The sequence below is a fragment of the Neorhizobium galegae genome, from assembly GCF_017877055.1.
Classification (GTDB): domain Bacteria; phylum Pseudomonadota; class Alphaproteobacteria; order Rhizobiales; family Rhizobiaceae; genus Neorhizobium; species Neorhizobium galegae_D.
The window spans coordinates 114,144-171,814 of sequence record NZ_JAGIPG010000001.1 but is presented as its reverse complement, the minus strand read 5'-3'; the positions used below and the strand labels follow the sequence as shown (position 1 = coordinate 171,814).

Genomic DNA, 57,671 nt, shown 5'->3' with positions numbered 1-57,671 from the left:
ATCTCCGGGCTGCAGGGCAAACGAAACGCCGTTGAGCACGACCCGCTTGGTTCCCTGCGGCACATAAAGGAGACGCTCGACATCCAGGCGCCCCTCGGGCTTCGGCAGGTTCAGGCGGTCGAAATTCAAGGGCGAGGATTTCAGCAGCGCCGTTATTCGAGCGTAGGCCGCGCGCGATTGGCTGTATTGGCTCCATCCTTCGATGGCCCCTTCGATCGGCGCCAGGGCGCGACCCGCAATGATAGAGGCCGCGATCACCATGCCTCCGGTGATCTGCCCCTCGATCGACAGGTAGGCGCCCCAGCCGAGCATTGCGATCTGCGTCAGAAGACGGCAGGCCTTCGATATGGCCGCGATGGTGATATTCCGGTCCTGCGCAATGACCTGCGACTTCAGCGAGGAGGCGGTATCCTTGCCCCAGATCTGTACCGTCTCGGGGATCATCGCGAGCGCATTGATGATCTGCGAATTGCGCGACATCGATTCCAGATGAAGATTGGCCTTTATCTGCGCCGTATTGGCTTCGGCAAACGGCTCGGCCGTCATCCGCTGGTTGATCTGGGTGAAAACAAGCAGCATGAGGGCCGTCAGGACGACGATCAGGCCGAGATGGGGATGGATGAGGAAGACCGCCACCACGAACAGAGGGGCGATCGGCGCATCGAGGAACGAGAGCAAGGTCCTCGATACGAGGAACGATCGAACCTGCTGAAGATCGCCGAGCACCTGGTATTCGCGGCCATTGCTTTGAAGCGAGGCGCGGGCGGCCGCGCTCAGGATCGGGGCGCCGAGCTGCGCTGCGATTTCCACCGCGGTCCGCATCAGGATGAACCGCCGAAGCGCGTCGAAGGCAGCTTGCAGGATGACGGCGCCGACGATCACGATCGTCAACATTACCAGAGTGTCAAGGGAGCGGCTGGTCAGCACCCGGTCCGATATCTGGAACAGGTAGACCGGGATCGCAAGCACCAGGATATTGCTGGCAATGGTGAACAGCATGACGATCGCCAGGTTCCGTCGCACGGCGTTGACGCCTGCCCGCAGGCTGGCTGAAAAATCGACCGGGGCGAGACGCTTGTGAAACGTTCCGTCGCCGCCGCCGCCGGTCGACGGTGATTTTCCGAAGGTCTTTGTTTCGGTCCGCAAGGGTCCGGTGTCGGCATCGATCGTGATCATGCCTTCCGGCGCCTTTGCCTCCGTCGCTTCGCGCACCGTGGGCTTCGGCTCGATTTCGATGATCCTGTCATTGGCAGGCATGGGCAGAATATCGGCTCCGGCGGAGTTTTCATTTGGCCGGGATGGGTTCTGCGAGGCGTTTCTGGGTTCCAGTCTGGATATCGTTGCTGAAGGGGCTGCGCCCCCGGATGACAGTTTCAGGCATTCGTCCACAACGCGCTCCAATTTTTCATAGATATCCTCACCGGCAGGTTGCTGACCTTCATCGTGATCGTAGGCCTGTTCTAGATCGGCCCTTTTTTGGGCATCCGACATGTTTCCCCCCATTATCCGAGCACATGCTGTAGTCCGTCGTTCTGATACTGGCCGTCGGGATCTACTGGCACTCCGAGGCCGGGCTCGGTCGGATCGGCTTCCAGCATGGAATCGTCGAGAAAAGCCACCGCTTCGTTGACCAGCGCGTCGGGATCGTGCGCGGCCCATTCCGGGCTGCTCGAAATCAATCCCGATTGAAAAAGCGTTTCCTGGGAATATTGCTCGCCACCCACATAGGTAATGCCGAGAGAATCCAGGTCGGCGATCGCCGCATTGTTGATGAGTGCATTTCCCCCGGTGGAAATCGACCACGTCGCATCCGCGTGAGGATTGAGGGTATTCAGCGCCAAGGCGATCTGGTCGCTGTCGCCGACGATGTTGGTCTGGCTGATATACTGGATATTCAGCAAGTCACCGCTGATATAAAGAACGCGCAGTCCCGTCGTTCCCGCAAATGCCGGGTCGGTCAAAATGCTCTGGGAGATATCTCTTCCGCCGGCGGCAAAATCGCTGGCTGCATCCAGATAGGCCGAAGGCAGAGTGCTAAAGCGGTCGGCGCCGCCGATGTTGTAGATATGGGCCTGGTTCCAGAGCAGATTTCCGCCACTGGATATCGTGCCCTCGCCGGTCGTTCCGAAACCCGTAACCGCACCGACGACATCGTTGTCGAACAATATGTTCGTCTGATGAATGATATTGGCATCGTACAGACTGCCGCCAATCAGGATCAGATCATAGGCTTGGCTGAGTTCGTAGATCGAAGTCTGGTTGACGCTCGTATTGTCGCCGGCGATGATCCTGGTCGTGGCGCCGGAAGACGACAGGATGCCGATGTCATTGTCGGACATGAAAATGTACTGTTCCAGCCAGTTGGCGATCAGCAGATCGCCATGGATCTCTGTGACCGCCCAGCTTGCGGGGTAGCCGCCGCTGTCATTTGCTGGAGCGTTGCTGTCCTCTAGCGGATCGACCCTGTGGAATGTCGCAATATTGAATATTTCATCCGGCGCGCCGTCGTTCGTCCAACCGCTGATGGCCGAGGTGATCGCGTCAGTATTCTGAATGACGTTTACCTGGATGACTGCGTTGATCTCGAAATGATTGCCAACCACCGCGGTTACCGTCGCGCCGGTCCAGATATTCTTGAGAACAGCATCATTGACGACGGTATTGTTGCCGCCGACCAATTCGACCAAGGCTTCCACTTCGACCGAGCCATCCGCATAGATGTGGACGTTGGATGGCGAGGCATCGTCCTCCGCATCGGCTTCATCGCCATCGTCGGCGGCATCATCTGCTTCATCGTCATCCTCACTGAAGGAATGGTGGTCCTCCAGCTTCGGCGCCTCATCGACGAGCATGCCGTTGACGTAAATGCCTTCGATCGTGGTGGATTGATGGACGAAAGCTTCCATGGGGCCGTCGGAATCCGCCGAAAGGGCCTCCAACTGGCTGGCGACGGTTTTGATGATCTCGATAAGATCCGCCGTGGACTTGGGCATTTCGAGATCGCCGATAGGCGCGTCCGCAAGGACATCCTTGGCCGTCTGCAGCAGCTCGCCGTTATCGATCGGCGTGGGATTGAACGTCAGGCCATGTCCCCCGACGCCGAAGCTGTCGTTGTCGGAAAGCGAGGCGGCCTGAACGATGAAGTTCGCGACCGAGCCGGGAGGCTGTATCTCCCATGTGAAGGACTTGCCGCTTGCGTAGAACGGGTACTCGTGCTGCGGCATCTCATGCCGGCCGTAATACGTCTTGATGTCTGCCATGGGAATCGGCGGATGATCGTATCGGCCCACGAAGTGGGGATGCCAGATAGGCGTGAAACTGGCGGGTGCCTTGTAGACCACGCCCGGATCGAACCCGAGCAGCTCGTAAGGCGCCTCGAAATTGGAGTGGATCACCGCGGATGTCGGGATGAATTGTTCGGGCGTGTAGAGCGAGAAATCCTGGTAGCTATCCCGCAGGCGCGCATCCTCGACGTTCGTGTGGAAGAGGCCGATGAAATGAGCGATTTCCTCGGTGATTATGTCCATCGTCGTCATGACCGCAGCCTTTGTATGGGCATGCCTGAACCACAGGTCGTTCGGAATGAGGGACTGCGCAGGAGGTCTGCGCAGTCCACGATGTGAAGTCTCCGCCTAAAGCAGGGAGCAGTGTCGCTTAGACGCCGTCGTGAGTGTCGTCGCCTGCCACCGTGCTGTGGAGGTCGCCGCCGACGATCGTCATGTCGATTGCGTTCTGCTGCAGGTTCGCACCCATCACGATGTCCTGGTTGAAGGCGTGGGTTTCGATCAATCCGTCGGACGAAGCGGAACTCGTGCCGGTCACGAAGCCATCGTCACCGTTGTGCGAGCCCCAGACGCCGCCATCGCCGCCGGCTCCGCCAGAACCGGTGGTGGCCCAGCCACCCGCGCCGCCGGCTGCGCCAGCTCCGCCGAATGCCCAGCCACCCACGGCACCGCCGCCGGTACCATCGGCCCATGCGCCACTGAGTGCCGCACCGCCTTCGCCAGCACCGGATGTTGCGTCACCACCGGTAGCATCACCGCTGGTTGCCGCACCGGTTGCCGCTGCGCCACCGGTACCGCCACCGCCTGCTGCGCCGTCACCGCCCAAACCGGCACCAAGACCGGCGCCGAAGCCGGCACCAAGACCGGCACCGAGCGCACCGCCGCCATCGCCGCCGTCACCGGCATCCGAAGCTTCGCCGCCACTGCCGCCCGCGCCGCCGGTCGGATCTCCGCCTGCACCGCCGCTGTTTCCGCCGCCGGGACCACCAGGACCGCCTGATCCGCCATCGCCGTCTGCGAAGATCGGATTGATCAGGCCGAGGCTGCCGCCAATGTCGGTCGTTGCGGCTCCGCCGGTCGAATCACCGCCGTCGCCCGCGTCGGAGGCGCTGCCGCCGCTCGAGTTCCCGCTGTTGCCGCCTGCGGCACCGTTTCCGGCGGTGCTGTCGCCGCCGCTATCGCCGTCACCGGCAAATGCAAGCCCTGCGCCAAGGCCGAGACCCAGGCCAAGACCCAGACCGAGGGCGTCGCCGCCACGCCCGCCATCGCCGCCAGTGCCGTTGCCGCCGTCGGCATCGCCGCTGTCGGCGTCGCTATCGCCGTCGCCGCCGTCGGCATCGCCGCCGTCGCCGTCACCGCCAATTGCAGCGCTCGCGGCCAGGCCACCGAGACCGTCGCCGCCAAGTGCGAACCCGCCGAGCGCTGTACCGCCGTTGCCGCCGTCACCGCCGTCGGCATCCGCGTTGCTTCCGCCGTCACCGCCGCCGCCGCCGGCATTGATCCCATCGGAAGCAAGCGCAAGTCCGCCCTTGGCGGTAGCATTCAGTTCGAACGAACCGTCGTTGCTGACGGAGGCGTTTTCCAGCTTGTCATTGTCCTGGATGTTGGCCACCTGACTGATGACATTGCCGACATCATTGCCTTCACCGGTCAGGGCGTTGTTGAGCACGTCATCGATGCGGATGTTGAACATCCCATCGATGGAACTGTGGTTCATATCAACATCGGCAAAGTCGTCATCCGTCGGCAAGTAGCTCTCGAGATCAACATCGACGTCAACGGCGACGCCGACGGTGGTTTCGTTGACGTTTTCGTTGAAGTTGCCGTTAAAGTTGCCGTTGAGATTCAGATTGCCGTTGCCGTTCAGGTTCAGGTTGCCGTTACCATTTCCGTTGCCGTTAAGGTTCTCCGACTCGCTCGTCTGGCTCTGGTCGCTGGCCTGTTGCTGCTGCTGCTGTTGTTGTTCCTGTTGTTGCTGTTGCTGTTGCTGCTCCTGGCTATCAGGATCGTCGACCAAGGTGTCGAACACGCTGCGTTTATCTACCATCACACAGTCCTCTTATGACTGCGACGGCGTGACCGCCATTCATCTTTTTGGGGTCTTTGCTCGTCGCGGTTGAAATGAGTCATCAGCCTCTGGCGTCAAGGCGCGCGTCAACGCGACCGTTCGCCGGTTTTTCTCTCGTGATGTCTGATTTTTTCCTCTCCCCTAGTTTCCCTAGAAGCTTGGAATGAGCGGCGCCCTGGATCGCAGACTCGCTACATCTTGCGCCGACAAGCGTTCTTTAGCGCTCGTTCTTCAAGTGCTTCGGGGTGGACACTGTGTCCCGAATGAGCAGAAGAAATAAGGTAATATTTCGGTCTAGCGCAACCTGATGAATACTATGTGAGCATAGTTAGATGGGCTATATGATCTAATCAAGAAGACGTAACCAAAATCGGCGGGTGTTTACCCTTATGTATGCAGCAACTCGCTCTCAACGGGTGGAAACGCTGCCTGATCATGATCCGTTCGCCTGGAAACGACCTTGGAAGCCTCATTCCGTGGCCGATTCGATCTATTCCATAAATCCTTCGGTCTATTCCCAGCATTCGGCTCTTGGTTTACCGTTCCCTAATAAGATCTTCGGAGCACCACTTTGCGTGTACTTTCGATCAACGACGGGAAGGGGACATTTCCATGCAAATTCCGCATGGTATTTCGCAACATGTCGGCTTGGATCTGGCAACAAACGCCCTGAAGAGAATGAATGCGATCCGAACACTCCTCTTCATCTGCTCACCCGGAACAATCTCCACCGCGATGACGGCGGCCATCGAAAGCGAGTTTCCATGGCTCAGCGTCAAGACTGTCCCCGACCTGAAACTGGCCTCGGTGGAATTCGACAATCCTGTGCAGCTCGTACTGGCGGATGTCCGCCTTGCCTCCGCTCTCGCCGAGTACTGGCCGGAGCTCGCCAGGCACCATCCTGCTGCCACCCTTGCGCTGATGGGTACCGATGATGGCGAGATAGCCTCCGATCATCGAAGAGCGAAAGAGCTTGAAAACGTCCAGGGCATACTGCCGTTCAATGTCAATCTCGACCTCTTTCTGTCAGGCCTGCGGATCATATTGAAGGGTGGCACGTATTTCCCTTCTACGGGTTACCGTGCCCAGAGAAGTGCATCTCTGGAAGGCGAAGAGCCGGCGGATCTCAAGCCAGCCTTATATCAGGCCGGCAAATCCGCGATCGAAAAGCTGACAAAACGTGAGAACGAAATTCTTGTCAGGATGGCCATGGGCAATCAGAACAAGATCATCGCGGCCGCCCTGGGCCTGTCCGAACATACCGTAAAGATTCATATCCACAACATCATCACCAAACTCGGCGTGCATAACAGAACGGAAGTCGTCGCTCTCTATTTTGAATATAGACGCAAGGATACGACCGGCAATGCAGGCGACACCAACCGCGGCCAGGACGGCCACTCCCTCTCGGGCGACAAGTACTAGGCTCCAGGACATCCTGCTCCTGATCGGACAGCTGAATTATACCTGGACCAATACGGAAAGCCTGCTGATCCACATGATCGCAGGTCTCGCCAAAGTGGACAAGGAAACGGCGATCATCATCTTCCTGACCTTGAATACGACCCGGGCCCGCGTCGACCTCGTGGAACGGCTGACCAAGATGCGCAAGACCGCACCGGCCTGCCGCAGGGAAATCCTGGAGGCCACCCGTCGCCTTTCCGACGAAGCCAAGCTTCGCAATAAATACAACCACTGCATTTATTCGTTCGATCCCGACAGCGGCCGCAACATCACGCAATCGATGCGGATCTTCGAAAGCAGGGACGAGATCAAATACGGGAAGATCGAGGAACTCGACACGCGCGAAATCGGCCGGATCCGCGAAAGCATCAATTCGCTCGTCGCGATCAACAGGATGTTCTGGGGGATCACCGAACGTTACGGTTTCCCCACCTAGACCTGAGGCCTGATACCGCTATGCCGGGCAGGGAGCCGTTGAGAGCGTCGGCCAAAGTAACGATCGATATGAGATGGCCGGCATCGTCAGTGATGGAAATCGCCCGCAAAGCCAAGGCTTCTCCCTGCTGAATATGCTCAACGACGATGTCTCTCATTCCGGATATGACTTCAGCCATGGCTCTCTCGATATTGAGGAAGTCAAGGCCTTCGGTGTCCGGAATAAAACCGTCCTTCAGATCGACATTCAGAAAATATCTCACCATGAAACCCGACCTCCCGGGGATAGCGTGGCGGCCACTTGAAACTGCGAAATCCAACCCGTGGCAGAAGCGACGCTGACAACCTCCCAGCGTCTACTCCTCCTCCATCTCCCGATCTGCGGTTAGGCTCAATCAGAACACCAAGAGTATGTCTATATATAAATTACCCACGGCCCCGGTCAACCTGGAATTGGCGGCTTACCAGACTGGGGCTTTAATCTTCCCGGCACCACCGGTTTGCGGTGATCACTCAGGGTTGGTTGCATGCCTCTCCGTAAGCCAGCGCCTTGCCGTATGCATGTTGATGCTCGCCCAATCATGGCTCAACGCCGAAACGAACAAGCTGTCATTCTGGAGGATAATTTCCTCAAGATATCGCTGCAGCTCCGAAGCATCTCCATCGAATTCTACCAACCATGCAGTTCCGGATAACTTGCAGGTTACCAGCGGCTGAATCCTTTTCCGCGCCCGATTGTATGATTCAACCTTCTCAAATTCCAATATGACCAGAAACACCGCCATGCATCGCACCTCCAGGCGGGAAGAAACAAATGTTGATGCATAAAGTTCCCTTCATAAAACTGAAGAGGATCTTTTTGTAAGGGCGCAGGTTTTTCTCAAGGAAAGTTCGCCTTCAGGTCCGCGTTTGCGCTCCGTCGGAGCGTTCTGCAAAACCTTGGACCGATCTGATCTCGGCGCCAAGCAGCTTCGGCAAGACCCGCACCAACTCCGGATATTTGTCCAGGTCGTGGATCGCGAGGCAGTGGGGACATGGCATTTCAACCGCTCCGCAGCCGCAGCATCGGGTACCGGTATACGGTTTGGCAGGATGAGCTTCACAAACCCAGCCCGTGTCCTTGCAGTCTCTGCACCTGAACATGAGCGAAAATCCTCTCTGATCCGCAGGGGCGGAGGATAACACGCACATGAGTCGCAGGCAGTTGCACCAAATGAGCTATATCCATCAGCCTATCGGCTTCGTGGCCTGATGGAGGAAGTAGGCCACTCTCAGGCGGAACAGCGCTCCATGGAAATCCACGACGATCGATTGCAGCCTGCGCCTCAGGCGGTGGCCTTGCGGTAATGCGGCGAAGCCTGCGATCAGCGCATACTCCAATATCATCCCGCTCCCGGCCTTCACTGGCAAGGCGCAGATCATGAATGCGGCTCATCCGGGCGGGCTCGGCGACACCTAAGCCGGCAATCCGCCGATGGCCAATGTCGGCGTCAACGCCTATGGCCGCAACGCCCAGCGCATGCTCGATCTCGATGCTCCGAAGCTCGACTGGTGCTCGCTCGCCAAGGGCCTCGGCGTCGAGTCCGGCCAGGCGAGGACGATCGAAGTATTCGTCAAGCTGTTCGACGGCGCGCTCAGCCGCAAGGGTCCGTTCCTGATCGAGGCGGTGATCGACTGACGGCCTCGCACGCCGAGCGCAATCTTTACATCGCAACCAGATGACCCGGTGAAACGGTCTTGTAGCCGAGCGGGTTCACCTTGTAGTCGACTGAGCGGATCGGGCTTTTCAGCTCGTCGCTCGCAACCATTCGTTTTTCGCGGCGGCGATCGGGGTCCGGCACCGGCACGGCCGCCATCAGTTTCTTCGTGTATTCATGCTGCGGATTGCCGAACACGGAGGCGCGTGGGCCGATCTCGACGATTTCGCCGAGATACATCACCGCCACCCGATGGCTGACCCGCTCGACCACCGCCATGTCGTGGGAGATGAACAGGAAGGCGAGGTTCAGGCTCTGCTGCAGATCGAGCATCAGGTTGATCACCTGCGCCTTGATCGAAACGTCGAGCGCCGAGACGCTTTCATCCGCGACGATTACCTTGGGCTCGAGCGCAAGCGCCCGGGCGATGCAGATGCGTTGGCGCTGCCCACCGGAGAACTCGTGCGGGTAGCGGTTGACCATGTCGGGTGTCAGGCCGACCTTGCGCAGCATGTCGGCGACGACCTCCTTCGCCTGCTTTGCCGTCCCCATCTTATGTTCCAGATAGGGCTCGGCGATCGCCTGGCCGATCGTCATGCGCGGGTTGAGCGAGGCGAACGGATCCTGGAAGATCATCTGCACGGATTTGCGCATCTCGCGCATCTCCCGCTTGTCGAGCGCCAACACATCGCGGCCCTCGACGACAACCGAACCGGCATCCGGCTCGATCAGCCGCATGATGGCCCGGCCCGTCGTCGACTTGCCGCAGCCGCTTTCGCCGACCAGCGACAGCGTCTCGCCGGCATGGAGATCGAAGGAGACGTTCTCGACCGCATGCACCCGCCCGCTTACGCGACCGAACAGGCCGGAATGGATATCGAAACGCTTGGTGAGGTTCTTCACCTCCAGAATAGGCCGATCGTTGGCGGCGACCGTATCGGCGACCTCCACCTGCACATCGGATTCCCCGGTCGCCACATTGACGACGGGAAAGCGTAGCGGCCGCTCGTATTTCTGCATCGAGCCGAGCACCGGCACGGCGGCAAGCAACGCTCGCGTATAAGGATGTTTGCCACGGTGGAAGATGTCGGGCGTGTCGCCTGTCTCGACCTGCTCGCCGCGATACATGACGATCGTCCGGTCGGCGACTTCGGCCACTACGCCCATGTCATGGGTGATGAACAGGACGGACGTGCCCTCCTCGTCCTGCAACATCTTGATGAGATCGAGGATCTGACCTTGGATCGTCACGTCGAGCGCCGTCGTCGGCTCGTCGGCGATCAGCAGCTTCGGCTTGGAGGCCAAGGCCATCGCGATCATCACGCGCTGGCGCATGCCGCCCGAGAAACGATGCGGATATTCGTCGAAACGCGAGGCGGCCGACGGAATGCGGACCTTTTCCAGCAGCCGAATGGTCTCGGCCTTCGCCTGCGCCGCCGACATCGTCTTGTGGCACAGCAGCGCCTCGGAAATCTGGTCGCCGATGGTGAAGAGCGGGTTGAGGCTCGTCATCGGCTCCTGAAAGATCATCGCCACATCGTTGCCGCGCACCTTGCGCATCTCGTTTTCCGGAAGCGCCAGAAGATTGCGCCCGCCGAGCATGATCTTGCCCTCGATGCGGCTGGTTCCCTCCTGCAGCAGCCGCATGATGGAGAGCGAGGTGACGCTCTTGCCAGACCCGCTTTCGCCGACGATCGCAACGGTTTCGCCGGGAGCGACGGTGAAGGAAACGCCACGCACGACCGACTTCCACTCGCCGTCCACATTGAACGAGGTGGTCAGGTTCTCCACCGAGAGGACCGGCTGAGCGGACTGGACGGGTTGTGCTTGCGAGATGGCCATGATCGTTCCCTGTCTTTCTTTATCGGTTCCGGTGCTCAGTCCGGCCAGCGAAGCGCACTGTCGAAGCGGTGACGGCTGCGTTCTTCGATCGGGGTGGCGATGATCTCGTTGGAGGCGCGCGCCTTGTCGATCTCCTCGGTCAGACGGGCCGCGACGATGGTTTCCTGGCCCGGATGCAGGTTGCAGGGATCGAGGTAGAAGTAGTGATGCTCCACCTCGTGGTCGCGGACGATGATTGGTGGATTGCCACGGCCGAGCGCTGCGGCCAGATCCCAGGCGGTGATATGCGCTTCCTGCGCGGAGATGATGACGCGCATGCGGTCGAGCGGATTGTTAGTCGGATCGGGTTCGATCAGGGCGGTGACGCCCGGGCGACCGTCGAGCATCCGTTTCCAGAGATTGAGGTAACCCGTCTCGCGTTCGCGGATACCCGCATGATCACGCTTCTCCCAGGCTTCCAGCGCCGCCATGACGCCGAAGATGCTTTCCTTGCCGACCTTCATGCCGCGGCCGATGCCCATGTTCTGCAGGAAGGCGCTGCGCACCAGTTCCTTTTTGCCGGCAACGATGCCTGAAGTCGGGCCGCCGAGGAACTTGTGGCCGGAATAGAGGACGATATCGGCGCCTTGCGCCAGGAAGAGCCTGAGGTCATATTCGGAAGCCGCATCGACGATGACCGGCACGCCCTTCGCATGGGCGATCTCCACGAACTCGACGAGGTTGAGCAGACCGTAGTCGACCACGTGATGCGAGACGACGTAGACAGCGGCGGCCGTCTTCTCGGTGATCGCGTTTTCCATATGGTAACGATGCGTCGAGGTCGCCTGGCCGACCAGCACCACCTTGCCGCCGGCGAGCCGGATCGCCTGGTCCACCGGTGCGCCGTAGCTCACCACGTGGCCCATCTGCACGAGCACTTCGTTCTTGTCCGGCACGGTATCCGGCAGCTTCTCGATCGCCAGCAGATTGTTGCCGGTAATGGCGCCCGCGACTGCGAGGCTGATGCCCGAGGAACAGGAGGCCGTGACGAAGCCCGCCTCACCGCCGGTCAACCGGGCGATGATCGCGCTCGCCTTGCGCTGCAGATCGTTGATCTCGACGAATTGCGGCAGGATCGCCGCCATCGCCTGGATCGCTTCGGGAACGACAATCGAGGCCCCGAGGCTGGTCATTGTCCCGGAAACGTTGATGACCGGGCGAAGGCCGATCTGGGTGCGGATATCATCGCTCATTGTGGTTCTCCAAAGTGGCGGCCAATGGCGAATTGCCATCGACAGATATGCCATAATAATGTAATAGCCTCTCGAAAACAGACGAGGAGCGTTGAATTGGACGCAAAGACTTCATCCGCAGACCTTTCCGGCGACGCCGGTTCCGAAGTCGAAGCCAAGGGCGCGCGCCGCTCGCGCGTGAGCGGCATCGACCGCGCGCTGCAGGTGATCGACTATCTCTACGAAACGGGTGCGCCGTCCGGCGCCTATGCGATCGCCAAGGCGGTCAAGGCGCCGCTGTCGACCGTTTATGTGATCATCGACGATCTGGTCGAAAAGAACATGCTCGCCCGCAATGCCGACGGCTCGATCTGGCTCGGCGCCCGGCTCTACCATTACGGCCTCGCCTATGCCCGATCGCTGGATTTCATGAGCGTCGCAACCCACGAGATGCACGACCTCTGCCGGCAGGCGGGCGAAACCGTGCAGGTCTGTGGCCGCGATGGCGACTACATGCTGGTGCTCGCCATGGCGGACGGCCCGAGCCATTACCAGGTCGCCTCCCGCGTCGGCACCCGCGTGCCGCTCAACTGGACGGCCTCCGGCCGGCTTCTCGTCGGGCACCTGCCGGAGGCCGAGCGGATCGAGCTGTTCAAGCGCTGCGCCCGCACCTCGCCCACCGGCCGCGCCGAGATCGACGCCCGCACGCTGTCGGACTCGGCCGGCAAGGCCTTCGAGGAACGGCTGTCCATCCAGGTGGCGGAGTCCGATTATGCGGTTGCCTGCATCGCCTCGCCGGTCTGCGACCGGAGCGGTGAGTGCGTCGCCACCATTTCCATCGTGCTGCCGGAACAGAAGGTCGTGTCCGACGGGAACCACTATACGGAACATGTCCGTGCTTCCGCCCAGCGGATCGAGAAGCTGATGGGTTGGCGCAACCACTGACCTTGCCTCCTCAGTCGTTCAGCGAGACGATCGCCTCGATTTCGACGGTGATATTGCCCGGCAGCGAGCCGAAACCGACCGCCGAACGGGCATGCTGGCCCGCATCGCCGAACACCGCAATGAAGAGGTCCGAGCAGCCATTGATGACACTCGGATGATCCTCGAAATCCGGCACGGCATTGACCATGCCGAGCAGTTTCACCACCCGCTTCACCCGCGAAAGGTCGCCAAGCGCCTCGTGTATGACCGCAAGCAGGTTGATGCCGACGAGCCGCGCATGCTGATAGGCGAGATCGACGCTGACATCGGCGCCCACCTTGCCGGCATGCAGATGGCCATCCGCCTCGCGCGGCCCCTGGCCGGAGAGGTAGAGCATATTGCCTTCACGCACATGCGTGACGAAATTGGCGATCGGCGGCGGCGGCGGCGGCAGCTTGATGCCAAGCTCGCTCAGCCGATCGTAAGGTGTCTGTGCCGTGGGAGCGGCTTTTGCTGAAGACGTGTTCACGTCAACTCCTGTCATGCGATTTCAAGAATGCGCCTCAACGCCACGAGTAACCGTGGCTGTGGCGAACGAGCTTGCGGGCCCGCGGGATATAGCGGCTGGCGGTGATCGCTTCCGAACCGATGACGGCGTAACGCGGCTCGAACAGTTTCTGCAGACGCGAAACGTCACCGTTGGAATCGGTCGCCTCGAGATCTGCATCGATGAGATCGAAGATCGTGAAATCGGCCCGTACACCGACCGACAGCCGGTTTTCCATCGAGAGCTTGATGACCGAAGCCGGGTGATGGGTGACCGCTTCCACCACCTTGTCGAAAGGCATGCCGACCGACAGCAGCTTGGACATGGTGGTCGCCAGGTCCCAGACCGGGAAGTTCATCGAATGGCCGTGCAGGTCGGTCGAGATCGAATAGGGCAGCAGGCCGCGGGCGATCGCTGCTTCCGCCACCTTGAACGAGAAGGACGCGCCGCCATGGCCGATGTCGAGACGGATGCCCTCGCCGGCGCAGCGTTCGGCAAGATTGTAGAGATCCTCGTCTTCCATGATACTCGAACCAGCCTTGCCGTTGAAGCAATGGGTGACGACGTCGCCGGGGCCTAAGATTTCCAGCACCTCGTCATAAAGCGCCGGCGGTTCGCCGACATGCACCATCATCGGAACCTTGAGAATCTTGGCGATCTTCTTGCCGAGCTTCACCGGCGTAACGCCCCAGGAACCGGTGATGACGTGGCTCGCCCGCACCTTGATGCCGACGATATGCTCCTTGTTCTCCGCATAACATTCGAGGATGCGGTCGAGGTCGATATCGCGGATATCACGCAGTTCGGCGACGCGGTTGCAGGCGACGAGGCCGATCGAACCGAGGTTCAGGAACGCCTTGATGCGCTCCTTCGACGGCTCGATGATGTATTCGCGAAAACCGTGGAAATTGGCTTCGCCGGCAGATCCCGCATCGACCAGCGTCGTCACTCCACGCTCGGCGCCGCATTCGGACGGACGGATCGAGATATCTGTGCCGCCGTGCCAGATATGCACATGCAGGTCGATCCAGCCGGGCGAGATGAAGGCGCCCTTGCCATCGACGCGGATCGCATCCGCGGGGGCTGCAAGCGACGGGCCGATCGCGGAGATCTTTCCGTCGGCGCCGACCAGGATGTCGGTCGTGCCGGAGGCCGCATTGCCGCCGAAAGCCATCGGCTTCACATTGGTGAGGAGGAGCGGCTGGCCCGCTGTTTCACCGGTCATTTACAGGTCCTTTCGAAGTCTTGGATCGAGCATGTCCCGCAATCCGTCGCCGACCATCTGCAGCGACAGGACGGAAAGAATGATGGCAAAGCCCGGGAAATAGGTCATCCAGTCGGCCTGGCCGACATATTGGCGGCCGGCGGAGATCATCGTTCCCCAGGTCGGGATTTCCGGGCTGACGCCGAGGCCGAGGAACGAAAGTCCGGCTTCGGCGAGCATGGCGCTGGCAAACAGGAACGTGCCCTGCACCAGGATCGGCGATATCAGGTTACGCAGCACATGCCGCGTCATGATGTGGAAGGTCGAAATGCCCAACGCCTTCGCCGCCTCCACGTAAGGCAGTTCGCGGATCACCAGCGTCGAGGCCCGGACGATACGGGCAAGCCGCGGCGAATAGACGATCGACAGTGCGATGATCACCGTCACCAGCGACGGCCCGAGCGCTGCGACCAGTGCGATCGCGAGCAGGATATCCGGAAAGGCCATCATCGCATCGATCAGCCGGGCGATCGGCGTATCGAGCTTCTGGAAGAAGCCGGCCAGCAGTCCGAGCGTCACGCCAATGACGGCCGAAAGAGTGACGACCGCCGCCCCGACGAGCAGCGACAGCCGCCCCGCATAGATCGTGCGCGAGAAGATATCGCGGCCGAACTCGTCGGTGCCGAACCAGTAGATCTCGCTCGGCGGCTTCAGCCGGTTGACGATCGACAGCTTCGACGGCGAATAGGGCGCGATCCACGGCGCGAAAACCGCGAGCAGAACGAAGATCACGATGACGACCAGTCCGAGCGCGACCGTCTTGCGTTTCAGGAAACGGCGGAAGAACTTGGCGCCCTCGCTCGAGGCCGGCTTGGTGGTGACAATTTCCGCCATCAGTAGCGCACCCTTGGATCGACCAGCAGATAGAGCATGTCGATTGCGAAATTGATCAGGACGTAGAGGGCGGCGATGACGAGCAGCGCACCCTGGATGACGGGATAGTCACGCCGCAGCACCGCCGAAACGACCAGATTGCCGACGCCCGGCAGGCCGAACACGGTTTCGGTGACGACGGCGCCGGAAATCAGCACCGCAGCAGTCAAGCCCAGAACGGTGAGGATGGGGATCAGCGCGTTCTTCAGCGCGTGTTTCAGCACGACCCGCCGCTCGATCAGCCCCTTCGCGCGGGCGGTGCGGATGTAATCGTCGCCGAGCACGTCCAGCATCGAGGCCCGGGTAAACCGCAGGATCAGCGCGGAGGAAACGAGGCCGAGCGCGAAGGCCGGTAGCGTCAGGTGGTACATCCGTTCGGCAAAGCTGGCGCCCGGCCCGCCATAGCCGGAAACCGGGAAGAAATTCATCCGCACGGCAAAGAACTGCATCAGGATGAGGCCGAGCCAGAAGCTCGGAATGCTGGCAGCCAGCATCGCGACCGTCGTCGCGGCCTGGTCCACGAAGGACCCGCGCCGGTAAGCCGCATAGATGCCGATCGGCAGTGCGATGACGCTGGCAATCGCCAACGAGAAGATCGTCAGGAAAAATGTTGGTTCGGCGCGGTCGAGAAGCGCTGACGTCACCGGCATGTTGAGAAATATCGACTGGCCGAGGTCGCCCCTCAGAAGCTGGCCGATATAGAAGACATATTGAACTGCGATGGACTGATCGAGGCCGAGGCGCGTGCGCAGTTCGGCGACGTCCTGGGCCGTGGCATCCGGACCTAGCATGACCGCGGCCGGATCGCCGGGCGTCACGCGAACGATCACGAAGACGATCGTCACGACGAGAAACATCACCACGATCATGCCGGCAAGGCGTTGAAGGATATAGCGTATCATACGAAGGTTTTCCTGTGTCCGGCATTGCGGACATCATCGAAGACAGATGCCGGTCCGTAAACCGGCATCCGCGTCCCTTGGGAGGACTATTACTTCTTGATCGATGCGTTCCAGAAATAGGGCCACGGAGCCGGATCGACGCCCTGAAGTTTGGTGGAGATGGCGGAGACCGCGTTGAAATCGCCGATCTTCATGAAAGGCGCCTCGTCATACATGGCCTTCTGGACAGTGGCCCAGAGCTCGACGCGCTTCTTCGGATCCGACTCGGCCGAGAAAGCATCCACGGCCGCCTTTCTGGCGGGCGTATCCCACCAGCCCGGCGAGGTCGGCGCCAGCGAACCGATCAGTGCCGGCTCCGGCAGGAACGGGCTGTGGGTGATGTAGATGTCCCAGAGCGCCTTGTCGGTGCGGCGCTGGGTGAGCGTCGCCCAGTCGACCACCTGCATGTCGACAGCAAAGCCGGCAAGTTTCAGATACTCGGCTGCGACCTGCGCCATCTTGTAGTGGAACTCGTATTGGCGGCTGGTCAGGATGCGGATCGGCTTGCCGTCATAACCGGCGGCCTTGGCTGCCTTGGCAGCACCTTCCGGATCGGCGACGTTGTAATTGCCCTTCACGCCAGCATCCGTGCTCCAGGTGAAGGAGGCCGGGTAGATATTGCCATCGAGCGCGTAGAAGTCCTTGCTGCCGAAGGCGGCGGCAAGCATGTCTTCCATGCTGAGCGCCTGACGGATCGCCTTTCGGACGTCAAGGCTCTTGGCAGCCCCTTCTGCGGTATTGAAGACAAAGACCGGATAGCCGAACGGCTTCAGGAGCAGCGGCTGGGTGGCCTTCGAGGCCTTCACCTTGTCGAAGGATTCGACCGGCAGCGAGTCGATGTAGTCGTACTGGCCGGAAACGGCGGCTTCGACGCGGGTGTTCGGGTCCGGAACCGGCACGAAACGGATCTCGTCGAGATACTGGTGGCGGGCGCCGCCATAACCGTCGCTCTCGCCCGAACGCGGCTTGTAGTCCTTGAAGCGGGTAAGCTGGATATACTGGTCCGCCTTGCGCTCCTTCAGCATATAGGGTCCAGTACCGACAAAGTCGGTCATCGTGTCGGCCTGCTTCTCGGCCGGGATGATGATTGCGGCAGAGTTGTTGAAGGCGAGCAGCGAGACGAGCGGCGCATAGGGCTGCTTCAGCTTGATCGTCACGGTCGCCGGATCGGCGGCGGAGACGGATTCGATGAAGCCTGCGGCCTGCTTGCCGCGCGAGGCGAGCTTGGTCCAGCGGGTGAGCGAGGCGACCACGTCTTCCGAGGTCATGTCGCTGCCGTCATGGAACTTGATGCCGCTACGCAGCTTGATCGTATAGGTCTTGCCGTCGGCACTCACCTCCGGCAGGCTTTCCGCCAGAAGCGGCGTGACATCCCACTTCTTGTTGAATGTGTAGAGCGTCTCGAAAATGTGCTGGGTGACGATACCTACGAGATCGGCTGTCGATGTCATCGGATCGAGCGTCGGCGGCTCGCCGATGGTTGCGACGTTGATGACGCCGCCTTTTTCCTGCGCCATCAGAAATGACGGCATGGCGACGAGCGCCGTTGCAACGAGGAATGCAAGTTTCAATTTCATGGTAGTCTCCCGTTTTATGTTCCACAATTATGTTATATAGACTTTTATAACAGAATATAGGACGCAGCCGCCCTGTCAATGGGGAGGCAGAGACGCGCAGCGGTGGCCGCTGAGAATGAGATTAGCGACTCCTGACACGAGAGGTTTTCAGCCGAGAGCGCTGAACCTCTTGATCGGCAGCGCGACGCCGACGGCATCCCCACAAATCTCGATCTAATTTGTCATCTGGGGCTGGACGAATACGTCTTCGACAGCGAAAACACACAGCCTTGGCTGCGAGCTGAAAACCGCTGCGCGCCGAGCGGAAGAACAAGAGAAGATAGGGTGGCTCATTCGGCCACATCTAACGGGAGGCAGATTGACCAACATGACCGACAATCTCATCGATACGTTTGCCAACGGCCTTTTTGTCGGCCGCGTCTGGAATCCTGCTGTTTCAGGCCCGAGCGTCGTCACGCTGCGGGACGGTGGTCTGGTCGATATCACCAGCCGGGACGCGCCGACCCTCAGCGCGCTTCTGGAGCGCGTCGATGTTGCGGACTTTGTCCGAAATGCCGCAGGCCCGGTCATCGGGACGTTGGAAGATCTTGCCAGGAACAGCACGGGCAGGCCCGATCCGTCGCGTCCCCACCTGCTGGCTCCCGCCGATCTCCAGGCGATCAAGGCCTGCGGCGTGACGTTCGCGCAATCGATGATCGAGCGGGTCATCGAGGAGAAGGCGGCCGGCAATCCGGATAGAGCCGCGGCCATCCGCCAGACGGTCAGCACGATCATCGGCGGCAGCCTCAAGGACCTGAAGGCCGGTTCGCCGCAATCCGCCAGCGTCAAGGAAGCGCTGATCAAGGAAGGCATGTGGTCGCAATATCTCGAAGTCGGGATCGGCCCGGATGCGGAAGTCTTCACCAAGGCCCCGGTGCTCGCCTCCGTCGGCTGGGGCGCGGATGTCGGCCTCCATCCTGTCTCGACCTGGAACAACCCGGAGCCGGAAATCGTGCTCGCGGTCAACAGCCGGGGCGAGATCAAGGGAGCGACGCTCGGCAACGACGTCAACCTGCGCGACGTCGAGGGGCGGTCGGCGCTTCTGCTCGGCAAGGCGAAGGACAACAATGCCTCCTGCTCGATCGGGCCTTTCATCCGCCTCTTCGATGAAGATTACGGATTGGACGATGTCCGCAATGCCGAACTCGACCTGCGCGTCACCGGGCCGGAGGGATATGTCCTCAACGGCAAGAGCTCAATGTCGCAGATCAGCCGCGACCCGCTCGATCTGGTCAAGCATACATGCGGCGAGCATCATCAATATCCCGACGGCTTCATGTTGTTTCTCGGCACGCTGTTTGCGCCGACGGAGGATCGCGACGTGCCGAACCAGGGGTTTACCCACAAGATCGGCGACATCGTCGAGATCTCTTCTCCGGACCTCGGCACTCTGCGCAACACGGTACGCCTCTCGACCGAATGCCCCCCCTGGAACTTCGGCATCTCGGCGCTGATGAAGAACCTCGCTGCACGAGGCTTGCTCTAGCGAGAGCGACCCTCGCCACGGCCGTCAAATCGGTCTATGAGACCGGCATGGACGAGACGGGACGCTGAACAGAATGAATACGCCCTGGAACAAGCCGGTCGTCATATCGATCGGCGAGCCGCCGGCCGAAACCGTGATCGAAACGACGCAGGCCGCTGCCTGGGCGATGATCGAAGACTGGCCGGCGGAGGATGGCACGGCCCTCGACCGGGCGCTTGACATCTTCGCCGCGGTGGATGCCGGAAAACGCAAGCCGGAAGAAGCCAGAAAGGCCTTCGTCGAGGCGGCTATGGAAGCGCACATCCTGATCCGCGCCTGAACTTTCCTCCAGATTGATCCGCGTCATCCCAATACCGAACCAGGCTGCTCGCAAGACAAGCGCGGGACGCTGCGCTCACCGGTTATGCAAAGAAAGGCGTTGACAGGCGCGCGGCCGGTTAGGGACAACGGGGCGGATTTTACGCTTTGCCCGGTTCGCGGCAGGCGTCGAAAATGAGGATGGCCGGCCAATTTGAACGGCAGAATGATAACAGGGGATTTGAGAGCATGACCGATTTCGATGCGGTGCACGAACGCCGGGGCACCGGCAGCTCGAAGTGGAGCAAGTATCCGGACGACGTGCTGCCCATGTGGGTCGCCGACATGGACTTCCCCGCGGCGCCGGAGATCGTCGATGCCATCCGCAACCGGCTCGAACATCCGGTGCTCGGCTACGGCGTCGCCCGTGAAGAACTGCGAGCGCAGATTATCGCCGACATGCAGGAAAAATACGGCTGGACCGTTTCGCCAGACGAGATCGTCTTCCTTCCAGGCGTCGTTCCCGGCTTCAACATGGCGCTGCACGCGATGCTCAAGCCTGGCGACGGCGTGCTGGTCCAGACACCGGTCTATCGTCCCATCCTCGAAGCTCCGGCGACCTGGAACCTTGTTCGCCGCGAGGCGCCGCTTGTGCCGACCGCCGATGGCTATGTGATGGATACGGAGGTTCTGGCGGCGCAACTGGCGAAGTCGAAGGCGCTGCTGTTCTGCAACCCGCACAACCCCACAGGCAAAGTATTCACGGCGGAAGAACTGAAGACGATCGCCGACCTCTGCCATCAGAACGATACGCTGATCATCTCCGACGAAATCCATTGCGACCTTCTGTTCGACGGCCGCCGCCACGTACCGATCGCCACGCTTTCGCAAGACGCTGCGAACCGCACGATCACGCTGATGGCAGCCAGCAAGACCTACAATATCGCCGGCCTCAAGACCGCCTTCGCGATTATCGGCAACAAGGCGATCCGCGAGAAATTCAACCAGGCGCGGCTCGGAATGGTCGACAATGCCAATATCATCGGGCTCGAGGCGACGCTTGCGGCCTTCTCGAAGGCTGGCGACTGGAAGACGCGGATGCTCGCCTATATAGAGGCCAACCGCGACTACCTGTCGGCCGAAATCGCGCGCCGGTTTCCCAAGATCAAGCTCATAAAGTCGGAAGGCACGTTCCTTGCCTGGCTCGACTGCACCGAACTCGGCCTGAAGCCGGATGCCCAGAGTCATTTCCTCGAGCACGGCAAGGTTGGCTTCAACGCCGGATCGGAATTCGGGGAGGCCTACGGCAACTTCGTCCGCGTCAATTTCGGATGCCCGCGTGCCCTGCTTGAGGAGGGCCTCAGCCGCATGGAACGCGCAATCGGCCGGAACACCTGATCGCGGTCACTCGGTCGCACGATAGGAAATGGCCGCCGGCGGAACTTATCCGCCGGCATCCTGACAGGTCAGAGGGATCAGACGATCCCGCCACCGCCGCTGGCAGAGGCTGGACGTTCGAGCGCGACCTTTTTCCGGTAACCGCTGGCCCGATACGTAGCGACCGGATCGATCGCTCCGCCAGCACGGCGTCGGGCCTCGGCCAAAATCGGCTCTACGTCGGTGCGATAGGCGCGTTTCAACGTCTCGGAGGCCATCAGTGCATCGTTGTCCTGCTGGAAGCCGTCGAGCGCGCGCCGATCGACCAGCAATGCCTGGGCATAGGCGCGGCGGATCTCGTTGGCGCTGGAAATCAGGCTTTCGATCGGATCGGTGACGTTGTGCGACTGGTCGATCATATGCGCCGGGCGGAAGTCTTTGATCCCGCGATGCTCGGCATCCACCAGTTCATTGAAGACCAGGAAAAGGCGGTAGGGCTCGATCGCACCGGCATCGAGGTCGTCATCGCCATATTTGGAATCGTTGAAGTGAAAACCGCCAAGCTTTCCGAACTGGATGAGGCGAGCCACGATCATCTCGATATTGGTGTTCGGCGCGTGATGCCCGAGATCGACGAGGCAGAAGGCCTTTGGTCCCAGCGTATTGGCGATCAGATAGTTGGTGCCCCAGTCCTGCACGACCGTGGAATAGAAGGCCGGCTCGTACATCTTGTGTTCGGAAAACAGCCGCCAATCGTCCGGCAACGCCTTGTAGATCTCCACCATCGACGCAAGGTAGCGCTCGAACGCCCGCGTGAAATGGCTCTGGCCCGGAAAGTTCGAACCGTCGCCGATCCACACCGTCAGAGCCTTGGAGCCGATCGCCTTGCCGATCTCGATACATTCGAGATTGTGCTCGATCGCCTGGGCGCGCGTCGCGGAGTCCGTGTGGCTGAGCGAACCGTATTTATAGGAATGCGCCTGCCCCGGCGCATCGGAAAACGTGTTTGAGTTCATCGCGTCGAACCCGAGACCCAGCACGTCGCCCTTGGCGCGCAATTCCTTCGCATCTGCCTTGTCCCAGGGGATATGCAGCGAAACGGTCGGCGTCGCCGTTGTGAGCTGATTGATCACCGAGCAATCGTCGAGCTTGTCGAAAATGCCGCGCGGCTCGCCTTGGCCCGGAAAACGGGCGAAACGCGTGCCGCCGGTGCCGACGCCCCAAGACGGTACCGCGACGAAGAATTCTTCGACCTCTCCGGTGATCGTTTCGATATCGAGACCACGCCGCGACAGGTTTTCGCCGAGCGCCTCGTAATCGGATTTGAGCGCGCTCAAGCGCTTGTCATTTTCGACAGCGACGATGTCCGCGGAGATATTCAATTCAGGCATGTGTTCCTCCCCAACCTGCATGGCGGCTCTGGACGCCCGCTTCAAGTTCCCTCATTCCTTTGCTTGTCACAGGAATGAGGGTGAAGAATGCCGTTCCCGTTCCCGCATCATTCCTTTCAGCCAACGTCTGACAACTCAGTCCAAGCGACGGCAACCAGGTTACCGTGTAAAACTCTGCGCGTTGCCGGCATCCACGTTGATGATGTTGCCGGTCGATTTCGCCGAGGCATCCGACGCCAGGAAGTAGATCGCCTCGGCAATATCTTCAGGGAATACATTCAGCTTCAGCAGTGACCGCTTGCGGTAATGCTCCTCCAGATCGCTCACTTCGATCTTCGAGGAAGCGGCACGCTGTTCGCGCCATTCGCCGTTCCAGATCTTCGAGCCACGCAGCACCGCATCCGGATTGACCGTATTGACACGGATACCAGCATCGGCGCCTTCCAGGGCCAGGCAGCGAGCCAGATGGATTTCGGCTGCCTTCGCGGTGCAATAGGCCGATGCGTTCGGCGACGAGGCAAGTCCGTTCTTGGAAGCGACGAACACCACGTTGCCACCGAGCTTCTGGCGTCGGAACAGCCGGAACGCCTCCCGCGAGACAAGGAAATAGCCGGTCGCCAGGATGTCGATATTCTTGCTCCACATCGCGAGCGTCGTTTCCTCGACCGGTGCGGAGGACGCAATCCCGGCATTTGAGACGAGGATATCGACGCCGCCGAATTCGACGCAGGCCTCGGCAAACGCCGTGATCACCGCGTCTTCGGTCGTCACGTCGAGCAGAACCCCGCGCACCGCATCCTTGCCGAAGGATTTTTCGAAATCGGCTTTGGTCGTCTCGAGCGCGCCGCCGTCGATATCGGCAAGCACCACGCAGGCGCCCTCGCCCATCAACCGGGCTGCGGTCGCCCGCCCGATGCCGCCGGCGCCGCCGGTGACGAACGCCACCTGCCCGGCAAGGCTTTTCGGCTTCGGCATGCGCTGCAGCTTGGCCTCTTCGAGCAGCCAGTATTCGATGTCGAACGCCTCCTGCTCCGGTAGGCCCTGATATTCGGAAACGGTGGACGCGCCGCGCATCACGTTGATGGCGTTGACGTAGAACTCGCCGGCAATGCGGGCGGTCGCCTTGTCCCGCGCAAACGACAGAAGGCCGACACCGGGGATCAGGAAGATGACGGGGTTGGGATCGCGGATCTTCGGCGAATTATCGTGCCTGCAGGCTTCATAATAGCGCGTATAGTCGGCGCGGTAGTCTTCGAGCGCCTTATCGAGACCGGCGAGAACCGCATTGACATCCGGCTTCGCGGGATCGAAATCAAGGATCAGCGGGCGGATTTTTGTACGCAGGAAATGGTCTGGGCAAGAGGTGCCGAGCGCTCCGAGCGGCTTCAGATCCCTGGAATTGACGAATTCCAGCACCGCGTCCTGATCGTCGAAATGGCCGAGCTTGCGCTCCGCCTTGCCGATCCGGCTGCGGATTTCCGGCATCAGCTTTGCAACGATCGCCCGGCGCTCGGCCGCGGGCAGGCTCTGTGCCACTGCACCACCGAAGATCGTCTTGCCTTCAGTTTCCTTGGCGAACCATTCGATCGCCTTATTGATGATGTCGAGCGTCAGTTCGTAGCAGACCTTGGCGTCATCCGCCCAGGTGAACAGGCCGTGGCTTTCCAGCACGACGCCCTTGGCCGTCGGGTTAGCCTTGACGAACGCTTCGAGATCGAGCCCGAGCTGGAAACCCGGCCGCCGCCACGGCAGCCAGCCGATCTCGTTGCCAAAGATCTGCTGCGTCAGCTCCCGAGAATTCTTCGAAGCCGCAATCGCAATGATCGCATCCGGGTGCATGTGGTCGACATGCGTGAACGGCACGAAACCGTGCAGCGGCGTGTCGATCGAGGCGGCGCGCGGATTGAGGTTGAAGGTGCAGTGCGGCAGGAAGCCGACCATGCGGTCCTCGTCCTCGACGCCCTTGTAGAGCCCCTTCAGTGCTTCCAGCTTATCCATGTAGAGGGTGGCGAAACCGTCAAGCTTGATCGTGCCGACATCGCCGCCCGAGCCCTTTACCCACATGACCTTCACCTTTTCGCCAGTCAGCGGGTCGGTTTCCATCACCTTGGCCGAGGTATTGCCGCCGCCGTAATTGGTGATGCGCTTGTCGGCACCGAGAAGATTGGAGCGATAGAGCAGCTTGCCGGGCTCATCGAGCTTGGTGGCCTGAACATCATCCCAACGGTTTTCGAGAAGGCGGGTTTGGCCCGACATCGCTTGTCCTCCCAACGTGTTTCGGCTCACGGCGACGAGGCGGTCGCCATCTCCCTGTTGTGGGTATCGCGCATTGCCGCAGCACCTGTCAATCAGAAACGATCATAAACTTTCATTGTGCAACGCAATAAAAGCGAATTTGATCGTTTCTGATTGACATCATAAATTTTCCAGCAATAGTTGTCGGCGAGGAGGAGCCCCATGCACGAACGTGAACGCCATCGCATCATCTTGAGCGCCGTCCAGGAAAAGCCCGTCGTCACGGTGCAGGATATCGCCGAATTGACCGAGGCCTCGGAAGCGACGATCCGGCGCGACATCGCCTCGCTGCACGTTCAGGGCAAGCTGCGGCGTGTCCGCGGCGGCGCGGAGGCGGTTCATCCGCCGCAGATCGGCCAGCTCGCCGCCCGGTCGTTCCGAGTTTCGGAATCGGTCAATATCGACAAGAAGCGCGCCATCGCCCGCCGTGCGGTCGAACTCTGCAACGAAGGCGACAGCGTCATCATCAACGGCGGGACCACGACGTTCCAGATGGTACATTTCATGTCGGCACGGCGCCTGCAGGTGATGACCAATTCGTTTGCGATCGCCGAACATCTGGTCAAGCATTCGAAGAACACGGTGACCATACCGGGTGGCGCGATCTATCGCGAGCAGAGCCTGATCCTGTCGCCTTTCGACAATGACGCAATCCGCAATTTTTATGCGCGGCGCATGTTCATCGGGGCGCAGGGGGTCGGCCCGCTCGGCGTGATGGAAGCAGACGCGCTGGTGATCCAGAGCGAACAGAAGCTGATGCATCAGGCCGAGGAACTGATCGTGATGGTGGATTCATCGAAGTTTTCGCGCCGATCGAGCCTCATTCTCTGCCCGCTGGAACGGGTGACGACGGTCATCACCGATGACGGCGTGACCGACGACGCGGTACGGATGATCGAGGATGCGGGCGTCAAGCTGATTATCGCCGGTGCCGTTTCGGCGGACGTGGCCAAGCAGGATTCCTCGTCGGCCGCATGAGGAGCGACCGGCGGGAGGAAGATCGAACTATCAACTGGGAGGACCAACCATGAAACTTGCAAAGAAACTCGCTCTCGGCGTGGCACTTGCCTTCGCCGCAATGACGACGGCGGCAAATGCCGCCGACATGAAGATCGCGCTTGTCGTCAAATCGCTCGGCAACGGCTTCTTCGAGGCCGCCAACAAGGGTGCCCAGGAAGCGGCCAAGGAACTCGGCGGGGTCCAGGTCATCTATACAGGCCCGACCTCCACGACGGCCGAAGGCCAGATCGAAGTGATCAATTCGCTGATCGCTCAAGGGGTGGACGCGATCGCCATCTCCGCCAACGATCCGGATGCCGTCATCCCGGCGCTGAAGAAGGCCGCACAGCGCGGCATCAAGGTGATCTCCTGGGATTCTGCGGTGGCCAAGGAAGGCCGCATCATGCACCTAAACCCGTCTTCCAACGAGCTGATCGGCAAGATGTGCCTGACGCTCGCCAAGGATCATCTCGACGGCGGCAAGGGCGATTTCGCCATCCTCTCGGCCACCACCACCTCGACGAACCAGAACACCTGGATTGCCGAGATGAAGAAGCAGCTCAAGGATTTCCCCGGCCTGAACCTCGCAACCACGGTCTATGGTGACGACCTGGCCGACAAGTCCTACCGCGAAGCGCAGGGCCTCCTGAAATCGCAGCCGAACGTCAAGGTCATCGTCGCCCCGACTACGGTCGGCGTGCTGGCCGCCTCGCAGGCCGTCAAGGATGCCGGCATGATCGGCAAGGTCTACGTGACCGGCCTCGGCCTGCCGTCCGAAATGGCCGGCGCCATCAAGTCGGGCGCGACCAAGGAATTCGCCATCTGGAACCCGATCGACCTCGGTTATTCGGCCACCCAGATCGCCTATCATCTCGTCAAGGGCGATACAGACGCCAAGCCCGGCTCGGCCATCAAGGCCGGCCGCATGGGCTCGATCAAGGTGGGCGACAATGGCGAGGCCGCCATGGCCGACCCGTTCGTCTATAATGCCAAGAACATCGACGAGTTCTCCAAGATCTTCTGATCCGGAGAACTCCCTTGCCGGCAGGTGCGAGCCCCCTCATCCGCCTGCCGGCACTTTCTCCCCGTCGGGGAGAAGAAATATGTCGCGCCTTCGCTATTCCCTCCTCTCCCCTCGAGGAGAGGGTGGCCAGCGGAGCGGAGGCCGGGTGAGGGCCGCTCCAAACTCGGAATCGTCGACTTTTGCGCGCGAAAAATAACCAGACGTAATCTCAAAGACTCGTCGGAAAATGTCCCTGATGAACGGCGTTACGAAAATTCAAGACCGATCGCCCCGACCGGCACCGACGACGGAAGCAATGCCGATCCTGGAAATGCGCGGCATCAGCCAGATCTTTCCGGGCGTCAAAGCCCTCGATGGCGTCAGCATCAGGCTTTACCCCGGCCAGGTGACGGCTCTGATCGGCGAAAACGGCGCCGGCAAGTCGACGCTGGTCAAGATCCTGACCGGCATCTACCGCCCGAACGAGGGCGAAATCCTGATCGACGGCGTGCCCACCACATTCGCGAGCGCCCAGGCCGCGATCGACGCCGGCGTCACCGCCATCCATCAGGAAACCGTCCTCTTCGACGAGCTGAGCGTCGCGGAAAACATCTTTCTTGGCCATGCGCCGCGCACCCGGTTCGGCACGATCGACTGGCGCAGGATCAATTCCGGCGCCAAGGCCCTGATGCTCCAGCTCGAAAGCGAGATCGACCCGACGATCCGCCTGCGCGACCTGTCGATCGCCCAGCGCCATCTCGTGGCGATTGCCCGGGCGCTGTCCGTCGAGGCGCGTATCGTCATCATGGACGAACCGACCGCGGCCCTGTCCCGCAAGGAGATCGACGATCTCTTCCGCATCGTCGAGAACCTGAAACGCCAGGGCAAGGCGATCCTCTTCATCAGCCACAAGTTCGACGAGGTCTATGAGATCGCCGAGAATTTCGTGGTATTCCGCGACGGCCGTGCCGTCGGCCAGGGCCGGTTGAAGCAGACGCCGCAGGACGAGATCGTCCGGCTGATGGTCGGCCGCGACGTCAAGGACGTTTTCCCCAAGGTCGAGGTTGCGATCGGCGCGCCGGTCTTCCGTGTCGAAAGCTACTGCCACCCGACCGAATTCCGCGACATTTCCTTCGAGCTCCGCCGCGGCGAAATCCTTGGGCTCTACGGCTTGATCGGCGCCGGACGTTCGGAGCTCTGCCAGTCGCTGTTCGGCGTGACCCGGCCCTCCTCCGGCCGGCTGGTGCTGGAAGGCAAGCCGCTCGACATCCGCTCCTCGGGCGACGCGATCCGCGCCGGCATCGTCTACGTGCCGGAGGAACGCGGTCGCCACGGCCTGGCACTGCCCATGCCGATCTTCCAGAATATGTCGCTGCCATCGCTCGGCAAGACATCACGCTCGGGTTTCCTGAAGGCCGCCAACGAACTGGCGCTTGCGCGAAAATATGCCGAACGGTTGGACCTGCGCGCCGCCGCTCTTTCGGTGCCGGTCGGCACCCTGTCGGGCGGCAACCAGCAGAAGGTCGTCATCGGCAAATGGCTGGCGACCCAGCCGAAGGTGATCATTCTCGACGAGCCGACCAAGGGCATCGACATCGGCTCCAAGGCCGCCGTGCACGCCTTCATCGGCGAACTCGCCGCCGAAGGCCTGTCGATCATCATGGTGTCCTCCGAGCTTCCCGAAATCCTCGGCATGTCCGACCGGGTGATGGTGATGCGCGAGGGCCTGGCCGCCGGTGTCTTCGAGCGCGAGGCTCTGAGCGCCGAAGCGCTGGTGCGCGCCGCGACCGGCAATCAGTGAGGAGAGACCCATGAACCGCCTCCTGAAGAACCGCGAAATCCTGCTTACCGTCATCATTGCCCTGATGATCGCCGGCTTTTCCACCCGCGCCCAGGGCTTTGCAGCTCCCGGCAATCTCGCCAACATCTTCAACGATACCTCGATCCTGATCATCCTGGCGCTCGGCCAGATGACGGTGATCCTGACCAAATCGATCGACCTCTCGGTCGCCGCCAACCTTGCCTTCACCGGCATGGCGGTCGCCATGACCAACGCTGCCTATCCCGATCTGCCGCTGGCCCTGCTCATCGTCATGGCGATCGGCATCGGCGCTTTCCTAGGGGCGATCAACGGCTACCTCGTCTGGGCGTTGCGGATTCCCCCCATCGTGGTGACGCTCGGAACGCTGACCATCTACCGCGGCATGGCCTTCGTGCTGTCGGGCGGCGGCTGGGTGAATGCCCACCAGATGGGACCTACCTTCCTGAACGTGCCGCGTCTGCCGGTGCTCGGCCTGCCGATTCTCTCCTGGATCGCTATCCTCATCGTGCTCGGCGCCTGGTTCGTGCTGACCCGCCTGCCCTTCGGCCGCGCGGCCTACGCATCCGGCGGCAACCCGACGGCGGCGATCTATGCCGGCATCGACATCGGCTGGACCAAGTTCATCGCCTTCGTGGTGTCGGGCGCGCTCGCCGGCCTCTCCGGTTATCTCTGGGTGTCGCGTTATGCGGTCGCCTATGTGGATATCGCCGCCGGTTTCGAACTGGATACGGTTGCCGCTTGCGTCATCGGCGGCATCTCGATCGCCGGCGGCATCGGCTCGGTCGGCGGCGCCGTGCTCGGCGCGCTCTTCCTTGGCGTCATCAAGAACGCGCTGCCCGTCATCGGCATCTCACCGTTTGCCCAGATGGCGATCTCCGGCATCGTCATCGTGCTCGCCGTCGTCTTCAACGCCCGCGCCGAACGCAAGGCCGGCCGCATCATCCTGCGCGATCGGGGTGCAAAGGAGGTGTCCGCATGAGCGACGTCGTTTCCTCGAAACGGGTCATCCCCGACCGGCTCGGCAGCAAGACCTCACGTCTCCTCGCGAGCTGGGAAGTTCTGCTCTTCGGCGTGGCGGTGCTGATCTTCGTCTTCAATTCGTTCGCCTCGCCTTACTTTCTGAATGCCTGGAACCTCTCCGACGCCACCTTCAACTTTACCGAAAAGGCGATGATCGCCTTTGCCATGGCGCTGCTCGTCATCGCCGGCGAGATCGATCTGTCTGTGGCGGCGATCATCGCGCTCGCCTCGACCGCGATGGGCGCCGCAGCCCAGGCCGGTATCGGCACGCCGGGGCTGGTGGCGATCGGCATCGGCACCGGCCTTTTCTGCGGCGCGTTCAACGGCCTGCTCGTCGCCGGCCTCAAGCTGCCGTCTATCGTGGTGACGATCGGCACGATGAGCCTCTTCCGCGGCATTTCCTATATCGTGCTGGGCGACCAGGCCTATGGCAAATACCCGGCAAGTTTTGCTTACTTTGGCCAGGGCTATGTGGCCTGGGTGTTCTCCTTCGAATTCTTGCTGTTCCTCGTGTTTGCCGCAGCTTTCGGCATCCTCCTGCACGCCACGAATTTCGGCCGGCAGGTCTATGTGATCGGCAACAACGAATTCGCGGCGCGCTTTTCCGGCATTCCGGTGGAACGGGTGAAGTTCATCCTGTTCCTGCTGACCGGCGTGATGGCGGGTGTCGCATCCGTCTGCCTCACCTCCCGCCTCGGCTCGACCCGCCCTTCGATCGCGCAAGGGTGGGAGCTGGAAGTCGTTACCATGGTCGTGCTCGGCGGCGTCTCCATCCTCGGCGGTGCGGGCACGATCGCCGGCGTCGTCATCGCCGCCTTTGTCATGGGCCTCGTCACCTTCGGACTGGGCCTCCTCAACGTGCCCGGCATCGTCATGTCGATCTTCGTCGGCCTGCTCCTGATCATCACCATCGCCATCCCGATCATCGCCCGCCGCATCAAGGAAATGAGCTGATGACGCTCGAAAAACACGCCTTCAAGATGAAACTCAATCCCGGCATGGAAGCGGAATACCGCAAGCGCCATGACGAGATCTGGCCGGAGCTTGTCGATCTCCTCCACCAGGCAGGCGCCAGCGACTATTCCATCCATCTCGACCGCGAGACGAACATTCTGTTCGGCGTGCTGACGCGACCGGCTGACCACACGATGGCCGGCCTGCCGGACCATCCGGTGATGAAGAAATGGTGGGCGCACATGGCCGACATCATGGAAACCAATCCCGACAATTCGCCGGTCCAGAGCGATCTGGTAACGGTCTTCCACCTGCCATGACCATGCCCGAAAAAATCGCGGTCCTCGATATCGGCAAGACCAATGCCAAGGTCGTGGTGCTCGACTGCGCGACCGGCGAGGAGATCGCCGAAAGGCGCGCGCCGAACCGGGTTCTGTCCGGGCCGCCTTATCCGCACTACGATATCGAAGCTCTGTGGACCTTCGCGCTCGAAGCCCTCTCTGCCTTTGTCCAACAACCCGGCTTCGATGCGATCTCGATCACCACCCACGGCGCATCGGCGGTGCTTCTCGATGCCGAGGGCAAACTGGCCCTGCCGGTACTCGATTACGAACACGAATATGCGGAAGACGTCCGCAGAGCCTACCAGTCCATCCGCCCGTCCTTTTCGGACACCTTCTCGCCGTCCCTGTCCGGCGGGCTGAATGTCGGGGCACAACTTCATTACCAGAAGACGGCGTTTCCCGAAGCCTTTGCCCGCACCCGAACCATCCTCACCTACCCGCAATACTGGGCGTTCCTGCTGACCGGCGTGACGGCGAACGAAGTCACCTCGCTCGGCTGCCACACCGATCTCTGGCGGCCGCGCGAAGGCACCTATTCCCCGCTGGTCGATACGCTCGGCATCCGCGACCTGATGGCGCCCGTCCGTTCGGCCTTCGACACGCTCGGTCCGCTATTGCCGGACATCGCAGCCCGGATCGGCCTCACGACACCCGTCCCGGTCCATTGCGGCATCCACGATTCCAATGCCTCGCTGCTGCCGCATCTGGTGGGACGGGAACCGCCATTCGCGGTCGTCTCCACCGGCACCTGGGTCATCAATTTCGCGGTCGGCGGCGATCTCGACCACCTCGATCCGCGACGCGACGCGCTTGCCAACGTCGATGCCTATGGCCGCGCCGTGCCCTCGAGCCGCTTCATGGGCGGCCGCGAATTCGAGATGCTGACGGTGGAGCTGGGTGCGTTATCGCCGGAAGCGGCGCTTGCGGCCGTGCCTTATGTCATCGAAAGTGGCCTGATGCTCTTGCCGAACATTGCCGCCGGCTCCGGCCCCTTCCCGGGCCACGAGCGCCAATGGATCAACGACACCAATGCCTCGACTGCCCAGCGCTGGGCGGCAGCCTGCCTCTATCTCGCGCTGATGACGGAGACCTGCCTCGACCTCATCGGCGCCAAGGGGCCGGTTCTGGTCGAAGGCCCTTTCTCCACCAACCCGGCCTATCTCCAGGCGCTGGGCGCTCTGCTCGGCCGCGAGGTGATTGCCCTCCCCGGCTCGACCGGCACCAGCCAGGGCGCAGCACTTCTGGCCGGCATTTCGCCGAACACCAAACCCGGCCGCGCCGTGCCCGCGCCATCCTGGGACGTTGCTACCTATCGCACCGCCTGGCACGAAAGGCTGGAGCGCTGATCAGCCCGCATCGGCCCGCCTACGGTTGCGGCGAAGGCGCCGCCCGGTCTGTTCCTCAAGCGCATTTTCCAGAATGCCGAGACGCCTTTCGGTGATCTCGGCGATCTGCGCCGGGTCGCCGGATTCGATCGCCTGCATCATGGTCTCGACCAGTTCGAGCGACAGCGCGAGATCGGCCCGCGTATGCAGCGTCCCGCGCCGCATCGGCTCCACCCATTGCAGCAGCAGTTCCATCAATTCCAGAACAAGGCTGTTGCGGGTCGCCTGCGCCAGCGCCAGATCGAACCGCATCGAAGCGATGATGATCGAATTGATATGTTCGGGGCTGCTCTTGGTCACCTCCGGCGGCGGCAACGCATCCCGGCCGAACCGGATCGCCTCCCGCATCCGGTCGAAATCCGCATCCTCGGCATATTGCGAGGCGATCTGCGCCACCCAGGGCAGGATCAGCCGGCGCACCTCGATCGCCTCGTCGATATCGCCCGGCCGCATGTCCGGCCTCGGCACGATCAGGTCGAGCGGCACGATCTCGCTGCTGACGAACGTGCCGCCGCCGGCGCCCGGTCTGACGGTCAAAATATTCGCCTCGACCAGCAGTTTCACCGCCTCGCGCACAGTCGGGCGGCTCACCTGCATCTGTTCGGCTATGCTGCGTTCGGACGGAAGGCGCGAGCCGAGCCGGAAAAACCCGGTCCTGATGGCATCGGCAAGCCGGCGCGCCACCTCTTCATTCGGAAGCAGCACTTTGACGGGCTGAAAATGTCGATTCACCGGCGCCTCCTATCCCGCTCAGACGGAAAGCACTTTGCCGGTATTCAGAATGTTGTTGGGATCGAGCGCCAGCTTGATGCGCGCCATCAGCGCCAGCTCCTCCGGCGTGCGCGACAGCTTGAGATAGGGCTTCTTCAGGAGGCCGATCCCGTGTTCGGCGGAAATCGTGCCGCCTTCGCGCGCAATCGAACCGAACACCAGTTCGGTGATCTCCTTGTGCGGCTGGTCGCTGCCGGAAGACGGGATGTTGCAGACGAGATGCAGGTTGCTGTCGCCGATATGGCCGTAGCTGAGCGCGATCGCGTCCGGCCAGCGGACCTTCATCGCGGCTTCGATCTCGTCGACCACCCGGCCGGCGGCGCTGGTCGGCAGGCCGACGTCGAAGGCGGTCAGCGGCCCCATCAGCTTGCCGTATTCCGATACGCTTTCGCGCACCGCCCAGAGGTCCTTGGTCTCGCGCTCCGAGGATGGCAGGACCGCATCGGAAACCCAGCCGGCTTCCAGCGCATCCGACAGCACCTGCTCCAGCAACGCCCGGTTTTCTTCGGCATTGCGCCCGCCGGTTTCGATCAGCACATAGATCCCATGCGGCTCCTTGAAGGCGCGGCGCAGGTCAGGAAGCTTACCCGTCATGAAGTCGTAAAAGCTCGGCCACATCACCTCGAACGAGGTCAGCGCCGATCCCATGCCCTGACGGGCGCTCTTCAGGAGTTCCAGAAGCGAGGGGAAATCCGGGCAGCCGCAGAAGGCGCTTGCAAGCTCCGCGGGCTTCGCCTGCAGGCGCAGCACGGCGCGGGTGATGACGCCCAGCGTGCCTTCCGAACCGATGAACAGCTGCTTGAGGTCGTAGCCCGCATTGTTCTTGAGCATCTTGTTCAGCGATGTGACGATCGTGCCGTCCGGCAGCACCACTTCGAGGCCCAGCACATGTTCGCGCGCCATGCCGAACCGGATGACGCGATTGCCGCCGGCATTGGTGGCGAGATTGCCGCCGATGACGCAGGAATCCCGGGCGCCGAGATCGAGGCCGAAGAACAGCCCCGCCTCTTCCGCCTTCGCCTGGATGACGCTGAGCGGCGTGCCCGCCAACACGGTCATCGTCGCCATCACCGTATCAACGTCCTCGATACCGTTCATGCGGTCGAGCGACAGCGCCACGCCATTTTCGATCGGCCGCGCACCGCCGGCAAGCCCCGTCAAACCGCCCTGCGGCACGACTGGCACCTTGAACTCGTTGCAGAGGCGCAGCGTTGCCGAGACCTGCTCCGTCGTGCGCGGCCGCACCAAAGCCAGCGGCACGACCGGCGCGAGACCGCCCCAATCATTGTGGAAGCGAACCGGGATATCATCCCCGAAAAAGACGTCGGGAGCGAGTTCGCGCGCGAGCGCCTGGATGAATTCATGTGTCATGAAAAGCCGTCACCTCGGATGCCATCAGATAAAGGTCAGTTTAACTGCCACCTTCGGTAAAACAAGCATACCTATGGATTTTTCTCGGCAGGGCGTGGCGCAAACGCCTCCGCCATCGAATTCTCCGTCCGACGGTGGGCATTCGATGGCGAACACTCCTCTGCCGAGGTTCTCGACGAGGCCTACAAAGGGATGGGATGCGGCTTGGCGAAATGACAGGCAGCCAAATGGCGGCTGGCGGTTTCCACAAGCGGCGGACGTTCCGTCCTGCAAACCGGCTGCACGATCGGACAGCGGGTATGGAAGCTGCAGCCGGTCGGCACATTGGCCGGGCTCGGCACGTCGCCCTTCAGGATGATCCGGGATTTCCGCGTTTCCGGGTCAGGCTCCGGCACCGCCGAGAGAAGCGCCTGGGTGTAAGGATGACTCGGGAAATCGTAGATCCGCTTTTTAGGCCCGATTTCAACGATCCGGCCGAGATACATGACCGCGACCCGATCCGCGATATGGCGGACCACGGAGAGATCATGGGCGATGAAGAGGTAGGAGAAACCGCGGCTTTTCTGCAGGTCCTGCATCAGGTTGACGATCTGGGCCTGCACCGAGACATCAAGCGCGGATACCGGTTCGTCGGCAACGATGAACTGCGGATCGACAGCAATGGCGCGAGCGATCCCGATACGCTGCCGCTGGCCTCCGGAGAACTGGCGCGGATACCGGTCCATGAAGGTCGGCGACAACCCCACCTGGATCATCAGTTCGGCAACACGATCGCGGCGCTGCTTCCTCGTTTGCACCAACCCGAAGATTTCCAGCGGTTCCGCAATGATCTTCGCAACCGAGCGCCGCGGGCTGAGCGACCCGTAGGGATCCTGGAAGATCATCTGCACGCGGGCCCGCATCTGGCGCATATCGTTGGAACTGAGACGCAGGATATCGACGCCGTCGATGGCGATTTCGCCTTCGCTGGCATCGATAAGCCGCAGCAGAAGCCGCCCGAGGGTGGATTTTCCGCAGCCGGATTCCCCGACCAGCGCCAACGTCTCGCCGCGCTTCACCTCGAAGGAAGCGCCGTCGACCGCCCTCACACTCGGCTGGGAGCGGCCGAAGACCAGGCCTCCCGCTTCCGAAAAGGTCTTGCCCACGTCTCTGACCACGACGAGGTCATCTCCGGTCACAGCAATATTCATGACGTCGCCCCCGCCGAGACCCAGCAGGCGGCCTTCTGTTGCGATGTGATTTCAAGGAGAGGCGGTGTCTCCCGTGCGCATTTGTCGATCCGATCGGGACAGCGCGGGAAGAACGGACAGCCCTGCTTGATCGTGCCGGGCAAGGGCACCATGCCGGGGATCTGGTAAAGACGCGTATTCTCGTCCTTCAGCCGCGGGATCGATTGCAGCAGGCCGCGCGTATAGGGATGTTTCGGGCTCCGGAAGATCGTCTTGACATCCGCATCCTCGACCACCTTGCCCGCATACATGACGATCACCCGCTCGCAGATATCGGCGATGACGCCGAGATCGTGCGAGATCAAGAGGATGGTGGTGTTCAGGGTGCGGCGGATCTTGTGCATCAGCTCGAGCACCTGCGCCTGGATGGTGACGTCGAGCGCGGTCGTCGGTTCGTCGGCGATCAGGAGCTTCGGGTTGCAGGCGACCGCCATGGCGATCATCACCCGCTGCCGCATGCCGCCGGAGAACTGGTGCGGATAGGCGCCGAGGCGGCGCTCCGGATCGGGAATGCCGACCAGCTTCAGCAACTCGATGATGCGCTGGCGCCGCTCCTCGCGGCCCATTTTCTCATGCAGCTTGATCGCCTCGCCGATCTGGTCACCGATCGTCATCACCGGATTGAGCGAGCTCATCGGCTCCTGGAAGATCATCGCGATGTCCCGGCCGCGGATCTCCGGCATCCTGGAGCGCGGCAGGCCAAGCAGATCGACGCCCTCGAACAGGATCCGCCCCGTCGCGATCCGCCCCGGTGGACTGGGGATCAGCCCCATCACCGCAAGCGAGGTCATCGATTTTCCGGACCCGGACTCGCCGACGATGCCGACCGCAGCACCGGCGTCGATGCTGAAGCTGACACCTTCCACCACACGCACTGCCGTACCCTCCGGCCCGAACTCGATCGACAGGTCCTCGACCTTCAGCAGAGGCCCCGGATGGGTGGAAGACACCGGCTGCTGCCTGGATAGCGAAGGCGCAATCGTCATCGCGTCGTCTCCGGATCGAGAACATCGCGCACCGCATCGCCCATAAGGTTGAACGACAGCACGACGCAGGTGATCGCAAAGCCCGCCGCGATGATCGGCCAGGGTGAACCGAACAGGTTGTTCAGCCCGTCCCGGATGATATTGCCCCAGCTCGGATTGGGCGCACGGGTGCCGATGCCGAGGAAGCTCAGCGACGCCTCAAGCCGGATGGCGGATGCGACCCAAAGCGTCATCAAAACAAGGATGGGCGCTGAGATATTCGGGATGACATGCCGGATGATGATCGTCGGCGTGCGAAGGCCGACCGCAACGGCGGCTTCGATATAGGGCTCCTGCTTGACCGCCAGGGTCGAGGCACGCGCCACGCGTGCAAAACCAGGGATGAAGGCGACTGTGATGACGGCAATGATGTTCCAGAACGCCCCGCCAAGCACCGCTGCGATCATGATCGCCAGGAGCAGTTCCGGGAAGGCCAGGAGAAGGTCGACGACACGGCTGATCACCCGGTCGACGACACCGCCGAAGTAACCCGCCGTCACGCCGAGTATGGTTCCGAAGAAAGCCGCCAGAGCCGGCGAGATCAGCCCGAACAGCAGCGAATTGCGCGACCCGTGGATCATCCGCGACAGCACGTCCCGGCCGAACTGGTCGGTGCCGAGCCAATGCGCCCAGGACGGTTGCTTGTTGATCGACAGGACGCTTTGCGCCAGCGGATCATAAGGGGCGAGCCAGGGCGCCAGGATCGCGACGAGAAGAAAAATCACCACGACGGAAAAGGCAAAGATCGTCGAGGCCTGGCCGAAGAGCATGTCCTTCAGCAGCGCCGTCCTGCCGGGTTCCGGCGCGATCGCATGTTCGATATCGTCGGATGCGGACAGGGTTCCGACGGAGCCTGGGAGTATTGTCATTACTTCACCCGAATTCGTGGATCGATGACGACATAGAGGAGGTCCATCATCAGGTTGACGAAGACCACCATCAGCGCGAAGACCACCACTCCGCCCTGGATGACGCCGTAGTCTCGTTCGGTAATCGACTGGATGAGCAGGCGGCCGATGCCGGGGCGATTGAAGACCAGCTCCACCGCGACGGATCCCGACAGGGTTGCCAGCAGGCTCAATCCCATACCAGTTGCAAGCGGCAGCAGGGCGTTGCGCAGCGCGTGGCGGTAGATCACCCGGTTTTCGCGCGCTCCCTTGGCGCGGGCGGTGCGCACGTAGTCCTTGCCAAGGACTTCGAGCACGGAGGTTCTCGTCAGGCGTCCGATGAAGGCCGCCTTGACCAGCGCAAGCGTCAGCGCCGGCAGGAAGAGGTGGTGGAGGATATCAAAAAAACCGCTGCCGGCCCCGTTGATCGGAAACCACCGGAGGTTCAGCGCAAACCCGATCAAAAACAGCGCACCCAGATAAAAATCCGGAACCGCATAACCGACCAGAGAGAAGATCCGCATGCCGGAATCCGGCAGCTTCCCCCGCTTGACGGCCGCCAGCACCCCGAACGGTATGCCGATCACGGTGCCGAGGATCATCGCCGCCACCGTGAGCTGGATCGTGTAGGGCAGATTGCGGGCGATGAGATCGAGGACCGGCGCGCCGTTCATATAGGACTTGCCGAAATCGAGCGTCAGCGTGCCGATCAGGAAGTTGAAATATTGCTGCCAGATCGGGACGTTCAATCCCATTTTCTCCCGGAACTCAGCAAGCTGTTCCGGGAGAGCCCCGTCTCCCAGAGCAGCGATTGCCGGGTCACCCGGGAGGATACGCATGGCGATGAACACGAGCGTCAGCACCAACCATATGGTCGGTATGGCGTCGGCTAGCCTGTAAAGCATGTACCTGCCCATTGGCCTGTCACCCGTGTTTTGAAGCCGTCAGGCTTTTTTCGTGGCGCGATGGAAACGCCAACGGGCGTAACCGCTCTTGACCTTGTAGCCCATGTCCAGCCGCGCATTGCGAGCCACGGTGAAGGACAGGGTGGAAAGCCCGATCAAGGGCAGGTCGCGCAGCACCTGCAGCTCGATCTGCTTGCAGGTATCGACATAGGTCTTGTAGTCGGTTGCCATCAACGCCTTGTCGAGCAGCGCATCGATCCCCGGCATGGCGGTCCCGTAGTGGCTGTAATTGCCACCACCCTTGCCGTCGGACTTCACTTCCGATTTCGACGAAAGCTGCTGGAAATAGAGCTGCGTCGGGATCGGCGGGTAGCTCGACGAATGCATGGCAAGGGTGTTCTTGTCGCTGCGATTGTCGGCATGATAGGCCGTGTGGTCGCCGATCTTCAGGTTCATGCGCAATCCGACGGCGCGAAGTTGTTCCTGCACGATCAGCATGGTCGAGGAATAGTCCTCGCGCTGGCTGCAATTGCTGTCGAAATCGAAGCCGTTCGGGAAACCCGCCTCGGCCAGCAGCGCCTTCGCCTTCTTCGGATCGTATTTATATTGCAGTTCCGGCGGCAGATCGGCGGTCTTGAAACCGGCGGGGAAGAAATCCGGCTGCAATCCGGCCATGAAACCACCCATCGGCTTGAGGGCATCGGCGACCGCCTGCCGATCGATCGCATACATGATAGCCTGGCGGACTTTCAGGTTGTCGAAAGGCTTGCGGGTCAGGTTGATGTGCAGCGTGTTGAAGGATCCCGGTATCGTCATGTCGAACTGCAAGGTTGGATCGCGTTGCAACATGGAATCCACCCAGCCGGGCGCACGCACCGCCTCGATCAGATCGACGTCGCCGGAAAGGAGCGCCAGCGTCCGGGCCGTGGTATCGGCAATATAGACGCATTCCACGCCGGCGATCTTGGCCTTCTGGCCCCAGTAACCCTCGTGACGTTTCATCGCCGTGCCCCATTCCGCGTCGAAACGGGTGAGCTCGTAGGGACCGGTGCCAACCGCGTCGGTCATGAATTTTTCCGCGCCGATCTTGTCGAAAGCCTTCTTGGAGACGATCGAGGTATTGTTGGAAAAGCCCGTCGTGCCGAGGAAATTCACGTCCGGAGACTTGAGCTGGACAGCAACCTCGTAAGGACCCTTGGCGACCACGTCGGCGACATTCGCCATGATCGTCTTGTTGGTGCCGTCGGTGATAGCCCGCTTGAAGGAAAAGACCACGTCGTCCGACGTCATCTCGCCGTAACCCTTGTGGAACTGGACGCCCTGGCGAAGCTTGAAGGTCCAGGTCTTCGCATCCGGCGATGCGGACCATTCGGTCGCCAGCGTCGGCACGTACTTGTCCGGCGTCGTGGCGAAATCACCGTCTTCGGGGCGCACCAGCTGTTCGTAGATCTGTTCGGTGGCCCAGTTGTCGGAGCCCTGCGTCGTCTGGTTCGGATCGCTGGTGCGCGGCCCGTTGGCGGCAATGCCGATCCGCACCACGTCGGCGCTCGACGCTGCGCGGGCCGCGCCTGTTCCGACTACGCTGAGAGCCGTCGCCGCAGCGGCGAGCTCCAGGAATTCTCTTCTGTTCACGTTCATCATCTCCTCCCAAAGACAAGTTACGTTCGCCGCTTGTCCAACTCGGCATCCTTGATCATGAGTCCCAGGCCCGGCCCTCCCGGCACCTTGAACTTGCCGTTTTCAGGCTTTGGCGGGTTCTCGAAGGCCACGTGCATCCGTGCCGACGGATCGGCGAATTCGGCCGGTTTGGTATTGTGCATCAGCGTCGCCAGCACCTGCAGGTTGGCCGTGTGGGCGATCGTCGGCTGGGTCTGGTGGGGTACGAGTTCGACGCCGTGCGCAAAGCAGATCGCGGCGCATTGCATCAGGCCGGTAATGCCACCCATCTTGATGATGTCCGGCTGCACCATCCGCACGCCGGCATTGATCATGTCGACCACCGCCTGCGTGGTGTAGGTCTGCTCGGCCGCCGAAACGGTGATGTCGAGCCGCTGCGCCACTTCTCCCATGGCGCGGACGTTGTAGTGCTGTACCGGCTCCTCGAACCAGATGTAGCCGAGCTCCTCCAAAGCCCGGCCGACCCGGATCGCACCGCCGACCGAATATTGATTGTTGGCATCGAAGGCGAGCGGGAAGTCGTCGCCGACCAGCTTGCGAACCGCCTTCGCCTTGGCGATATCTCCGGGAATGTCGTAGTCCTGCCGGGTGCGGTCGCCATCCCAGCGAATCTTGATCGCCGCCGGCGTTTCCGATTTCCAGCGTGCCTCGACCGCCTTCACGGTCTCCTCCAGGGTGCGGCCGGCATTGCCGCCGATCGAGGAATAGAAGGGCAGTTCGGTGCGCCAGGCGCCGCCGAGCAGTTTGTAGATCGGCTGGTTGAAGACCTTGCCCCGGATGTCCCAGAGCGCGATATCGAGCGCCGCCAGCGCCCCGGTCACAGCGCCTTCCGGCCCGAGCTTCACATATTTATGCAGAAGCTTGTCGTAGAGCACCGCGTGATCGAGTGCATCGGCACCGATGAGCGACGGCGCGAAATCCCTGACGACGCCAAGCGAATGCTCGCCGCCCATCATCGGCGATGCCTCGCCGTGACCGACAATGCCCTCCACCGTCGTCACCCGCACGATGGCGCTTCGGCGCCCCGGCGGTTCGTTCGGCTCCCACATGACCTGAAAAGCTTCGACTGATTTGATCGTCGTCGGCACTGGCACGATTAGGTATCCACAAATCTGGAAAAAGATTGCCCCATGGGGCCGCTAAAACCCGCCGGCGGGGGCCGGCAAGGCTAGGCGCTCAAAGGCCGCATCTCTGACATCCTCGAAATCCTCCCTCTTTTTATCGGGCACTTTGAAAGCACCCGTCCTCCAACCGAAGCATCACTTACTTTGCATCCGTATGCAAGCAACTTTACCGTTAAATTTCAGACCAGCCCGAAAAGGCCTGCACAGCCCACTCCTAGGTGTTTTCGTAGCCGTAGATCTGCGTCCGCAGAAAGCGCGCCACGAGACACCCATCGGCGCGTAGAAACTCCTCGCTCTGGAAATAATACTTGCCGTTCCTGACCCAGATGTCCGCTACCGTGCCGACCGTCGCCAGCCTCTCTCCCGGATGAACGACCCCGAAATGCTGTGCTTCGACTGCCGTCAGCACGATTGCGGATGGGAACCGGAAACTGTTGTGCGTATCGCCCATGGCGAGCCGCATCAGGCATCCCGGGTGCACGATCCCGTCTCTTGCATGCAGGGCATGCTGCTCGTCGAAGGCAGAGAGAGATCGCCTGAATTCCTCTTCGGTCAGCAGCCTGTCGGCGGTTGTCAACGGCGTTCCGGGTGTAAGCCGGCCGATTGCGACTGCTGGCGGCGGATCAGGACGCGGCAACACCGCGAAGGCTGAAAGGTCCGGAAGCGACGGTGACAGGTCCGGCAGGCCGATCCAGCCACTCGCAACCTCCTCACCATCCCCATTTGCGACGACGACGGCGGACCTGCGCATTTCGGCATCGCCCGAAAGCGCCGACGCACTGAACGTCAATCGGTCGCCATTGTAGACGGGACGCCGGAAACTGGCGCCCATGCCGCCGCGTTCCAGCCAGGCGAGACCCCAGGCCTCCACCGCCACCCGGCCCATATGGCCATAGACGAAAGCACCGGGAACCAGTGCCGCTTTGTAACCCCGCGCCCGCGCCACCGCATCGTCGTGAATGCTGCCCTTGTATCGCGGGTCGTCGTCGAGGCGGATATCGACGACCAGGCTGCGCGGAAAGAGCGTTTCTGTCTCTGATGTCATCGATCTATCCATCCGGAAAGGGAACAGTGGTCATCGCATCGCTGGCCATGATGCGGGCGACCTCTTCCGGCGGCAGCGCCAGGATCCCCTCGAGCACGAACCGGTTATGGCCGCCGAACTGAGGCGCCGGCCTGCGCTGCCCTCCCGGTGTCCGGCTCAAGTGAATCGGCAAGCCGGGATGGGGGTGCAATCCGGCATCCGGATGTTCGAGTTCGGTGAAGAACCGGCGATGAGCAAGATAGTCGCTGCGTGCCAGATCGCCAGCATCGTTGACCGGAGCCGCGGCAACTCCCCTGCCCTGGAGCAACCGGGCGATATCGTGCTTGTCGCGGCCGCGCGTCCAATCCGAAAGGATTTCCGCCAACGCATCCTCGTCCCGCCGGCGCGCCTCGAGCGTCGCAAAACGCGGGTCGAGGGCGATCTGCGGCATACCGATCGCTCCGCACAATGCCCGCCACTGCGCCTGATCCTGCGCTGCGATGACGACCCACTGGTCTTCCCCGAGGGCCGGAAAGGCGCCGTGCGGCGCCATGCCCGCGAGCCGGTTTCCGTTCGGCACCGGGTCTTTTCCTGTCTCGGCCGCCAAAAGCAGTTCCGCTCCGATGAACTGCATCGCCGCCTCGACCTGCGGCACCTCGACATATTGGCCGCCGCCGGTGCGCTGGCGCCAGTAGAGCGCCGTCAGGATCGCCGCCGCGGCATTGAACCCGCCGATCGGGTCGAGATAGGAAGGCCCGCTGTTTTCCGGCTGCCCGTCCGGATAACCCATCATCGCCGACATTCCGGTCGCCATTTCCATGGTCGGGCCAAGCGCCGCATATCCCGACATCGGCCCGTCCCGCCCGAAGGCGGGAAGCTCCGCGACGATGATATCCGGCTTGATCGCCGAAAGCCGCCCGTAGTCCAACCCGAGTTTTGCAAGCGTGCCGGGCCGGAAATTGCAGATCAGCACATCGGCCCTGGCGACCAGCCGTTCCAGTGTCTTTCGCCCTTCCTCGGTCTTCAGGTTGAGGATGCAGGACAGCTTGTTGACGTTCTGGGAATTGAAGAGGAAAGAGCGGTCGAAGGGCCGCTCACCCGGCTCGCCGCCCGGAAAATTGATCGGGTTCGGCCTTTCCTTGTTCAACCGCCAGGAATTCACCCGGTTGGGCGATTCCACGTGAATGGACTCGGCCCCGAAATAAGCAAGCACCCGCCCGGCCATAGGTCCGGCCCAGGCGGTGGTAATCTCGATCACCCGCAGCCCCTCGAGCGGCGGCCGGCCGGACGCGGCCGGTTTTGGCGTCTCGAGCGGCTCGGTTCGTCGCGGTGCAATCCGCCCCTCCGCCTCGCCAGGAAGGGGCGCTCCGCCTCGCACCCTGCGAGGTGTCGCGCTCATCCGGAAGGGTGGCCCAAGAATGAGCCGGCCGTCGACCGTCTCCCAATAATGGCGGGCGGTGAGGTGGCCGTTGCGGATCTGTTCGGCGGGACGATAGGCCTTGGCCGCGATGATCTGGGCGCGCTGCAGCCGGTCGACCAGATCCTCCGCGTCCATCTCCGCGACCTTCGCCTGGATGATCTCGTAGAGCACATCCCAGTGCTGCCGGCGCGGGGCCGGATCGGCGAAGCGGGGATCGTGCTGAATTTCTCGCAGATCCAGTGCCGCGCAGAGAGCTTCCCAGCGATGGTTGTAGATCCAGATGCAGACCCAGCTGTCACGGCATTTCACCTGCCCTGCCGGGATCGTCTGGTCCCGTCGGCTGTGGACGGAGCCGTTGTAGATATGGCGCAGCACATAGGGGAAACACATCGATGCTGCCGTCTCGGCCGAGTCCACCCGCACAGCCTGACCAAGCCCGGTCGTGCGGCGGGCAATGAGAGCGGTGATCACGCCAATATAGGCGGCGAGCCCTGCGGCATAGGATGCCCGATCGCCGACGCCGTAGAGGGGTTCGCGGCCGATCTGGCCGTTGTTGTACATCATTCCGGAAAGTGCCTGCAGCACGATCTCCGGCCCCTTCCAATCGGCAAGAGGCCCGTCCGTTCCGAAAGGGGTGATGGAAGCGGTGATGCAGCGCGGATTGATGTCCGCGACTTCTTTGAACGTGAGGTCCGCAGGCGGAATAACGACATCCGCGCCAGCGATCAGCGCCTTCAGTTCCTCCCGCCCGGCCTCCGTCGACCGGTCCAGGATGACGGACCTCTTACCGGTGTTCAGATGCCAGAACGACAGGGACAGTTCCGGATCGTTCATTGAGAACGGCGGCATTCGCCTGATCGCCGATCCCCCCGGCGGCTCAACGAGAATGACTTCCGCGCCGTAGTCCGCCAGAAGTCGCGCGCAGTATTGGCCTGAAAGCGTGTCGGACAAATCCAGCACGCGAAGATCGTCCACGGCCGAGACACCCGGCTCAGCCATTTCCTTCAAAAGCATGATCGACGGCTCTCCTCCCGATCCTGAAACAAAGACTAGACGCCATTGCATACGGATGCAAGACACGGATACGCATTTGATGATATTGATCCATGACTGCGCCGGAGGTATCGACAGCAGCGCCGTCCGCCGGCAGGGAGTTGGAGAGTTTCTTGGACAAGCCAGAGATACCGGATGACAAGGCGAAGCGTCGGCCGATCACCGCGCGCCAGCTCGCCCGTATGCTCGGCGTCAGCCAGTCGGCGGTCTCCCGCGCGTTCACGCCGGGCGCCAGCATCGCGCCGGACCTGCGCAACCGGATCAGGCAGTTTGCAGAAGAGGTGGATTACCACCCCAACGCCATAGCCAGCATGTTGTCGAAGAGCCGCACCAATATCGTCGGCATCGTCGTCTCCGACATGCAGAACCCCTTCTACCCCGCGCTCATCGAAAAGCTCTCCCGCAGCCTGCAGCGCGTCGGGCTGCAGAGCCTGCTCTTCAACATCACCAAGGGCTCCAACCTCGAAGAGCAGCTTTCGGCGCTGCGCCGCTACAATGTCGATGCGGTGATCATTATTTCCGCCACGATCCTCTCCGGCCAGACCTTGCGCTGGGCAACCGAGGGCCGCGCCGCCCTGCTGATCAACCGCGTCGTCGAGGATGCGGACTTAAGCTGCGTCATCTGCGACAACGTCGCGGGCAGCCGGGCGATCGCAGACCATTTCTATGAGACCGGCCGGCGTCGCGTCGCCTACGTGTCCGGCCTCAGCCACACGACCACCAATCGCGAAAGACAGAACGCCTTCGTGACGCGCGTTGCCGAGCTTGGTATGGTGCTTTGCGCCCGCGTCGATGCCGGCGAATATAGCTATGAGGCCGGCCGGCGGGCTGCGCTGGAAATCGTCGATCGCGGCGGAGCGGACGCGATCTTCTTCGCCAACGACATTCTCGCGGCAGGTGGCCTCGACGCACTGAGGGAAGAGGCCGGATCGCGGGTACCCGAAGATATTGCAGTCGCGGGCTTCGACGATATCGCTCTGGCCAGCTGGCCCCACTATGCACTGACCACATTCCGCCAGCCCGTCGACGAGATCATCGCGGTGGCCGTCGGAATGATCGAGGACGGGTCCTGTTATCCCGGCCGGCCGATCACGGTCAAACGGCTTCCCGGAGAACTGATCGTCCGGTCTTCGAGCTACAGGATGCCAGACAACCCAGAATGAAATCGGCGGGCCGGCAACAAGCCAGCCCGCCGATTCTCCCTGGGAGGAGAGTTGGGGTTCAGCGCAAGGCCCCGGCCACGCGCTTCTGTTCGTCCTTCATGAAGGCGATATCGCCGACCACCCGCACCCGCACCCGCCGGGAGTCACCCGGCAGATAGGCGATCGGAATATCTTCCGTGTCGAGCGTCACGATCGTATCGGCGCTGGCACCCGCTTCGACGGCGCGGGCGCGGGCAATGCGCTCGGCTTCGGCAATCGCCTTTTCGCGCGACATGCCGGAAAACACCTGGTCGACTTCGCCGGATACCTGCGCCATCGCAGCACCAAGCGCGTTCGCCACGCCGGCATGTTCGACGCGCAGCACTTCGCTCGCACCTTTGAGCTTTTCCGGGATCAGGAAGGCGCCACCGCCGACGGCGATCAACTGGACACCTTCGGCCGAGGTCTTCATCCGGTCGACGCCGTCTTCCACCATCGCCTCGACGCGCTTCAGGAGGTCGGCAACCAGCGCCTTGTCGAGATGCTTGACCCGGTCGCGGTCGCCGATCTCGACGAGGCCGGCGGCAACCGCCACGTCCGTCGTGGTCAGCGTATCGCCGCCGAAGACCAGCGCCTTTTCGGTGATCCGGTAGCCGACCGAGCGCGGGCCGATCTTGCGGGTTTCCGGGTCAATGATCGTGCCGCCGCCGAGTGCCATCGGCAGCAGGTCCGGCATGCGGAACAGCGTGCGCACGCCGCCGACTTCAACGACATTGTTTGCTTCGCGCGGAAAACCGCCGACTAGGCAACCGACATCCGAGGTCGTGCCGCCGACGTCGATGACCATGGCCTCCTTGAGGCCGGTCAGGAACGCTGCGCCGCGCATCGAATTGGTCGGGCCGGACGCAAAGCTGTAGACCGGGTTGGCGGCAGCGACGTCCGCCAGCACCACCGTGCCGTCGTTCTGGGTCAGATAGAACGGAGCGTCGATGCCGGCCTGTTTCAGCGCATCCTTGAAGGCGTCGATCGTCTTGCGGCCGAGACCCTGCAGCGCCGCGTTCAGCAGCGTGACATTCTCGCGTTCCAGAAGGCCGATGCGGCCGAGCGTATGGGACAGCGTGATGCGCGCATTCGGGATGATCGAACGAACGATCTCCGCCGCCTCCAGCTCGCATTCCGCCGTCAGCGGCGAAAAGAGCGCCGTGATGCCGATCGAATCGACGCCCGCATCACGGATCTTCATTGCCGCGTCGCGGATTTCATCCTTTGCAAGCGGCACCAGCGGACGGCCGTCATATTCATGGCCGCCATGCACCATGAAGGAAAGCGGATCGACGGCATCGCGCAGCTCGTCCGGCCAGTCGACCATCGGCGGCAACGAGGCGCCGGCCGGCATGGCGATGCGGATCGCTGCGACGCGATCGAGACGGGCGCGCTCGACCACCGCATTGGTGAAATGCGTCGTGCCGATCATCACCGCATCGACCGGTGCCGAACCCGGCGGCTGCGAGGCGACCACATGGCCGATCGCGTTGACCACGCCCTGCATCACGTCCGACGTGGTGGGAAACTTGATGGCCGAGAGAACCTTCTCGCCATCGATGAGCACGGCATCCGTATTGGTGCCGCCGACGTCAATTCCGATCCGCTTCATGCTGCAAACACCGATTTGAAATCCAGGTCATATCCGAAGGCACGCGGGCCGACATGTTCGAGGCCCTTGGCGCTGGTCAGCACCTCCGGCGCAGGCAACGCGACGACCGTGACGCGCTGGCCGTACCGCACCGTCTCGGTGCCGATCGCCTCGCCCGACACCGTGTCGAGCAGGCAGATCAGGTCGGGCGTCATGGCGATCGGCTGGCCGTCGCGGAAGGCGACTGCCCATTCGTTCTGGAAGGCGAGCTCGACCTTCGAGCCGCGATCGTCGTCGAGACCTTCGATCATCGCCGAACCGCGCAGGAAGCCGCCCGTCGTGGTGCGGTCGACATCGGCGATCTTGCCCTTGAACAGTACCTTGCCGCCTTCATGGGCGAGCACCGCCTCGACCGGATCCGTGTGGGCGGCGCGGGCTTCGAGCACCGCGCGGCCGAGGCTGACCGCCTTGGTCACCGTGTAGAGCACGCCCCAGTCCTTGACTTCGCGGCCGGTTCGCGGCGCCTTGCAGGTCGCCGCCGTCGAACCGACCTCGGTGCAGATCTTGCGGGAAATCCGTTCCATCCACTTCCAGGACGCGGCCTTGGCGACGATCGCCTCGTTGTCGCGGCAATCGACCAGCGTCAACGGATACATCGGCAGGTCGCCGATCGCAAAGCTGGTCATCTGCGCTTCCGGATAGGCGCGGCCCATCGCGTCCGCATCGACGACTGGGATGTCCAGCATGGCGCCGGCAAGGAACGGCGACAGCGCATTGCCGCCGCCGATCTCGACGCTCATCACGGCGCGGAACTTGCGGCCGGTATATTCTTCCATCAGCTGCATGGCCCGCGCGAGATGCGCGGGATCGACGAGGCGCTCCTGGCCGACCAGCGGCGCGCCCATCTTGGAGACGACCGCGACCGCGTCGCCGTCATCGAGCGCCTGGGGATCGATCAGCTTGACGCGCTTGCCGTCCTTGTAGAGCTTTTTCAGGTTGAGCTGCGCCAGATAGGGGCTACCGCCGCCGCCGGTGCCGAGAATCCAGGCGCCAACGGCAAGCGGGTCGATCTCGCCCGCTTCGAAATCACGGATCATGTTTACCTCCGAAGAATGTGCTAGAACCTAGCCATGAGTGACGAAGGATGCCTATAGGGGACTGCACCTAGAATGAGCTTGCCTTGATTTTAGGCATCCCCGGCGCCATCATGGTTTGACGATCGAAAGGACCGATTCCCTGCACATGTCGAAGAGCCCCTATGCGCTGGCCCCGACCTCGCCGGAAGGTGCGGAACCGCACCACCGGGTGATGTTTCTGAGCGTCGGCCAGACGCCGCGTGCCGATCTCATCGGGGACATGCTGACCAATCTCGACGTCCCGATCGAGGCGCTCGAAATCGGCGCGCTGGACGGGCTTTCCAAGGCAGAAATCGATGAACTGAAAGTGCGTCCGGGGGAACAGAGCATCGTCACCCGACTTGCCGACAATACCGATATCGTCGTGTCCAAACCGCGTATCGCCGAGCGCATGGCAAAGATTGCCGCCGCTTTCCAGCCCAACGAATTCGATCTGGTCGTCATCCTCTCGACCGGCCTGTTTCGCGATTTCGAAAGCACCTGCCCGACGGTCAACGCCCAGCGCGCCATGGAATCGGCGGTGATTTCGCTCGCCGCGCACGGCGCTTCCGTCGGCCTCATCCAGCCGCTGCAGCAGCAGATAGCCGAACTCGATATCCCGGCGCTGGCGCCCTACAAGATCTGCGCCAGCTACGCCGCCGATGGCGACCGCAAGCTGCTGGCCGGCGCGCTCGTCGATCTCGCCGATGCGGAAATCATCGTCCTCAATTCCGTGAGTTTTACCGAAGCCGACCGGCAGATGGTGGCCAAGGCGAGCGGCAAGCCCGTGGTTCTCGCCCGCCGCATCGTCGCAAGCGCCATCCGGCTTCTCCTGCATCGTTCGCAGCCCGTGACGCTGCCGGGCGTCTCGCCGGAATTTGCGGAAAAGCTTCTTCGCCTGACGCCGCGCGAGCGACAGGTCCTGTCGCTTGTCGCCGAAGGTCTTTCCAACAAGGCGATCGCCCGCCAGCTCGGCATCAGCCCGAAGACCGTCGAGATCCACCGCTCGAACGTCATGAGCAAGATGGAAGTCACCTCTTCGAATGCGCTCATCCGCATGGTCATCTCGGCCGGGCATCCCTGATCGAAAATAAGCGACTTCGCGCAAGAAAATTGCGTCGAAAGACTTGTTTGCCTAAAAATTGGTCGCCTTGGCCATGTCAGAATCATGTCGTTCTAGGGGCATTACCCTATAGTGAAGCCGCGCATCCGAGCGTTAGGCTCCCTGTCGATAATGCCATGCAGGGAACGATGAGCATGCCTTCCACATCCAAGATTGCCTTCGTGACCATCGGCCAGACGCCGCGTATCGACCTTGTTCCGGAAATGATGGCCGAGATCGGCATCGGCCTGCCGGAAGGTCGCGTCGAGTTCCGTGAATTCGGCGTGCTCGACGGCATGGACCCGGCTGAACTGGACGCGATACGCGCCGTGGATGGCGAACATTCCTTTGCGACGCGTCTCAGGAGCGGCGAGGAAATCGTCACCTCCAAGGCCCGGACCGAAGAGAAACTCAACGTCCTCCTGAAGACGATCGATGCGCAAGGCTTCGACCTTGTCGTTCTCCTCTGCACCGGCACCCGGATCGATCCGCTCGAAAACACGCTGGTCGTCGAAGCCCAGCGGATTGTCGATTCGACCGTCGAGGCGCTCGCCGCCTCCTCGCGCAAGCTCGGCGTCATCCTGCCGCTCGAACGGCAGGTCAAGGATTTCGCCGATCGCCATGTCTTCAGCGGCGAGCCCAAATTCGTGGCCGCCTCGCCCTATGCCGGCGACGATATCGGCGAACGGGCGAAGACGCTCGGCGGCTGCGACCTTATCGTCATGCATTGCATGGGTTATTCCGCCGGGATGCTGGACGAGGTGCGCCGCGCCGTCGACGCCCCGGTTCTATTGTCGCGCCGCGTCGTCGCGGGCGTCGTCCGCCAGATGATCTGATTACCGAGCCACATCAAAAACAGAGGGAACCATATGTTCGGAAAAATCCTGAAAAACGTCGCGGTCGCGGGGCTGCTCGCCTCCTCGATCCTCGCCGCACCCGCCGGCGCCTTCGAGCGTACCGACAAGGGCAATGTCATCGTCTTCGGCGGCCGCCAGGCGATCCCGGTGCTTGATCCGCATGTCCGTTACGACTGGTCGACGCGCATGATCCAGCAGTCGGTCTATGACGCCCTGGTCAAGTACGAAGGCAACCCGGCCGAGATCAAGCCATGGCTCGCCGAGAAGTGGGAAACCAGCGCCGACGGCAAGAGCTGGACCTTCCACCTCGCCAAGAACGCCAAGTTCCACAACGGCGATCCGGTGACCGCCGAAGCCGTGCGTTATTCTTTCGAGCGTGGCCTGAAGCTCAACAAGGGCGTTGCCTGGATGCTCAAGGATTTCCTCGCGCCGGAAAACATCGTCGCCGTCGATGCCAACACCGTCCGCTTCGACCTCAAGGCACCCTATGCGCCGTTCCTCTCCTTCCTGCCCTGGTGGTTCGTCGTCAACCCCGCCGAGGTGAAGGCCCACGAGGTGGATGGCGACTACGGCCAGAAGTGGCTGACCGACCATGCCGCCGGCTCCGGCCCGTTCAAGCTCGGCCGCTGGGAACCGAACGTTCTCTACGAGATCGAAGCCAATGACGGTTACTGGAAGGGCTGGCCGCAGGGCGAAAAGAACCGCCCGGCCGGCGTCATCTACAAGATCATCCGCGAACCGGCCGCCCAGAAGGCTGCCCTCCAGCGCGGCGAAGCCGACATCGTCGAAGGTCTGACGCCGGACGATTATATCCAGATCAAGCGCGTCCCCGGCGTGGTCATCCAGGACCACAAGGGCATGACCACTTTCGGGATCAAGTTCAACACCCAGAAGGGTCCGACAGCCGACATCAACCTGCGCAAGGCGATCGCCTATGCGCTCGACTACGATGCACTGATCCAGATCTATAACGGCGCCGCCTCGCTCGAGACCAGCCCGCTGCCGGACGCCATGAAGGGCCATGTCGCCGTTCCCGGCATGCCACGCAAGGATCTCGCCAAGGCGAAGGAATACCTGGCAAAATCGGCTTATCCGAACGGCGGCATAACCCTGCCTTATGTCCATGTCGCAGGCCTCGAAGAAGCCCGCCGCATCGGCCTCGTTCTGCTCGACAACCTGAAGGAACTCGGCATCACCGTCGAGGTCAAGCCGGAACAGTGGCCGAACATGGTCGCCGCCGGTTCCAAGGTCGAGACCTCGCCGGCCATGACCTCGGTATTCACGACGCCGGTTTCGACCGACCCGGATGCCGTCGCCTACCAGTACCACAAGGCGAGCTGGGGCCAGTATTACGCGATGATGTTCTACGACAATCCGAAGGTTTCGGAGATGATCGACCAGGCCCGCGCCGCCACCAGCTGGGACGACCGCGCCAAGCTTTATGCCGACATCCAGAAGCAGATCGTCGCCGACCAGCCGGAAGTCTTCGGCATGCTCCAGAACCGCCGCTGGGCGCATCGCGACTATCTGCAGGGCTTCAAGTTCAGCCCGGTCCGCTTCACCGGCGAGGTCGATCTCTACCCGATGTGGGTGAAGGCCGAATAGAAACTGGCTTGCGTCCCCTCCTGCAGCCAGCATGATGCGCATGGCCAGGCCATCCCAACCGGCCGGGCCATGCGCAGTTTTTTAGAAGATAGCCACCGGAGAAGACGATGTTGGCATTCGCCTTCCGCAAAGTGCTGACGCTGGTCGGAACCATGATCGGCATTGCGGCACTCACCTTCGTCATCACCAATGTCGCGCCGGGCGATCCGGCCCGCCTGGTCGCCGGCCCCAATGCGACCGAGGACATGGTGACGACCATCCGCACCGAATACGGCCTCGACAAGTCGCTTCCCGAGCAGTTCGTCGTCTATATGGGCGATCTCGTCACCGGCGACCTCGGCCAGTCGATCGTCACCACAAGGCCGGTGCTGGAAGAGGTGCTGCGTTATGCGCCGGCAACCCTGGAACTGGTCTTCGTCGCCATGGCCATCGGCATCATCGTCGGCGTGCCGCTCGGCATGCTGTCGGCCGTCTACAAGGATGGCCCGATCGACCATATCACACGCATCTTCTCGATCTCGGGCGTCGCGCTGCCGGCCTTCTGGTTCGGCATCATCCTGCAGCTGACATTCGCGGTCGATCTCGGCTGGCTGCCGGTCTCCGGCCGCCTGCCGCTGGTCACCCGCCCGCCGGAAACGGTCACCGGCCTGCTGCTCGTCGACAGCCTGCTCGCCGGCCGGCTGGATACGTTCTGGACGGCGCTGCGGCACATCATCCTCCCGGCGATCGTGCTCTCCTTCCCCTGCCTCGCCTCGATCCTGCGCGTCAACCGCGCCGAGATGATCGAGGTGCTGCAGTCCGACTACATCGTCGCCGCACGCGCCCACGGCATCGCTTCGTTCCGCATCGTCGCCATCTATGCGCTGAAGAACGCGCTGCTGCCGACGCTTGCAATGATCGGCCTGCGCTTCGGCTGGATGCTCGGCTCCACCGTGCTCGTCGAAACCGTCTTCGACTGGCCGGGCATCGGCCTCTACGCCGTCTCTTCGGCGCTTTCATCGGATTTCAAGCCCGTCATCGGCGTCACGCTGGTGATCGGCTTCTTCTTCATCGTCGCCAACACCCTCGTCGATCTCGCCTACGCGTGGATCGATCCCCGCCTCAGGAGCGCCTGATGACGACGCCCGTGGAACTCTCCCGCCCCCTCACCTTCCGCGAACGGCATGAAAGCAAGATCCGCCAGTGGCGGCTCTATGCGCATATGTTCGGCAAGAGCTTTTCCTCCATGCTCGGCCTCGGCCTGGTCGCGCTCTTCCTGTTGCTTGCAGCCCTGGGGCCTTGGCTTGCGCCCTATCCGGAAGACACCGTCGGCGCCTTCAACATGGCCAACAAGCTGATGGGGCCCAGCGCCGCTCACTGGTTCGGCACCGACGAGATGGGCAGCGACATCCTTTCGCGCGTCATCATTGGCGCCCGCACCTCGCTGTGGATCGGCCTGATCATCACCGGCGTCGGCGCCATCATCGGCGTGCCGCTCGGCATCATCGCCGGTTATCGCGGCGGCTGGGTGCGCGCCGTCATCATGCGCATCACCGAACTCTTCCTCGCCGTGCCGGGACTGGCCCTTGCCCTGGCGATCGTCGCGGCGCTCGGCCCCGGCATCACCAATTGCGTGGTCGCCTTGTCGCTCGTCTGGTGGCCGGGTTACGTGCGCCTGGTGGAGGCGAAGACGCTGTCGGTCAAGGAAGAGCTGTTCGTCGAATCGGCCCGCTCGATCGGCGCCAAAACGCCCTGGATCCTCTGGCATCACATCCTGCCCAACTGCATGTCGCCGATCATCGTCAAGATGAGCATGGACATGGGTATGGCGATCCTGTCGGCCGCCAGCCTCGGCTTCATCGGCCTCGGCGCCCAGCCGCCGGCACCCGAATGGGGGGCGATGATCTCGGTCGCCCGCACCTACATGCCGGACTGGTGGTGGTACTCGCTCTTCCCGGGTGCCGCGATCTTCCTGACCGTGCTCGGCTTCAACCTTCTGGGCGACGGCCTGCGCGACATTCTCGATCCCCGGAGCCGTGACCGATGACCGGACCTCTTCTCGACATCCAGAATTACCGGCTCGACATCGCCACGTTCGACGGTCCGGTGCATGTGCTGAAGGACATCAACCTGACCGTCAATCGCGGCGATACGCTCGGCATCGTCGGCGAAAGCGGTTCCGGCAAGACGGTGCTGGTGCGCTCCGTGCTCGGCATCGGCCCGAAGGCGTCGAAAGTGGTCGAAGGCAAGATCGCCTTCGACGGACAGGACATCACCGCGCTCCCCGAAAAGGACTGGACGAAGATCCGCGGCATCCGCATCTCGATGATCTTCCAGGACCCTATGACCTATCTGAACCCGCTCTTCACGATCGGGCAGCAGATTTCCGACGTCATCGCCGCCCATGAAAAGGCGGCCGGCCACGGTGTGTCCTTGAAGACCACCCGCCGCGCGCGCACCGTAGAACTGCTCGACCAGGTCGGCCTGCCGAACCCGGCCATGCTGTTCGACCAGTATCCGCACCAGCTTTCGGGCGGCATGCGCCAGCGAGTGCTGATCGCCATGGCGCTGTCCGGCAAACCGGACCTGCTGATCGCCGACGAACCGACGACCGCGCTCGACGTCACGGTCCAGGCTCAGGTGCTCGACCTCATCAACTCGCTGGTCGAGAAGCTCAACCTCACCGTCATCATGATCAGCCACGATATCGGCGCCATCGCCACGATCGCCAAGCGCTGTGCGGTCATGTACAAGGGCGAGATCGTCGAACAGGGCCTGACGGCGGATATCCTGAGCGCCCCCAAGCACGAATACACCAGGCGCCTGCTCGCCGCCGTGCCGGACATCGATACCGCGGCAACCAAGGTTGCTGCCCAACCGGCGGTCGCAGAGCCGGCGAAACCCGGCGTGCTTCTGGAAGCGATCGGCCTCAAGAAAGTCTACCGCAGCCAGTCCGGCACCGAAGTGACGGCGGTCAACAGCATCAACCTCTCGGTCGCGACCGGTGAAATCTTCGGCGTGGTCGGCGAATCCGGTTCAGGAAAGTCGACGCTGGCGCGCATGCTGCTGCGCCTCATCGAGCCGACCTCCGGCGACATCATCTTCGACGGCCGGAACATTTCCGGCCTGACCGGCGAACCGCTGCGATTGATGCGCCGGCACATGCAGTTCGTCTTCCAGAACCCGCATTCGGCGCTCAACGGCCGTCACACGATCGGCGATGCGATCGGCGAACCGTTACGCATCCAGACAAGCATGAGCCGACGCGATATCGAGGCGCGCGTCGAAGCGCTGCTCGATATCGTCCAGCTGCCGAAAATGTTCAAGTATCGCTACCCGCACGAACTGTCCGGCGGCCAGAAGCAGCGCATCTGCATCGCCCGCGCCATCGCCCTCAATCCGCGCCTGCTGATCCTCGACGAACCGACCTCGGCGCTCGACATCTCGGTGCAGGCGCAGGTGCTCGATTTCCTGCAGGAATTGCGCGCCGAACTCGACCTTACCTATGTCTTCATCTCGCACAATCTCGCCGTCATCCGGCAGATCTGCGACCGGACGATCGTGATGAAACGGGGCGAGATCGTCGAACAGGGCGAAACGGAAACCCTCTTCCTGTCGCCTCAGCACGAATACACCAAGGCGCTGATCGAAAGCGGCCGCAAAACCTCGCGGGCAGCGAACCTCTCGGCTCCCGCCGTCTCGTGACGGCAGAAAATATTTGTGCAGTGCAGCAACATTACCCATATAGGGAACGTTGTCGCTGATCACTGCCATCCCGGCAATGATTGCCAGGAGCCAATATGAGATCGTTGTCGGATACGCTGGAGCGGCTTGCCCGCTTGAAATCACTCGGTCGGGAACAGACCGACACGCCCAGCCATCTGGAGGAACTGAGCAGTTTCGGCTCCAACCCCGGGGCGCTGGGAGCCAGGGTATATGTCCCCTCCCTGCTTCCCAAAGGCCCCGCCCTCGTCGTCGTTCTGCACGGATGCACGCAAACCGCGTCCGGTTATGATCACGGTACCGGATGGTCGAAGCTCGCCGAACGCCACGGCTTTGTGGTCCTCCTGCCCGAACAGGTCCGGGCCAACAACGGCAACCTCTGCTTCAACTGGTTCGTTCCGGGCGACACCCGCCGCGGCCAGGGCGAGGCACATTCGATCCGCCAGATGATCGAAGCCGCAGTCTCCCGGCACGGAATCGACCCTTCCCGCATCTATGTGAGCGGCTTGTCCGCAGGCGGCGGCATGGCCAACGTCATGCTGGCCACCTATCCCGAAGTATTCGCCGGCGGCGCAATCATCGCAGGCCTGCCCTATGGCGTCGCCGCGACGGTTCCCGAAGCCTTCGACCGGATGCGCGGGCAGGGCCTGCCGGCCCCCTCGGCGCTTCAGTCCCGGCTGAGAGCCGCTTCCACCCATCAGGGACCTTGGCCGACCATCTCGGTATGGCAGGGCACCCAGGACAATACGGTCGCAGAAGCAAACGCGCGGGCGATCATCGACCAGTGGCGAGCCGTTCACGAGGTCGGCTCACGGCCGGACCTGGAGGAAAAGGTCGACGGCCAGTCGAAAGCCGTCTGGAAGGATCCCCGCGGCAGGCAAGTCATCGAATATTACAGCATTGCCGGAATGGGTCACGGAACCCCTATCGACCCGGCGCTCGGCGACGAGAACGCCGCACCTTACCTGCTGGATGTCGGCATATCTTCGACGCTTCATTCGGCAAGAAGCTGGGGACTGCTTCGCGAAGGGGTGGAATCGCTGCGGGCAGAGAGCCACCCACCCAAGCGGGCATCGGCTCCCTCCCCGGAAGCAAAAGAGCCTGAAGGTATCCAGCAGATCATCGAAAATGCGCTTCGCATGGCCGGCCTGATGCGCTGATCAACTGCACTGAATTTCGTGCAGGATGAGGCCGGGAGAATAAGCGCGGCGGCGGCCGGGGGAGAGGGAATGGCCGCCGCTGAACTCCCCCCGCCTAAACGCCGGAAGCAGCGATATCCGCATCGAGACGTTCGCGAGCCTTCTTGGGCAGTTTCGCGGTCTTGATGGCCTCCAGATTGGCGGGAGCGTTGCCGACGACGACGAGGCCGATCATGCCCATGCCGACATGCGGCGCGCATTTCACGGCATAAGCACCCTCGACGTCGAACGTGATCTTCACGCTTTCGTTCATCTGGCCCTTGAACGGCTTTGCGCCTTCCGGGATCAGGC

At 62.1% G+C, this 57,671-nt stretch carries 48 protein-coding genes and 1 pseudogene (2 of these 49 cut by a window edge); 22 read left to right on the top strand and 27 right to left on the bottom strand.

Annotated features, from left to right (window positions below):
• From J2857_RS00785 to J2857_RS00775, 3 genes are all read right to left on the bottom strand, one after another.
• On the bottom strand, window positions 1-1,491 hold the 5' portion of the coding sequence (locus tag J2857_RS00785) for a type I secretion system permease/ATPase (RefSeq protein ID WP_210008101.1). 651 nt of this gene lie to the left of the window's left edge; 1,491 of the gene's 2,142 nt are visible here — the first part of the coding sequence; its start codon is at window positions 1,489-1,491; the stop codon falls past the left edge of the window.
• A gap of 11 nt (window positions 1,492-1,502) precedes the next feature.
• Complete coding sequence (locus J2857_RS00780; RefSeq protein ID WP_210008100.1) at window positions 1,503-3,536, bottom strand: hypothetical protein; 2,034 nt, start codon at window positions 3,534-3,536, stop codon at window positions 1,503-1,505.
• Between the two features lie 118 nt (window positions 3,537-3,654).
• The gene (locus J2857_RS00775; protein ID WP_210008099.1) at window positions 3,655-5,331 is read right to left on the bottom strand and encodes a hypothetical protein; all 1,677 of its coding nucleotides are present in this window, start codon (window positions 5,329-5,331) and stop codon (window positions 3,655-3,657) included.
• A 633-nt stretch (window positions 5,332-5,964) separates the two neighbouring features.
• Between J2857_RS00775 and J2857_RS00770 the strand changes: the two genes are divergently transcribed.
• Window positions 5,965-6,777 (top strand): helix-turn-helix transcriptional regulator, encoded by an 813-nt coding sequence (locus J2857_RS00770; protein ID WP_210008098.1) that lies wholly within the window; start codon window positions 5,965-5,967, stop codon window positions 6,775-6,777.
• Complete coding sequence (locus tag J2857_RS00765) at window positions 6,719-7,252, top strand: hypothetical protein (RefSeq protein ID WP_245362967.1); 534 nt, start codon at window positions 6,719-6,721, stop codon at window positions 7,250-7,252. The genes J2857_RS00770 and J2857_RS00765 overlap by 59 nt, the downstream gene beginning before the upstream one ends.
• Here J2857_RS00765 and J2857_RS31465 read toward each other — a convergent pair.
• Together J2857_RS31465 and J2857_RS00755 are read right to left on the bottom strand one after the other, a co-directional pair.
• On the bottom strand, window positions 7,224-7,517 hold the full coding sequence (locus J2857_RS31465) for a DUF6894 family protein (RefSeq protein WP_432420132.1): 294 nt from the start codon (window positions 7,515-7,517) through the stop codon (window positions 7,224-7,226). The two genes, J2857_RS00765 and J2857_RS31465, sit on opposite strands and share 29 nt — an antisense overlap.
• A gap of 243 nt (window positions 7,518-7,760) precedes the next feature.
• Window positions 7,761-8,036 carry a hypothetical protein gene (locus tag J2857_RS00755; protein ID WP_210008096.1) on the bottom strand — a complete coding sequence of 92 codons (276 nt, stop codon included), beginning with the start codon at window positions 8,034-8,036 and terminating at the stop codon, window positions 7,761-7,763.
• Window positions 8,037-8,725: 689 nt separating this feature from the next.
• On the opposite strand from J2857_RS00755, the pseudogene J2857_RS00750 reads away from it, so the two are divergent.
• Window positions 8,726-8,929, top strand: a pseudogene (locus tag J2857_RS00750) (acetolactate synthase large subunit); the annotation flags it as partial.
• A gap of 25 nt (window positions 8,930-8,954) precedes the next feature.
• On the opposite strand, the gene J2857_RS00745 reads toward J2857_RS00750, so the two are convergent.
• Both J2857_RS00745 and J2857_RS00740 read right to left on the bottom strand, forming a co-directional pair.
• Window positions 8,955-10,790 (bottom strand): ABC transporter ATP-binding protein, encoded by a 1,836-nt coding sequence (locus tag J2857_RS00745; RefSeq protein ID WP_210008095.1) that lies wholly within the window; start codon window positions 10,788-10,790, stop codon window positions 8,955-8,957.
• A gap of 35 nt (window positions 10,791-10,825) precedes the next feature.
• The gene (locus J2857_RS00740) at window positions 10,826-12,022 is read right to left on the bottom strand and encodes an aminotransferase class V-fold PLP-dependent enzyme (RefSeq protein ID WP_210008094.1); all 1,197 of its coding nucleotides are present in this window, start codon (window positions 12,020-12,022) and stop codon (window positions 10,826-10,828) included.
• 96 nt (window positions 12,023-12,118) lie between these two features.
• Here J2857_RS00740 and J2857_RS00735 point away from each other — a divergent pair, with 96 nt between their 5' ends.
• Entirely contained in the window at window positions 12,119-12,946 is an 828-nt protein-coding gene (locus J2857_RS00735) for an IclR family transcriptional regulator (protein ID WP_210008093.1), read from the top strand.
• A 10-nt stretch (window positions 12,947-12,956) separates the two neighbouring features.
• Here the strand turns inward: J2857_RS00735 and J2857_RS00730 are convergent, their stop codons facing one another.
• From J2857_RS00730 to J2857_RS00710, 5 genes are all read right to left on the bottom strand, one after another.
• A complete protein-coding gene (locus J2857_RS00730; RefSeq protein WP_210008092.1) occupies window positions 12,957-13,469 on the bottom strand; it encodes a RidA family protein in 513 nt (170 codons plus the stop codon).
• A 19-nt stretch (window positions 13,470-13,488) separates the two neighbouring features.
• On the bottom strand, window positions 13,489-14,697 hold the full coding sequence (locus J2857_RS00725; RefSeq protein ID WP_210008091.1) for an amidohydrolase/deacetylase family metallohydrolase: 1,209 nt from the start codon (window positions 14,695-14,697) through the stop codon (window positions 13,489-13,491).
• Complete coding sequence (locus J2857_RS00720) at window positions 14,698-15,570, bottom strand: ABC transporter permease (RefSeq protein ID WP_037085749.1); 873 nt, start codon at window positions 15,568-15,570, stop codon at window positions 14,698-14,700.
• Window positions 15,570-16,511 carry an ABC transporter permease gene (locus J2857_RS00715; RefSeq protein ID WP_046604245.1) on the bottom strand — a complete coding sequence of 314 codons (942 nt, stop codon included), beginning with the start codon at window positions 16,509-16,511 and terminating at the stop codon, window positions 15,570-15,572. The genes J2857_RS00720 and J2857_RS00715 overlap by 1 nt, the downstream gene beginning before the upstream one ends.
• Window positions 16,512-16,600: 89 nt before the next feature.
• A complete protein-coding gene (locus tag J2857_RS00710) occupies window positions 16,601-18,127 on the bottom strand; it encodes an ABC transporter substrate-binding protein (protein WP_210008090.1) in 1,527 nt (508 codons plus the stop codon).
• Window positions 18,128-18,494: 367 nt separating this feature from the next.
• On the opposite strand from J2857_RS00710, the gene J2857_RS00705 reads away from it, so the two are divergent.
• From J2857_RS00705 to J2857_RS00695, 3 genes are all read left to right on the top strand, one after another.
• A complete protein-coding gene (locus J2857_RS00705; RefSeq protein WP_210009967.1) occupies window positions 18,495-19,652 on the top strand; it encodes a fumarylacetoacetate hydrolase family protein in 1,158 nt (385 codons plus the stop codon).
• Window positions 19,653-19,725: 73 nt separating this feature from the next.
• Window positions 19,726-19,971 carry a DUF982 domain-containing protein gene (locus J2857_RS00700; protein ID WP_210008089.1) on the top strand — a complete coding sequence of 82 codons (246 nt, stop codon included), beginning with the start codon at window positions 19,726-19,728 and terminating at the stop codon, window positions 19,969-19,971.
• Window positions 19,972-20,198: 227 nt separating this feature from the next.
• Complete coding sequence (locus J2857_RS00695) at window positions 20,199-21,347, top strand: MalY/PatB family protein (protein WP_210008088.1); 1,149 nt, start codon at window positions 20,199-20,201, stop codon at window positions 21,345-21,347.
• 77 nt (window positions 21,348-21,424) lie between these two features.
• On the opposite strand, the gene rhaI is transcribed toward J2857_RS00695, so the two are convergent.
• On the bottom strand, window positions 21,425-22,717 hold the full coding sequence (gene rhaI, locus J2857_RS00690; RefSeq protein WP_210008087.1) for an L-rhamnose catabolism isomerase: 1,293 nt from the start codon (window positions 22,715-22,717) through the stop codon (window positions 21,425-21,427).
• Window positions 22,718-22,876: 159 nt separating this feature from the next.
• Window positions 22,877-24,973 carry a bifunctional rhamnulose-1-phosphate aldolase/short-chain dehydrogenase gene (locus J2857_RS00685; protein WP_210008086.1) on the bottom strand — a complete coding sequence of 699 codons (2,097 nt, stop codon included), beginning with the start codon at window positions 24,971-24,973 and terminating at the stop codon, window positions 22,877-22,879.
• A gap of 201 nt (window positions 24,974-25,174) precedes the next feature.
• Between J2857_RS00685 and J2857_RS00680 the strand changes: the two genes are divergently transcribed.
• The 7 genes from J2857_RS00680 to J2857_RS00650 all read left to right on the top strand — a co-directional run bounded on the left by J2857_RS00680 (window position 25,175) and on the right by J2857_RS00650 (window position 32,500).
• Window positions 25,175-25,990, top strand: coding sequence for a DeoR/GlpR family DNA-binding transcription regulator (locus J2857_RS00680; RefSeq protein WP_210008085.1), 816 nt, complete (start codon window positions 25,175-25,177; stop codon window positions 25,988-25,990).
• A 49-nt stretch (window positions 25,991-26,039) separates the two neighbouring features.
• Window positions 26,040-27,035 carry a rhamnose ABC transporter substrate-binding protein gene (rhaS, locus tag J2857_RS00675; protein ID WP_210008084.1) on the top strand — a complete coding sequence of 332 codons (996 nt, stop codon included), beginning with the start codon at window positions 26,040-26,042 and terminating at the stop codon, window positions 27,033-27,035.
• 295 nt (window positions 27,036-27,330) lie between these two features.
• Window positions 27,331-28,815, top strand: a complete 1,485-nt coding sequence (locus tag J2857_RS00670) for a sugar ABC transporter ATP-binding protein (RefSeq protein WP_210008083.1) — start codon at window positions 27,331-27,333, stop codon at window positions 28,813-28,815.
• 10 nt (window positions 28,816-28,825) lie between these two features.
• The gene (locus tag J2857_RS00665; protein WP_210008082.1) at window positions 28,826-29,815 is read left to right on the top strand and encodes an ABC transporter permease; all 990 of its coding nucleotides are present in this window, start codon (window positions 28,826-28,828) and stop codon (window positions 29,813-29,815) included.
• Window positions 29,812-30,810 carry an ABC transporter permease gene (locus J2857_RS00660; RefSeq protein ID WP_210008081.1) on the top strand — a complete coding sequence of 333 codons (999 nt, stop codon included), beginning with the start codon at window positions 29,812-29,814 and terminating at the stop codon, window positions 30,808-30,810. Before J2857_RS00665 ends, J2857_RS00660 begins: the two co-directional genes overlap by 4 nt.
• Window positions 30,810-31,130 (top strand): L-rhamnose mutarotase, encoded by a 321-nt coding sequence (rhaM, locus tag J2857_RS00655; RefSeq protein ID WP_210008080.1) that lies wholly within the window; start codon window positions 30,810-30,812, stop codon window positions 31,128-31,130. The genes J2857_RS00660 and rhaM overlap by 1 nt, the downstream gene beginning before the upstream one ends.
• Window positions 31,127-32,500 carry an FGGY-family carbohydrate kinase gene (locus J2857_RS00650; protein WP_210008079.1) on the top strand — a complete coding sequence of 458 codons (1,374 nt, stop codon included), beginning with the start codon at window positions 31,127-31,129 and terminating at the stop codon, window positions 32,498-32,500. The genes rhaM and J2857_RS00650 overlap by 4 nt, the downstream gene beginning before the upstream one ends.
• Here J2857_RS00650 and J2857_RS00645 read toward each other — a convergent pair whose 3' ends face one another.
• The 10 genes from J2857_RS00645 to J2857_RS00600 form a co-directional block, all read right to left on the bottom strand.
• A complete protein-coding gene (locus J2857_RS00645; RefSeq protein WP_210008078.1) occupies window positions 32,501-33,271 on the bottom strand; it encodes a FadR/GntR family transcriptional regulator in 771 nt (256 codons plus the stop codon).
• 18 nt (window positions 33,272-33,289) lie between these two features.
• Window positions 33,290-34,681: an FAD-binding oxidoreductase gene (locus tag J2857_RS00640; RefSeq protein ID WP_210008077.1), complete on the bottom strand. Its 1,392-nt coding sequence runs from the start codon at window positions 34,679-34,681 to the stop codon at window positions 33,290-33,292.
• Between the two features lie 182 nt (window positions 34,682-34,863).
• Window positions 34,864-35,871, bottom strand: coding sequence for an ABC transporter ATP-binding protein (locus J2857_RS00635; protein ID WP_210008076.1), 1,008 nt, complete (start codon window positions 35,869-35,871; stop codon window positions 34,864-34,866).
• Window positions 35,868-36,896, bottom strand: coding sequence for an ABC transporter ATP-binding protein (locus J2857_RS00630; protein ID WP_210008075.1), 1,029 nt, complete (start codon window positions 36,894-36,896; stop codon window positions 35,868-35,870). Before J2857_RS00630 ends, J2857_RS00635 begins: the two co-directional genes overlap by 4 nt.
• Window positions 36,893-37,804, bottom strand: coding sequence for an ABC transporter permease (locus J2857_RS00625; protein ID WP_210008074.1), 912 nt, complete (start codon window positions 37,802-37,804; stop codon window positions 36,893-36,895). The genes J2857_RS00630 and J2857_RS00625 overlap by 4 nt, the downstream gene beginning before the upstream one ends.
• On the bottom strand, window positions 37,804-38,727 hold the full coding sequence (locus J2857_RS00620; protein WP_205412822.1) for an ABC transporter permease: 924 nt from the start codon (window positions 38,725-38,727) through the stop codon (window positions 37,804-37,806). Before J2857_RS00620 ends, J2857_RS00625 begins: the two co-directional genes overlap by 1 nt.
• Window positions 38,728-38,766: 39 nt before the next feature.
• Window positions 38,767-40,359 (bottom strand): ABC transporter substrate-binding protein, encoded by a 1,593-nt coding sequence (locus J2857_RS00615; protein WP_210008073.1) that lies wholly within the window; start codon window positions 40,357-40,359, stop codon window positions 38,767-38,769.
• Between the two features lie 26 nt (window positions 40,360-40,385).
• Complete coding sequence (locus J2857_RS00610) at window positions 40,386-41,498, bottom strand: mandelate racemase/muconate lactonizing enzyme family protein (protein WP_210008072.1); 1,113 nt, start codon at window positions 41,496-41,498, stop codon at window positions 40,386-40,388.
• A 244-nt stretch (window positions 41,499-41,742) separates the two neighbouring features.
• Window positions 41,743-42,573, bottom strand: a complete 831-nt coding sequence (locus tag J2857_RS00605) for a MaoC family dehydratase (RefSeq protein ID WP_210008071.1) — start codon at window positions 42,571-42,573, stop codon at window positions 41,743-41,745.
• A 4-nt stretch (window positions 42,574-42,577) separates the two neighbouring features.
• On the bottom strand, window positions 42,578-44,986 hold the full coding sequence (locus tag J2857_RS00600) for a CaiB/BaiF CoA transferase family protein (protein WP_210008070.1): 2,409 nt from the start codon (window positions 44,984-44,986) through the stop codon (window positions 42,578-42,580).
• Between the two features lie 152 nt (window positions 44,987-45,138).
• Here J2857_RS00600 and J2857_RS00595 point away from each other — a divergent pair, with 152 nt between their 5' ends.
• Window positions 45,139-46,188 carry a LacI family DNA-binding transcriptional regulator gene (locus J2857_RS00595; protein ID WP_210008069.1) on the top strand — a complete coding sequence of 350 codons (1,050 nt, stop codon included), beginning with the start codon at window positions 45,139-45,141 and terminating at the stop codon, window positions 46,186-46,188.
• 58 nt (window positions 46,189-46,246) lie between these two features.
• On the opposite strand, the gene J2857_RS00590 is transcribed toward J2857_RS00595, so the two are convergent.
• Together J2857_RS00590 and J2857_RS00585 are read right to left on the bottom strand one after the other, a co-directional pair.
• Entirely contained in the window at window positions 46,247-47,821 is a 1,575-nt protein-coding gene (locus J2857_RS00590; RefSeq protein ID WP_210008068.1) for a hydantoinase/oxoprolinase N-terminal domain-containing protein, read from the bottom strand.
• Entirely contained in the window at window positions 47,818-48,897 is a 1,080-nt protein-coding gene (locus J2857_RS00585) for a DUF917 domain-containing protein (RefSeq protein ID WP_151044640.1), read from the bottom strand. The genes J2857_RS00590 and J2857_RS00585 overlap by 4 nt, the downstream gene beginning before the upstream one ends.
• 145 nt (window positions 48,898-49,042) lie before the next feature.
• Between J2857_RS00585 and J2857_RS00580 the strand changes: the two genes are divergently transcribed.
• The 7 genes from J2857_RS00580 to J2857_RS00550 all read left to right on the top strand — a co-directional run bounded on the left by J2857_RS00580 (window position 49,043) and on the right by J2857_RS00550 (window position 57,341).
• Window positions 49,043-49,999, top strand: coding sequence for an AroM family protein (locus tag J2857_RS00580; RefSeq protein ID WP_080954240.1), 957 nt, complete (start codon window positions 49,043-49,045; stop codon window positions 49,997-49,999).
• 173 nt (window positions 50,000-50,172) lie between these two features.
• On the top strand, window positions 50,173-50,853 hold the full coding sequence (locus J2857_RS00575; RefSeq protein ID WP_210008067.1) for an AroM family protein: 681 nt from the start codon (window positions 50,173-50,175) through the stop codon (window positions 50,851-50,853).
• Window positions 50,854-50,886: 33 nt separating this feature from the next.
• A complete protein-coding gene (locus J2857_RS00570; RefSeq protein WP_210008066.1) occupies window positions 50,887-52,479 on the top strand; it encodes an ABC transporter substrate-binding protein in 1,593 nt (530 codons plus the stop codon).
• Between the two features lie 107 nt (window positions 52,480-52,586).
• On the top strand, window positions 52,587-53,594 hold the full coding sequence (locus tag J2857_RS00565) for an ABC transporter permease (protein WP_210008065.1): 1,008 nt from the start codon (window positions 52,587-52,589) through the stop codon (window positions 53,592-53,594).
• Complete coding sequence (locus J2857_RS00560; RefSeq protein ID WP_210008064.1) at window positions 53,594-54,505, top strand: ABC transporter permease; 912 nt, start codon at window positions 53,594-53,596, stop codon at window positions 54,503-54,505. The genes J2857_RS00565 and J2857_RS00560 overlap by 1 nt, the downstream gene beginning before the upstream one ends.
• On the top strand, window positions 54,502-56,163 hold the full coding sequence (locus J2857_RS00555; protein ID WP_210008063.1) for an ABC transporter ATP-binding protein: 1,662 nt from the start codon (window positions 54,502-54,504) through the stop codon (window positions 56,161-56,163). Before J2857_RS00560 ends, J2857_RS00555 begins: the two co-directional genes overlap by 4 nt.
• A gap of 95 nt (window positions 56,164-56,258) precedes the next feature.
• Window positions 56,259-57,341 (top strand): extracellular catalytic domain type 1 short-chain-length polyhydroxyalkanoate depolymerase, encoded by a 1,083-nt coding sequence (locus tag J2857_RS00550; RefSeq protein ID WP_210008062.1) that lies wholly within the window; start codon window positions 56,259-56,261, stop codon window positions 57,339-57,341.
• A 94-nt stretch (window positions 57,342-57,435) separates the two neighbouring features.
• Here J2857_RS00550 and J2857_RS00545 read toward each other — a convergent pair whose 3' ends face one another.
• Window positions 57,436-57,671 carry the 3' portion of a pseudoazurin gene (locus tag J2857_RS00545; RefSeq protein WP_210008061.1) on the bottom strand. 211 nt of this gene lie beyond the right edge of the window, so the window shows 236 of its 447 coding nt (coding positions 212-447); the start codon falls outside the window, past its right edge; it ends in the stop codon at window positions 57,436-57,438.

What these genes read in the sequence shown, in the direction of transcription:
- J2857_RS00670 (WP_210008083.1), top strand. Translation starts at nt 27,331, where the DNA reads ATGCCGATCCTGGAAATGCGCGGCATCAGCCAGATCTTTCCGGGCGTC.
- J2857_RS00720 (WP_037085749.1), bottom strand. Translation starts at nt 15,570, where the DNA reads ATGGCGGAAATTGTCACCACCAAGCCGGCCTCGAGCGAGGGCGCCAAG.
- J2857_RS00745 (WP_210008095.1), bottom strand. Translation starts at nt 10,790, where the DNA reads ATGGCCATCTCGCAAGCACAACCCGTCCAGTCCGCTCAGCCGGTCCTC.
- J2857_RS00755 (WP_210008096.1), bottom strand. Translation starts at nt 8,036, where the DNA reads ATGGCGGTGTTTCTGGTCATATTGGAATTTGAGAAGGTTGAATCATAC.
- J2857_RS00680 (WP_210008085.1), top strand. Translation starts at nt 25,175, where the DNA reads ATGCACGAACGTGAACGCCATCGCATCATCTTGAGCGCCGTCCAGGAA.
- J2857_RS00575 (WP_210008067.1), top strand. Translation starts at nt 50,173, where the DNA reads ATGCCTTCCACATCCAAGATTGCCTTCGTGACCATCGGCCAGACGCCG.
- rhaI (WP_210008087.1), bottom strand. Translation starts at nt 22,717, where the DNA reads ATGCCTGAATTGAATATCTCCGCGGACATCGTCGCTGTCGAAAATGAC.
- J2857_RS00570 (WP_210008066.1), top strand. Translation starts at nt 50,887, where the DNA reads ATGTTCGGAAAAATCCTGAAAAACGTCGCGGTCGCGGGGCTGCTCGCC.
- rhaM (WP_210008080.1), top strand. Translation starts at nt 30,810, where the DNA reads ATGACGCTCGAAAAACACGCCTTCAAGATGAAACTCAATCCCGGCATG.
- J2857_RS00710 (WP_210008090.1), bottom strand. Translation starts at nt 18,127, where the DNA reads ATGAAATTGAAACTTGCATTCCTCGTTGCAACGGCGCTCGTCGCCATG.
- J2857_RS00580 (WP_080954240.1), top strand. Translation starts at nt 49,043, where the DNA reads ATGTCGAAGAGCCCCTATGCGCTGGCCCCGACCTCGCCGGAAGGTGCG.
- J2857_RS00620 (WP_205412822.1), bottom strand. Translation starts at nt 38,727, where the DNA reads ATGCTTTACAGGCTAGCCGACGCCATACCGACCATATGGTTGGTGCTG.
- J2857_RS00565 (WP_210008065.1), top strand. Translation starts at nt 52,587, where the DNA reads ATGTTGGCATTCGCCTTCCGCAAAGTGCTGACGCTGGTCGGAACCATG.
- J2857_RS00585 (WP_151044640.1), bottom strand. Translation starts at nt 48,897, where the DNA reads ATGATCCGTGATTTCGAAGCGGGCGAGATCGACCCGCTTGCCGTTGGC.
- J2857_RS00600 (WP_210008070.1), bottom strand. Translation starts at nt 44,986, where the DNA reads ATGCTTTTGAAGGAAATGGCTGAGCCGGGTGTCTCGGCCGTGGACGAT.
- J2857_RS00550 (WP_210008062.1), top strand. Translation starts at nt 56,259, where the DNA reads ATGAGATCGTTGTCGGATACGCTGGAGCGGCTTGCCCGCTTGAAATCA.
- J2857_RS00695 (WP_210008088.1), top strand. Translation starts at nt 20,199, where the DNA reads ATGACCGATTTCGATGCGGTGCACGAACGCCGGGGCACCGGCAGCTCG.
- J2857_RS00770 (WP_210008098.1), top strand. Translation starts at nt 5,965, where the DNA reads ATGCAAATTCCGCATGGTATTTCGCAACATGTCGGCTTGGATCTGGCA.
- J2857_RS00700 (WP_210008089.1), top strand. Translation starts at nt 19,726, where the DNA reads ATGAATACGCCCTGGAACAAGCCGGTCGTCATATCGATCGGCGAGCCG.
- J2857_RS00765 (WP_245362967.1), top strand. Translation starts at nt 6,719, where the DNA reads ATGCAGGCGACACCAACCGCGGCCAGGACGGCCACTCCCTCTCGGGCG.
- J2857_RS00635 (WP_210008076.1), bottom strand. Translation starts at nt 35,871, where the DNA reads ATGAATATTGCTGTGACCGGAGATGACCTCGTCGTGGTCAGAGACGTG.
- J2857_RS00555 (WP_210008063.1), top strand. Translation starts at nt 54,502, where the DNA reads ATGACCGGACCTCTTCTCGACATCCAGAATTACCGGCTCGACATCGCC.
- J2857_RS00625 (WP_210008074.1), bottom strand. Translation starts at nt 37,804, where the DNA reads ATGACAATACTCCCAGGCTCCGTCGGAACCCTGTCCGCATCCGACGAT.
- J2857_RS00560 (WP_210008064.1), top strand. Translation starts at nt 53,594, where the DNA reads ATGACGACGCCCGTGGAACTCTCCCGCCCCCTCACCTTCCGCGAACGG.
- J2857_RS00715 (WP_046604245.1), bottom strand. Translation starts at nt 16,511, where the DNA reads ATGATACGCTATATCCTTCAACGCCTTGCCGGCATGATCGTGGTGATG.
- J2857_RS00725 (WP_210008091.1), bottom strand. Translation starts at nt 14,697, where the DNA reads ATGACCGGTGAAACAGCGGGCCAGCCGCTCCTCCTCACCAATGTGAAG.
- J2857_RS00590 (WP_210008068.1), bottom strand. Translation starts at nt 47,821, where the DNA reads ATGAAGCGGATCGGAATTGACGTCGGCGGCACCAATACGGATGCCGTG.
- J2857_RS00740 (WP_210008094.1), bottom strand. Translation starts at nt 12,022, where the DNA reads ATGAGCGATGATATCCGCACCCAGATCGGCCTTCGCCCGGTCATCAAC.
- J2857_RS00630 (WP_210008075.1), bottom strand. Translation starts at nt 36,896, where the DNA reads ATGACGATTGCGCCTTCGCTATCCAGGCAGCAGCCGGTGTCTTCCACC.
- J2857_RS31465 (WP_432420132.1), bottom strand. Translation starts at nt 7,517, where the DNA reads ATGGTGAGATATTTTCTGAATGTCGATCTGAAGGACGGTTTTATTCCG.
- J2857_RS00705 (WP_210009967.1), top strand. Translation starts at nt 18,495, where the DNA reads ATGACCGACAATCTCATCGATACGTTTGCCAACGGCCTTTTTGTCGGC.
- J2857_RS00640 (WP_210008077.1), bottom strand. Translation starts at nt 34,681, where the DNA reads ATGACACATGAATTCATCCAGGCGCTCGCGCGCGAACTCGCTCCCGAC.
- rhaS (WP_210008084.1), top strand. Translation starts at nt 26,040, where the DNA reads ATGAAACTTGCAAAGAAACTCGCTCTCGGCGTGGCACTTGCCTTCGCC.
- J2857_RS00660 (WP_210008081.1), top strand. Translation starts at nt 29,812, where the DNA reads ATGAGCGACGTCGTTTCCTCGAAACGGGTCATCCCCGACCGGCTCGGC.
- J2857_RS00780 (WP_210008100.1), bottom strand. Translation starts at nt 3,536, where the DNA reads ATGACGACGATGGACATAATCACCGAGGAAATCGCTCATTTCATCGGC.
- J2857_RS00605 (WP_210008071.1), bottom strand. Translation starts at nt 42,573, where the DNA reads ATGACATCAGAGACAGAAACGCTCTTTCCGCGCAGCCTGGTCGTCGAT.
- J2857_RS00730 (WP_210008092.1), bottom strand. Translation starts at nt 13,469, where the DNA reads ATGACAGGAGTTGACGTGAACACGTCTTCAGCAAAAGCCGCTCCCACG.
- J2857_RS00650 (WP_210008079.1), top strand. Translation starts at nt 31,127, where the DNA reads ATGACCATGCCCGAAAAAATCGCGGTCCTCGATATCGGCAAGACCAAT.
- J2857_RS00665 (WP_210008082.1), top strand. Translation starts at nt 28,826, where the DNA reads ATGAACCGCCTCCTGAAGAACCGCGAAATCCTGCTTACCGTCATCATT.
- J2857_RS00775 (WP_210008099.1), bottom strand. Translation starts at nt 5,331, where the DNA reads ATGGTAGATAAACGCAGCGTGTTCGACACCTTGGTCGACGATCCTGAT.
- J2857_RS00685 (WP_210008086.1), bottom strand. Translation starts at nt 24,973, where the DNA reads ATGTCGGGCCAAACCCGCCTTCTCGAAAACCGTTGGGATGATGTTCAG.